The following is a 57,523-nucleotide window of genomic DNA, read 5'->3' as shown; positions in this document are numbered from 1 at the left end:
GTCTCTTCTGATGAATAAAGAACATCCCAAAAACTATCTTCAATGCCTAACAAATTACTCACACGAGTTGCAATAGGAAAATCTGACATCACTCCTAATTTTATTCCTTTTGATTTAAGAGAATAAATCAAATCATGAACACCAAAATACGGTTTGAGATTTCTAAATTTATTCCTAAAAGATTTACCATAATATATTTTATTTAATAAAAATTCACACCTATTCTCATCAAAACCCAGATGCTTAGCAAGCATTTTAATCTGAATAGACATCAACTCATCTCTACTAGAAGGAATACTTCTTCCCTTTTGTAAACATCTGATTTCCTTTCTTACCTTTTTAAAAGCTAAAAAAAATTTAATATTTTTTAAAAATTCAGGAAACATTATCAAATTAATATTAATTTCAGGATAAAGAGTTCCATCAAGATCAAACACTACAGCTTTTATCATAATATCTAATTATTTATCCTTATTTATCCTTTTGGGTATTGGCACTATAGATATATTCTTTGGAACTTTGGCCCTAACTAAATGAATATATGAATTTGGATATCTACCTCTAAGTGATTTAATTGAAGTTTCATCATTAATTTCCATTAAAGATACTCTAAAAATAGATTCTCTATCAATAAATGGAAATAACACAACAACATGTTTATGAAAAACTTTTCCTGGAAATCCATTAATTGTTGTATTCAAAGAGCCAAAATACATATGACCAGGCTCCTTAACAGCTAAATAATACAAAATAAACTCTAAATTATCAATCTCATATCCACGGTTTTCAATATACTTAAGAAAACCAATATTATTTACATCTAACTCCTTAACCCTAGATAAGTCTAGATCAGCATCAACATTTTTAAGTTTATAGGCAATATTACGAGTCCAATCAAGTCCAAAAAATGGATCCCTACTAAATTCATAATACTTCGTAAAACTATTACCTCTAATTCCAATATGCTTAACTTTAAGATCCTTTATTTTTAAAAGCTTTCCTGTCATTGCCTTATAAATTGAATCTGCTACCCATTTACCAAATCCAGAACAATTAAATCCTATAGGTTCTCTTTGAGGTTCACCCGTTCTAATATACACCATTTCACCTAGTTCATTCATTGCCCCATCATGTACTTCAAATATTAAAGGAGAAACCTTTAAAAAGGCTCTCAGGCTGTCAACAATATTAGAAATATTATCATAAGCTTCAAGGGATCTAGGTCTAAAAAGTTCAAAATCAATAAAATTACTAATATATTTAACTATTTCTAAAAAAGAACCAGTAGCAATATCACTAATTTTAAAAGGCAATTTAATATCTTTATAAATGAAAGTATTAATTAAATAAAAATCAGCACTTGAATGAACATCACCTGCCTTTATTCTAATAAAAGTATCTGCTCTATTTAGAAAAAATATCTTTATCTGTTCAATACCATATCTTCCAACTTTAATTACATAAGAGCCTGGAAAAATATAAGACGCACCATTTTTCCGATTAAAAAAAGAATAGTAAGCATAATCTCCCAATATTGAATTTGATACTTCAACATAATAATCATCTGAAATATAATATTTTTGGGGTTTTATCTTAAAAGCAGTATTCCTCGAATTAAAATATTTTGCATAATTTGCTCTAACACTAAAATCATAAAAAAAATTCTCAAATGCAAAGGGATTCAGATTAGCAACTATCAAAAATAAAAATATATATCTCACTTTAAGTCTCTTGTTTTTTCTCTCAGTTCTATTAAAATTGGAATATTATAATAACCAATTTTACGAATATTATTTACTAAATAATTATAATAAGAATTTGGAAAATTAGTTATTTTATTCGCAAATAAAATAAACTTAACAGGATTAACACTAATCTGAGTTATATATTTCACTTTATGTGAAGCATTCAAATGATAATCCTTAATCCATAAACTCAACATCTTATTCAAATCAGCAGTACTTATTTTAAGTTCAAGTTGTTTTTTTAATTTAATTGCTTCTTTAAAAAGATTATCTACCCCCTCTCTTCTATGAGCAGATATTCTTAATATGGGAGAAAAATTTAAAATTGGGAAAAAAAACTTAACACGATTTTTTAAAGCCTCAAAATAACCGCTTTTTGATTTTACAAGATCCCACTTGGTAAACACAATAATAATCCCTTTACCCCGTTTAGTTGCATAATGAGCAATTTTCTTATCTTGCGCCGTTAAGTCTTCTTTAACATCAACTAATAAAAAGACAATATCTACCATATCAATTACTCTTAAAGCTCTACTTACAGAATAATGTTCAATAAGTTCATTTACCCTTGCTCGCCGCCTTATTCCAGCAGTATCAATAAGCTCAAATGTTTTACCATTCCTTTGAAATCTTGCTTTAACAAAATCCCTTGTAGTCCCAGCAACCCGAGACACAATTGAAACTTCACGTCCTGCTAAAAAATTAATAAGAGTAGATTTGCCTGAATTTGGCTTCCCTATAAGGCCAATCTTAACATCAACATTATCATCAATTGCCAATTTGCCTACTGAATTTTTCAAAAAAATTCTTAAGCTATTTACTCCTTTTCCATGAGTCGCACTAACTAAAAAGCTCTTTTGAAAACCTAAATTTTGAAATTCATAAGTTAAGGCTTGCTTATGATGACTATCTATTTTATTTAACACCAAGACTATCTTATCACTATATTTTCTTAACCTCTCAATAAGCTCATAATCTTCTGATAAAATTTCATTTACATCTAAAACAAACAAGATCAAATCAATGCTATCAAGCAAGCTTATAACTTTATTAACCACAACTCTACTAAGTTCATCCCTTAAAAGGGTAAATCCACCAGCATCAATCAAATAAAATTTATAAGAATCTACTGTACAAATCTCTTTTATCAAATCCCTAGTAACTCCATAAATTTCATCAGTAATACTTCTATTTGAGCTTAAAAGCTTATTAAATAAAGTAGACTTCCCAACATTTGGTCTTCCAACAATAAGAACACTTTTATAATCTTGAACTTTAGAACCAATCAAAGCTAAACTGCCTCTTTCCTTATGTAGGTTTTTCTATTATAATATCAGATATTACAGCTTTATGCCAATTATAAACGGACGTCCAATTGATAAGGAAAAAAAGAAATAGTAAACGAAAAACAAGTAGCTTTAATCAAATAGATATATTTTTAGTATTATTTGCAATATTCCTAACAGGACTCTGCTTATTACTAATAATTAAAAATTCACTCATTAAAAACATATTCAATGAACAAATTAACAATAATGACAATTTTGAATTTAGCCAATCAAAACCTAATAAGATAGAAGCAAAACTAGAGAATACAAAAAATGAAACTATTAAAATACTTAACAATGAAAAATTTTTAATAAAGCCACCTGAAATACAAAAAATTGAAGAAGAATTTAAATATCAAGAACAAAAATACTTAAAAAACAAAAAAGAAGTTAAACTATATTTTATAAAAGTTACCGCTGAGGGACATTTTTTAAAACAATGGATTAAGCGAACCATTCAATATGATAAAAACATTCTCAAAGAAACATTAAAAGCACTAATTAACGGTCCTAATGAATATGAACTTAAAAATAATTTCTTAAGTTTAATTCCTATCAACACCAAAGTATTAAACTTAAGTATAAATGATGGAATTGCTCACATAAATTTATCTAAAGAATTTTATGAAAATAGTTTTGGAGTAGAAGGAACAATTAATCAGGTCAAGCAAATTATTTTAACATGTCTTGAAATTCAAGGAATCAACGGAATAACTTTAAAAGTTGAAAACAACCCAATAATACTTGAAGATTTAAATTTAGACTTTTCAGGAATCTTAGATAACAAAAAACTCGCAAAATATTAAAAATTAATATCATCAAGAAGGGCAAGAGATTGCATAAGATTCATTGAATTATCTTTAACAACCAAAAACATAAATTCTTGATTTCCTTTCCGTCCTTTGGTTGCAAGTTTTAATATATTTTTAATTTGTAGATTATTATCATAAAACTTTTTAATTACCTTATTTAATATCTTACTTAGATATCTCTTTCCAACTACACCATTAAAATCTTTTATATCTAAATTTAATCCTTTAAGCTCAAATTGAGGTTTAACAAGAACAACGATAAGCTTATCAGAAAGTTTATCAATTAAATTTGCACATATACTAATTACAGATCTAAAAGAAACATCAATAACGGCTAAATTAGGTTGTATGTCAAATTGTTTAATAGCAAAAATATTAGTCTTTTCAAAAACTTTAACCCTTGGGTCAACTCTTAACTTATAAGATAGCTGATTAAATCCAACATCAACTGCATAGACTAACTTTGCACCTTCTTGCAAAAGACAATCTGTAAAACCACCTGTTGAAGCACCAACATCTATACAGATTTTATCTTTAACTGTAATTTTAAATGTTTCTAAAGATTCAAAAAGTTTATGACCTCCTCTTGAAACAAATTGCCTAGACTCACTCTCTATTAAGTTTATTTTACTATTTCTTAACAGCAAAACCTTAGGATTTCTTTCTTTGTGAGAATTGACATACACCCTGCCGGTCAAAATTAAAATTCTAAGTTCTTCTCTTGTTAAACCTGGATAATTCTTGCAAAGCACATTTAATAAACTATTTCTGTATTCTTTCAATTTTCAAAGCACGTCCTGTTTTTAAATGAGAAGTAATAACAACGCCCTGTATAATCACATTCTCTTCAACAGTTTCTGTTCGTAAAGCCACATATTCAAGTAATCCTTTAAGAGAAATCTCGGGATTAAACCCTATTACAGAATTCAAACTACCTGTCATCCCAAGATCACTAATATAAGCAGTCCCCTTATCTAGAATTCTCTCATCTTGCGTCATTATATGTGTATGCGTACCAACAACTCCAGTTACCAATCCGTTCAAAAAATATCCAAAACTCTCTTTCTCATAATTACTCTCAGCATGAAAATCAACAAAAATAGTTTTAACTTTATTTCTAATCATGTTAACAACTTTTTTTATATTTTCAAAAGGATTTTTAACAATGAAAGTCATTCCTACAAATCCCTGAATATTTATAACAGCAACTTTTTCATTTTTAACATTTAAAATACAATACCCATGTCCTTCAAGAAGATCTGAAAAATTATTTGGTCTTAAAATATACTCCTGTTTATCCAAATATTCCCTTATACTATGATCTGCATAAACATGATTACCTGTAGTAATAACATTCACACCTGCCTTAAAAAGATTTTCTGCTATCTCTGGAGTAATTCCAAAACCACCTGAGGAATTTTCCCCGTTGACAATTGTCAAATCTATATTATATTTCTCTTTAAGATTTTTAAGATTAAAAAAAACCTTTTTAAGACCCCCATTACCTATGACATCTCCAATTATTAACGCTCTAATCACATCGTTATCTTGCATACTCAATAACTCTAGTTTCACGAATAATAGTAACTTTTATTTTACCAGGATATCTCATCTCAACTTCTATTTTCTTTGCAATATCTCTTGCAAGCATAGTAGCTTTTTCATCATTAATTAATAAATTGTCAACAATGATTCTAACTTCACGACCTGCCTGAATTGCATAACACTTTTGAACACCCTCAAATCCATATGCAATCTCTTCAAGTCTCTTAAGTCTATTTATATAATTGTTCAAACTTTCACGTCTTGCACCAGGACGAGATGCAGAAATAGCATCAGCTATTTGAACGACGATAGCCTCAAAACTTTCAGGCTTTATTTCATTATGATGTGCAGCAATAGCATTAACAACAATATCGCTCTCTCCACAACTCTGAGCAAGCTCAGCACCCGTAATAGCATGCCCCTCACTATTCTCAGAAATACTTTCCATACCCTTTCCAATATCATGCAAAAGACATGCTCTCTTGACAACAATAGGATCTAATTTCATTTCTTTAGCTAAAATTTCTCCGATTATTGCTGTTTCTTTTGAATGACTTAGAACGTTTTGACCATAACTGCTTCTAAAGTAAAGCCTTCCAAGACCTCTAATAAGCCTTTTGTCAAATCCATGTATATTTAAATCAAATACTGCCTTTTCGCCTTCCTCAAGAATAATATTATTGATCTCATTAGTAACACTATAAACAATTTCTTCAATTCTTGCAGGATGAATTCTCCCATCTGCAACGAGTCTTTCAAGGGTCCTTTTTGCTATCTCCTTTCTTACTGGATCAAAACATGATATAACAACAGCCTCAGGAGTATCATCAATAATAATATCTGCACCTATTAATGTTTCAAGAACCCTGATATTACGTCCTTCTTTACCAATAATTCTACCTTTCATTTCATCATTAGGCAGCTCAACAGAAGTAACTGTAAACTCAGAGCTGACCTCTGTTACTATACGTTGCATAGTAGAGACTAATATATCTTTAGCTACCTTATCTGCTAAAAGCTGAGCCTCTTGCTCACTTTTATTAATAATTATTTGAGCATCTCTCTTGGATTCATTTTCAACTTTTTCAATTACAATCTTTTTTGCTTCTTCTTTTGTAAGACCAGCAATATTTTCTAACTTTTTAACAAGAGATAATTCCTTATCTCGTATGATTTTTTCTTTTTGCTCAAATTCCTTAAGCTTAAAATCAATCCTACTTTGCTGCTTATCAAGAGCTGATATTCTTTTATCTAAAGTCTCTTCTCTTTGTAATAACCTTCTCTCTAAATTAAAAACCTCATTTTTTCGCTCCCTTATTTCCCTATCCTGCTGGTTCTTCTCTTTAAGCATTTGAGCTTTTGCATGTGAAATAACTCGTTTTTTTTCATTTTCTATCTCTACGATTGCCTCTTCTTGTACTTTCTTTAGCTTTTTATCTAAATTTAATAAAGAAAATCTACCTAAAATAATTCTTATTAAAAAACCTAATACAATACCTAAAACACCAGCAAGAATAGAAGAAAAAGTAATATATGACATACAATTTACCCCCTATTCTACCAAACCAATTAAATATAAACCCTTTAGAAGGATATATTTAATACGTAAGACTATTGCTTTTCTTCTAAGGTTTTATCAACTAGTTCAAGAATTGCCATTTCAGCTGCATCCCCATACCTTTGTCCTAGCTTAATAACCCTAGTATACCCACCCTTTCTTTCTTTAAAGATAGGGGAAATTCTAGTAAATAATTTATTCAGAATATATTTATCATGTATAAACTTTGATACTTCTCTTCTATTATGCACGCTATCAACTTTAGCCCTAGTAATTAATTTTTCAGCAAATCTCTTAACTTCACTCAATTTTGCTTTAGTAGAAGTTATTTTTTCATGCCTAAAAAGAGAAATTACCATATTTCTTAAAAGCGCCTTTCTATGACTTGACTTTCTATCTAACCTATTAAATCCTACCTTAGTCTTCATATAACAATGATCTCCCTTCTAATGAGATATTTTATCGTTTTTATTCAATATTTTTAGAGCTTCTGCCTTAGACATTCCCAAAAATAATCCATAAGTGTTAAGCTTTTCAATTATTTCTTCCAAACTTTTTTTCCCAAAGTTCCTTGCCTTCGAAAGATCCTCTGCACTTTTGCTAATAAGTTCTCCTAAAGTCTTAACATTTTCCTTGGTTAAACAATTCAGAGATCTAACAGATAAATTTAATTTCTCAATATTTATGCTAAGTATATCGGAATCTCTAAGTTCAGAATTCTCAACAGAATGTACAACCTTATCTTCAAAATTAACCAATGGAAGCAAAAAGTCCCTCACTATAGAAGCCGCCTTTTTAATTGCGTCTTTAGCACTAATTACACCTGTTGTCCAAATTTCCATAACAAGTTTATCATAATCAGACCTCTGTCCAACTCTAGTATCTTCAACAGAATATGTAACCTTTTCTATTGGAGAAAATATAGAATCAAGTGCAATGGTATTAACTTCTTCTAAATATTTAGCATTCTGTTCAGAAGAAACATAACCTCTCCCATAATTGATTTGAAATTCAAAATCCAAATTTGCCTCACTTGAAAGCGTAGCAATAACTAAATCTTTATTAAAAACTTCAACACCCTCTCTTTCAAGATGAACTGCCTTTAAAACATTAGTATCTTTTCCATTAACAGAAAGACTTATTGTAGTACTATTAACTCCCTCATCTAACTTTAAGTGAATATTCTTAATATTAGCAATTACTTCAAGAGTATCCTCTACAACACCTGGTATTAAATCAAATTCACTTGAAACAATCTTTAAAGACCCACCTTGATTAGACTGAATCCTCATAGCAGAAATAGCATACCCTTCAATAGAAGATAGCAAAACTCGCCTTAAAGTGTTCCCAATAGTAACACCAAAACCTTTCTCAAAAGGATACATTATAAATTTTCCATAAGAACTATCATCTTCTCCTCTTACAAACTCAATCCTATCAGGTATAGTAAAATCTTTCAAAAGCTTTCCTAAAGACATCAATAGCTCCTCTAACTAAACTCGTCTAGTTTTCTTAGGTCTACACCCATTATGCGGTATTGGAGTAACATCTGAGATTGATTTAACAATTATACCTGTTGATCCAACAGTTCGTATGGCAGACTCTCTACCAATTCCCGGACCTTTAACAAAAACATGAACATAATTAATACCAAAATCCTTAACTTTACCTAAAGCCGATTCTGCAGTCATCTGAGCAGCATAAGGAGTCGATTTTTTAGCACCCTTAAAACCCATTCCACCTGCACTTGCCCAAGCTAAAGTATTTCCTCTTATGTCTGATACAGTTACGATGGTATTATTAAAAGTAGCCTGTATATAAACATTGCCTTCACCAATATTTTTTTTTACCTTTTTTTTATTAGTTGATACTTTTGCACTCAAACTTATCTCTCCTCCATAAGCAAAATAACTTTATTTAGCAGCCATCTTCTTATTAGCCACAGTCTTTCTCTTTCCCTTCCTGGTTCTTGCATTAGTTTTAGTTCTTTGACCTCTTAAGGGTAAACCTTTTCTATGTCTAAGGCCTCTATAACATGCAATATCCATAAGCCTCTTAATAGACATAGCTAACTCACTTCTAAGCTTTCCCTCAACAACATAATCACTTTCAATTATTTTTCTAAGCTTATTAACTTCATCATTATCCAAATCTTTAGCTCTTTTTTCTGGTAAAATATCTGTTTTTCTGCAAATTTCTAAAGCTCTAGCTCTTCCTATGCCATAAATAGACGTAAGAGCTATTTGAAGTTGTTTGTTATTTGGCAAATCTATTCCTGCTATCCTAGCCATTTTTTCCCCTTATTTTTGTCTTTGTTTATGTTTAAGATTATCACAAATAATTCTTAAAACACCTTTTCTCTTTATCACTTTACATTTTTCACAAATTGGCTTTACACTTACCCTAACTTTCATAAATTACTCCTAAATTTTCTGCAAAAAAGCATACTTTTTGCCAGGTCCACGAGACAATCCTTGAGTCTTTAAATATGCATCAATCTGAATTAATGTATCAAGAGCTACTCCTACCATAATAAGGAGTGAAGAACTACCCATAATCCTTGAGACATCATAAGGAAATCTAAAAATATTCTGCACTAAAAACGGAATAATTGCAATAATAGATAAAAAAATAGAACCTGAAAACAATGTTCTATTCATAATTCTATCTAAATAACCCTCCATCTCATCCGCCTTTATACCTGGAATAGTTCCCCCATTTTTGCGAATATTATTACTTATATCTTTTGGACTCAATTGTATCTTTGAATAAAAATATGTAAAACCTATTATTAAGACTACATTCAATAAAGTATAATAAAGCCCATTAGGTCTTAAATAAGATAAAATTTGTCTTGAGAGAACAGAAGTTCCAGCAAATCCACTCAAAATTTGCAAAGGCAAGGTAATAAGCACAGATGCAAAAATAACAGGCAAAACACCTGACGGATTAAGCTTAATTGGTAAATATGAACTAACTGTATTCCTTGAATTTGCTCTAGCATAATGAATAGTAATTCGTCTTTGCGCCTTATATTCATATATGATCAATATAACAACCAAAATAAACACACTTAATACCAGTATCACAAAGACAGGATTAATATTTTGAGATGGATCTCGCATGCTCTGAAAAAGATTAAATAAAGCCGCTTGAAGTCTAACCACTATTCCTGAAAAAATTATTAAAGATACACCATTCCCAATTCCTCTCTGATTAATTTGTTCACCAAGCCACAAAAGAACAAATGTGCCTGTTGTAACTGTTAAAATAGCAATAAAAATATATCTATAAAAAGGCATATTAAGTGCACCTGGAATGCTTTTAGCATAAAGACTAGTGGCATATCCTTGGGCTACAGCCGCAACAATTGTTAGATATTTTGTGTATTTTTTTATTTTTTTTCTTCCATTATCCCCTTCTTGCATCTTTTTAAGAGAAGGAAAAGAATAAACAAGAAGCTGAATAATAATTGATGCTGAAATATAAGGACCTATGCTAAGCATAAATATAGAAAAATTACTAAAAGCACCACCTGAAAAAAAATCAAAATAATTAGTAATTGAAAAATCTGACTGGGATTTAAAATAACTTCTAAGCGCCACAGGATCTATCCCTGGTATTGGCAAGTAAGAGCCAACTCTAAAAATAAAAAGAATAAACAGAGTAAATAAAAATTTGCTCCTTAAATCCTTAATTGTAAATAAATTAAAAAACAAACCTTTCATTTCACTACCATTTCAAACCAATTTAATACTGCAACCAATTTTCGTTGCCAATTTTTCAGCAGACTTTGAAATACGCGAAACTTCAAAATTCACTTTCTTAGTAAGCTCGCCATTAGCCAAAATCTTGATATTTTTTTTATTCTTACTTATAAGCCCTTTTTGTAACAAAGTATTATAATTTACTAAATCTCCATCCTCAAATTTTCTATCTATATCCCCAAGTCCTACAATCTCATACTTTACCTTATAATCATGATTGGAAAAACCTCTTATTGGAAGTCTTCTATAAAGAGGCGTTTGTCCTCCTTCAAAACCAATCCTTGGCGAATTATTTCTAGCTTTTTGTCCCTTTTGTCCTCTCCCAGAGGTCTTCCCAAGACCAGAACCTGGCCCTCTACCAACAATTTTTCGAGACTTATTAGCTCCTAAAGGTCTCCTTAGCTTAATCATTCTTTACCTCACTTAATAAAACCATGCTAATTACACTATTAAGCATCCCTTGAAGAGACTTGTTTAAAATATGAACTTTTTTATCTCCTATTCTCTTAAGACCCAAAGCTTTCAATGTCTTAACCTTACTGTCTAATTTCCCAATAAGACTTCTCTTAAGCTCAACCTCGATCTTAATATCGCTCTTAATAAGAATTTCTCTATTATTTTTCATCTTTTTAATAAAAGCCTTATTCTTCAACCTAGATCTTGAGGCTTTAAACCTAATCTTTTTAAGCTGAAGTCGCAATTTTCTCTTAATCATAAACTAACCCCATAAAGTCCTTAAAGTTTTACCTCTTATTTCTGCTACTTTTCTAGCATCTAAAACCAAGTCAAATGCTTTAAAAGTCGCCTTTACCACATTCATAGAATTATTTGAACCAAGAGATTTACTTAAAATATCATGCACTCCCAAAGCTTCCATGACAGCACGAACAGGTCCACCTGCAATAATACCAGTACCTTGAGTTGCTGGCTTAATTAAAACTTTGGCTTTTTTAAAATCCCCAATGACCATATGAGGAAGAGTGCCCTTTCTAATAGGAATAACCCTTAAATTTTTTCTAGCACTCGCTAAACTCTTCTTTATTGCATCACTAGCATCATTGGCCTTACCAAATCCCCAGCCAACTTGACCTTCGCCATCACCAACAACCATAAAAGCAGAAAAAGAAAACCTTCTTCCACCCTTTACAACTTTAGTCACCCTACTTAATGATATCAATTTCTCTATTTGCTTTTTATGAACTTGAGATTCCACTATAATTCCCCCTAAACATCAATACCGGCTTCACGCAAAGAAGTTGCAAAACTTGCAATAAGACCATGATATTTATAACCATTTCTATCAAAAATAAGTTTATTTATGTTTTTATCTTTAAGTTTCTTTGCAAGAACTTCGCCAAGTTTCCTTATATCATCAATATTTTTGTTCAATTTAAGATCTTTTTCAATAGTAGAAACACTTGCAAGAGTATGACCCGCCACATCATCAATGACTTGAACATAAAAATATTTATTGGACTTAAAAACTGTAACCCTAGGCCTATCTGCAACACCAAATCCAATTCTATCTCTTATTCTCTTTTTACGCTTTATATTTCTTTTTTCAGCTTCTTTTACTTTTTTCATAAATACTCACCTAAAACCTATTTTTTTACTCCTGATTTCCCTACTTTGCGTCTGATTACTTCATTATCATATTTAATTCCTTTACCCTTATATGGTTCAGGCACTCTCAAACCTCTAATCTCAGCAGCAACCTGTCCAACTCTACACTTATCTATACCCTCAACAGCAATTTTGGTATTACCATCAAGTCGAATATTAATTCCTTCGGGAATCACATACTCAAATTGAGTTGAATATCCTAAGTTAAAAAAAAGACTTGTTCCTTGTTGCTCAACCCTGTACCCTATACCACTAATAGTAAGAGATTTTGAAAATCCATCAGATACTCCTTTAACCATATTAGAAATTAAACTTCTATAAAGTCCATGAAAAGCTCTTGTCTGTTTATCGTCAAAAGAACGCTCAACAATAATATTACTATCCTCAACTCTAACCTTAATGCTACTCTTTAGTTCTTGGCTTAATTTGCCTCTCTTGCCTTCAACTGTTACTATGTTGTCTTTAATATCAACCTTCACAGAATCAACTATCTTTATAGGAAGTTTACCAATACGTGACATATTTACCTACCTCTTAACCTTACCAAACTGAGCAAATTAGCTCACCACCTACTTTATTATCTTTGGCTTGCTTGCCAGTAATAACACCTTTTGAAGAAGACACTATTAATATGCCATACCCATTCTTTATCCTTGGCATATTTTTGTATGAAGAATAAACTTTTCTACCAGGAGTCGAAATAGCATCTATTCTATTTATAGCCGGATTTCTCTTATTATCATAATTTAGTATTGCCTTAATAAAAGAAATGCCTTTCTTATCAAAGATATTATAATTCTTAATATATCCTTCTTCCTTCAGAATGTCTAAGATAGATTTATTTATTTTAGACATCTTTAAGTCTACAGACTCATGCTTAACCCTACTTGCATTTCTTATCTTAGTTAACATATCTCCCACTGAATGCGTAACAGCCATAAATTCTCCTTACCAGCTTGATTTTGAGACACCAGGAATTAATCCTGCAGATGCATGATTCCTAAAGCATATACGACACATACCAAAATCTCTCATATACCCCTTTGGACGCCCACATAACTTACATCTATTTTTTTGTCTCGTTTTATATTTTGGCTTCCGTAAGGCCTTAACTATCATTGATTTTTTAGCCATAAATAAAAACTCCTTTAATTACTAAATGGCATACCAAACTTCGAAAGCAAAGCTTTACCCTCTCTGTCGTTTAAAGCCGTAGTTACTATTGTAACATTCAAGCCAGATATCCTCTCTATTTTATCATAATCTATCTCAGAAAATATTATTTGCTCTGCTATTCCAAAAGAGTAATTACCATTGCCATCAAATGCATTGCCATTTACACCTCTAAAATCTTTAACACGAGGTAACGCCAAATTAATAAGTTTATATAAAAACTCATACATAATATTACCGCGAAGAGTAACCTTAGCGCCTATCTCTTGACCTTGTCTAATCTTAAACCCAGCAATGGCTTTTTTGGCCTTTGTCTTAACAGCCCGTTGACCAGTGATTTGACTAAGCTCATAAACAGCTGAATCTAAAAGCTTTTTATTTTTAACAGCATCACCAACTCCCATAGAAACAATAATTTTTTCTATTTTTGGAGCTTGCATAATAGATTTATATTGGAACTCACTAACAAGCTCTTTTATAATATTATCTTTATAATGCTTCTTTAACGCAGGAACATAACTCATAAGCTAAACATTCTCCCCATTCTTTTTAAGGTATCTCTTTTTTTCATTATTTTCAAATTTAAACCCTATTCTTGAAGCTATACCACTTGAAAATAACATTACATTTGAAATATCTATAGGTGCTTCCTTATCAATTATCTTGCTCTTCTCTTGAGGGGTTCTTGCCTTGACAACCTTCTTAACCATATTACAAGACTTAACAATAACCTTAAGATTTTTCCTATCAATGCTAACAACCTCACCCGTTTTACCTCTATCCTTACCACAAAGAATTTTTACATTATCGCCTACTTTCAACTTCGTCTTCATAAATAGCCCCTTATATCACCTCTGAAGCCAATGAGACAACTTTCATAAAATTAGCATCCCTTAGCTCTCTTGCAACAGGTCCAAAAACTCTCTTACCTCTTGGATTCAAGTTAGCATCAAGTATAACACATGCATTATCATCAAATCTAACATAAGTCCCGTTCTTCCGTCTTATCTCTTTTGAGGTCCTAACAACTACGGCTTTATGTACCTCGCCTTTCTTAATAGGTGAATTGGGAATTGCTTGCTTCACAGCAATAACTATTATGTCTCCAACCCTAGCAGATCGTTTTTTACTTCCACCAAGAACTTTTATGCACTCTGCTATCTTACCACCCGTATTGTCAGCAACCGTTAAATATGTCTGCATCTGTACCATAATTAATCTCCTCTACAAAAATAACTGAAATTATTTTGACTTCTCCAAGACTTCAACAAGCATCCATCTTTTTTCTTTACTAATAGGCCTGGATTCAATAATCTTTACCTTATCTCCAAGTTTTGATTCTTCTCTCTCATCATGAGCCTTTACTCTTCTGCTAACTTTTAAGTACTTATGATAGATAGGATGCATTTTCCTTTGAACAATTTCAACAACTATTGTTTTACTCATCTTATCACTAACAACCTTTCCAATTAGCTCTTTCTTATTTTCCCTTGCCATAAAACTTAAACCTTCCTAATACCTATTTCATATTCATGAACTATTGTATTAAGCCTTGCAATATCTCGCCTCAGCTCTCTTTTTTTTAAAGGATTCTCAACATGACCAACCACAGCCTTAAATCTTAAGTCCATATATTCTTTTTTTAAAGACAATCTCTTAGCTTTTATATCTTCAAGAGTAAGATCCCTAAATTTTTTCAACATAACTCACCTCAAATCTCGCCTTACCACAAATGTAGTTTTAACCGGGAGCTTAGAACTGGCAAGCATCATAGCTGCCTCAGCAAGTTCTCTAGGCACTCCAGCCATCTCAAACATAACGGTTCCAAGCTTAACAGGAGCATTCCAATGATCAACACCTCCCTTACCTTTACCCATTCTCGTTTCAGCTGGCTTTTTAGTATAAGGCACATCTGGAAATATTCTGATCCAAACCTTACCCCCCCTCTTAACTCTACGTGTCATAGCAACACGAGCTGCTTCAATCTGCCGTGCAGTAATAAAATATGTCTCAAGAGAAACAAGTCCATATTCTCCAAAAGATATCTCGTTACCCTTCTGAGCCTCTCCAGAAAGTCTTCCTCTTTGCTTCTTCCTATATTTAACCTTTCTAGGACTTAACATTTAACGCTCCTTAAAGATTCTAGACATCAGAACCATTTTTCTTTTTAAAACTACTATTGGATTTAGATCCAAATTCTAATTTTTTTCTAGAAAATTTATCGTCATTGACAACTTTTTTACTCTTATCATCTACTCTATTTTTGTCAAAATACTCACTCTTTTCTCTCGAAGTTTTTTTGTTAATTACCTGACCAGCATCTGAATTAGTCTGTTTTCCTAAAACTTCTCCCTTAAACAACCAAACTTTAACACCAATAACACCATAAGTTGTCTGAGCTTCGGCAAAACCATAATCTATATTAGCTCTAAGAGTATGTAAAGGAATACGTCCTTCTTTAACTTCAAAACTTCTGGCAATCTCAGCCCCACCAAGCCTGCCTGAAACTTTAATTTTTACCCCTTGAACACCTTTGGAAATAGAAGATAAAAGTGAAGACTTTAAAAGTTTTCTATAAGAAGCTCTATTTTCTAGTTGCTTTGCTATTCCATTAGCAACAATTTGCGCATCAAATTCTGGCTTCTTAATCTCTTTTATTTTAATATTAATTTTTTTAGATATTTTTCTAGTTAATAATTGTCCAATTTTTTCAAGATTGGCGCCCTTAACACCAATAACAGAACCAGGTCTTGGAGTGGAAATTATTACTGTTACTCTTTGAAGATTATTTCTAATAATCTCTATATCAGAAATATCAAACCTAATTCCTTTAAGAAACTTCATAGTTTCCCGTCTTATTAAGAAATCTTCGTGAAGAATCTCAGAATATAACTTTTTATCAAAATACCACTTTGATTTCCAATCCCTATTGATCTTAATTCTTAAACTGTAAGGATGTACTTTTTGACCCATATCTTATTCTCCACCATACATCTTTTCATAAACTTCAACAAAAATATGACAACTTCTGTTAACAAGCCTATCTGCTCTACCTCTAGCTCTAGGCCAAACGCTCCTACGCCTTCGCCCATCGTCTACCATGACTGTTTTTATAAAAATCATATCTTCAGAAAGATTTCTGTTATGATACATAGCATTCGATGCGGCTGATTTGACCACCTTACCTAAAAGTTTAGCACATTTATTGGGCATAGAACAAAGTATCGCAACAGCTTCACTGTAAGGCTTACCTCGTATATTATCGGCTATAGGCCTTACTTTTTTTGGAGAAGATGGCAAATTTTTGCCTCTTGCAGTATATCTTCTATTTACAAACATAAACTCTACTTCCTTCCCTTCTTATCTGATTTAGCATGTCCCCTAAAAATTCTTGTAGGTGAAAATTCCCCAAGCTTATGCCCAACAAGATCTTCAGTAATATACACAGGAATAAAAGACTTCCCATTGTAAACAGATATAGTAAGACTTACCATCTCAGGAATTATTGTTGAGGCTCTAGAATAGGTTTTAATTACCACCCTTTTCTCTCTGCCAGAAGAGGCTAAAACTTTTTGATAAAGACTCTTTTCTATAAAAGGTCCTTTTTTAATAGATCTTGCCACTACACACTCCTAATTATTTCTTCTTTTAATGATAAATTTATCTGAGTACTTATTTTTCTTACGAGTCTTATATCCCTTAGTTGGCTGTCCCCAAGGAGATACAGGATGACGACCACCAGAAGTCTTACCCTCACCACCTCCATGTGGATGGTCGATAGGATTCATCGCAACACCTCTTACCTTAGGCCTTTTACCAAGCCATCTACTCTTACCAGCTTTACCAATAGAAACATTTATATAATCTTCATTGCCAACTTCTCCAAGAGTCGCTATGCATTTTTTAAAGATCATTCGCATCTCACCTGATGGAAGCTTAACTGTTACATAATCTCCCTTAGAAGCAAGCACCATCGCATAGCCTCCAGCACCTCTTACAAGCTGTCCACCTTTTCCAACATTAAGCTCAATGTTATGCACTGCTTTACCAACAGGAATGTCCTCAAGTGGCAAAGCATTGCCAATCCTTATTGGAGCATTTGGACCACTCTCCAAAATATCACCGACTTTAATTCCTTTAGGAGCAATAATATATCTTTTATCCCCATCTCTGTAAACAAGCAAAGCTATATTAGAACTTCTATTTGGATCATACTCAATAGACACAACTCGAGCAGGTATACCAAACTTATCCCTTCTGCCAAAGTCAATCTCTCTATACCGTCTTTTATGTCCTCCACCTCTTCTTCTAACACTAATTCTTCCAGAAGAATCTCTTCCAGCCCTAGATACCTTCCCTCTAGTTAAAGACTTCAAAGGACTATTACCCTTACTTAACTCATCAAAAGATAAAGTTGTCTTATAACGTAAAGATGAAGTTTTTGGCTTATAAGTCTTAATACCCATATTTTTCTCCAAAACCACTAAAAAATATCTATCTTATCTTCTTTTTTAAGATAAACATACGCCTTTTTCCATGAAGAAGTTTTTCCCTTACCAATAGGATAACCTTTCCTTGACACAACCATTTTAACCTTGCTCTTAACATTAAGCAAATTACATGATATTGGAGTAACATTAAAAAGCTCTTTAATCGCAGCGCCAATCTCTTTTTTATTTGCTTGCTTCCTAACCTTAAAAGCATAAACATTCATATTCTCTCTTTGAATATTAGTTTTCTCAGTAAGCATAGGCGAAATTATTATATCATAAGCTTTCATAATTCATCCTTACTATCCCTTTTATTTAACATAAAGCTCATTAAGTCCATTAATAGCAGACTCAAGTGCTATTAAATTTTTAGCATAAAATAAATCAACAACTCTAAGTCTATTAAAAGATAAAATCTTTAAATCTCTTATATTTTTTCCTGCTCTTTTAACCATTTGATCATCATTACCCAATAAAATTACTGTTTTACCATTAATCTTTATAAAATTTTTCATTATTAAAGCAAGATCTTTTGTCTTTCCTGATTCAATAGTAAAATTTTCAACAATTTTTAATCTATCTTCTACAGATACACACAGACTAAGAACAGATCTAAAAGCAAGTCGTTTAACTTTTTTTGGAAGCTTATAACTATAATCCCTTGGTTTTGGCCCTAAAGCTACACCTCCACCAACCCAAACAGGATTTCTCTTAGTACCGACCCTAGCACGTCCTGTACCCTTTTGTTTCCAAGGCTTCTTTGAACTACCCCTAACCTCAGACCTAGTTTTAGTTGAAGCTGTTCCAACCCTAAGATTGGCTAGTTCATTATTAATAGCATTATATATAGAACCATAACTAATATCTATATTAAAAACTCCTTCCTCTAAATTTATAGTTCGGAGTTCTTGTCCATCCTTAGAAAAAACTTTTCTTTCCATACTAAACACCCACTTTTTTCGCCTTTTTAACAATAACAAAAGAACCCTTAACCCCTGGCACAGCTCCTTTTACCAAAATGGCTCTTTTCTCTTCATCAATAAAAACAACTTCAAGATTTTGAATAGTTTGTTGCTCTCCACCCATTCTGCCAGCCATTTTAGTTCCCTTAAAGGTTCTAGCAGGTGTAGTAGCTTGACCTGTACCACCAAGATGTCTATGAAACTTAGAACCATGAGAAGATGGACCACCACTAAAATTATGCCTCTTCATAGCCCCTTGAAAACCTTTACCCTTAGTAGTACCAGTAATATCCACATACTTAATCTCCCTAAAAGCATCAAGTCCGATCTCATCGCCAGCATCATAACCTTTAAGACCCTTAAATTCTATCACATATCTCTTAGGTTCAACATTCTCTAAGTTTTTATACTGACCTCTTATAGGCTTTGAAATTTTAGAACTCCTAAGATCGACAGAACCCATTATCAGAGCATCATATCCATCTCTTTCTACCGTTTTTTTTCCTATAACATAATTGGGCTCAAATTCTATCACCGTAACAGGCACCACAACTCCATTGCCTTGAAAGACCTGCGTCATGCCAACTTTTTTTCCAATCAATCCCAACATTAAAACACCTCAAATTCATAACTTAAAAAATCTATTTACTGCTTAATATCAACCTCCACTCCTGCAGGAAGCTCTAATTTCATTAAAGAGTCCATCAAAGCAGAAGTAGGCTCTAAAATATCAATAAGCCTCTTATGAGTTCTCATTTCAAACTGTTCTCTTGATTTTTTATTAACATGAGGAGAACGCAAAACAGTATATTTTTTTATCTTTGTCGGCAAAGGAATAGGACCTTTAATTTGTGCCTTAGATTTTTGAACAGCCCTAACAATAGACTCAGCACTCTGATCTAATATCTTAACATCAAAACTAAAAAGTCTTACCCGTATCTTATCTTTAGTAATCAATTTATTCTCCTAAACTTTAGAGATATACAAACCTCTAAACCCTACACTATTCCAATATTTCAAGAATTCTTCCTGAAGCAACAGTTCTACCGCCTTCTCTAACAGCAAATTCAACATTCTTATCCATAGCTATTGAAGATATAAGTTCAACAACAATATCAACATTATCCCCTGGCATAACCATTTCTTTGCCCTCTAAGCTAACCATACCTGTAACATCTGTTGTTCTAAAGAAAAACTGTGGTCTATATCCTGAAAAGAATGGTTTATGTCTTCCGCCTTCTTCCTTAGTTAGACAATATATAGAAGCCTTAAACTTCTTATGAGGAGTAATTGTACCAATAGCAGCAATAACCTGACCTCTCTCAATATCCTTTTTATCAACACCTCTTAACAAAAGACCAACATTATCCCCTGCTTGACCTTGCTCAAGAATCTTTTGAAACATTTCAACACCAGTAACGGTTGTCTTCCTAGTTTCTCTAATTCCAACGATTTCAACTTCTTGTCCAACTTTAATAACACCTCTCTCAATACGACCAGTAGCAACAGTACCACGTCCAGAGATAGAGAAAACATCTTCAACAGCAAGCAAAAATGGTTTATCAATATCTCTTTGGGGAAGATCAAAATAATTATCCATAGTTTCAAGAAGTTCCTTTATGCATTTTGTAGCTTCAGGATCATCAGGATTTGACATAGCTCCAAAAGCTGAACCCTTTACTATTGGTGTATCACCAGGAAATCCATATTTTTCAACAAGCTCTAAAACTTCAACTTCAACAAGTTCAACAAGCTCAGGATCTGCCAAATCTAGTTTATTTAAAAATACTATTATTTTATTTATCCCCATTCGCTGAGCAAGAAGTAAATGCTCTTTTGTCTGAGGTTCTGCTCCACTATCAGCAGCAACCAACAATACCGCAGCATCCATCTGAGCTGCACCTGTAATCATATTTTTAATATAGTCAGCGTGGCCAGGACAATCAACGTGAGCATAATGCATTCCTGCAGTTTCATACTCAATATGTCTGGCATTTATTGTTATTCCTCTTGCCTTCTCTTCGGGCGCATTATCAATATCTTCATATTTAAGCGCCTTAGCATCTTTATTTACCTTTGAACAATAAATACTAATAGCAGCGGTTAATGTTGTTTTACCATGGTCAACATGCCCTATTGTGCCCACATTCATATGCGGTTTTGTTCTCTGAAAGACTTCCTTAGCCATGAATCACCTCCCAAAATTTGTAATCTAAATCTTTATCTATTCTTCAAAACTCTTATTGTTAAGAATCTTATTTTGTTTCTTTATAAAAAGATACAATAATCACACACTAAGTAAAACTACTATATTTACAAAAAACATAACTTTTTAGAAATTGACCCGATTTCCGTGTTTTTCTAAAAGAATCCTTAATAACTCCATTAGTTTACATATTATTTAGAATATAGTCAATACATTTAACATGTTAATATAAAAAAATTAAAAATAAGCAACATTGCACAAATGAACAATTGACAATCATAAAGATAATTTAAATTTTAAGAAAAAAAATGATATGAATACTAAAATCTACCAATCATTTCATGCTTATCATTAAAAAGGTTACAATAAAATAACAATATGTCACAACACAATTTGGAAAAAAGACTATTAAATATTTTTACAATATTCATTGTATCCATAACTACATCATGTATAAAAAACAATTCTGTTAAATCAAAAGAAATTAGCAGAGAGATTACTCATATTATTAGCATAAAAAAAGATACAGAAAAGATTGAAATCGTAAAATTTCATACTAACAATAAAAACGAATTAATCATTACTCTTAAAAATAATAAAAAAATAGCTATAAAGCAAAATTCATTAGCAATTTTTAAGAAAGGAAATAAAACCGGCCATATAATTAAAGAAGGCCTTAAAGCAGGAGAAGAAAAAACCTTTAAATTAAAAATCAATACCAATAAGAGACAAAAAAACATATTTTATATATTTTTAAAACAAGATTAATTTATCAAGATCTATTAATGGTCAATTTTGTATAATTTCTCTACTTACCAAAACCAATTTATCTACTCTTGATTCCTAATAAGATTAACATACAACGAACGTAAAATGAACCAATCCGAATTTGAACATCGATCTTATTGTGCCTTCGCCCAATATTTAGTAAAAGTCAAACACAACAAGATAATCAAAGCCACATAATTTGAAATTATAAAAGCATATCCCAACGAATCTTCCATAAATCCAAAATATTGCAAAATAAACACAGCTGGCAAACGAATAATCCAAAGACGAATACAGATAACAATCATAACAAGCTTTGTAAAGCCTGCTCCTATCAATCCTCCAAAAAAAACTTGTTGCAATCCAAATCCAACAGCTCCAATCGATGCCAATAAAAAATAACTATTAGCATAACCAACAACTTCCAAATCATTTGTAAAAGTTTCTATTATAATCTCTTTAAAAGATATTAAAAATGATGCAACTGTGATCATTATTATCAAGGTAACAAAAAATCCCTTTTTTAAAATATCTTCTACCCTGCTAATATTCTTTGCACCAAGATTTTGTCCAACAATCGCAATAATTCCAGTACCAATACTCATTCCAGGAAGAAGTAAAAAAGAAATAATATTATTAGCCATACCATAAGCAGCTAAAAACTTTGAGCTGATTTGAATTACAATGTAATTAAAAATTAAAAACGACAGGGAAGCCATCATCTGTCCAAAAATTGCCGGAAATCCCAAATTAATAATATTTTTTATTATAATAATATCTGGAGCAATGTCTCTTAAACGCACTTTAAGTCCGCAATTTAGTCTATAAGTTAAAAAAAAATAAGAAAAAACTGTCATTAATTTTGAAAAAAGAGTAGACCAAGCAGCACCGGCAATACCTAAACCAAAAGTAAACATTAAAATTGGATCAAGAATAAAATTAATAACATTTGCAACCAAAATCAGCATCATTGCAATGACAGTCTCTCCTTGAGCATTTAATATGTACACAACGGAAACACTTAAAAACATTACTGGTATCGCATAGATTACGACATAAAAATAAGATTTTGTAAGTTCTCTAAGTTCACCACTTACATTCATAATATCTAAAATTGAATCTATAAAGACTAAAACTAAAACTGCAACAAACAAAGACAATACAAAATTTAAAAAAATTAATTGCCCTGCATATTTTGAAAACTTAGAAAAAGTCTCTTCTCCAATACATCTAGACATTAATGATACACTTCCTATAGCCATTCCCATAGCAAAAACCATAATAAAGAAATTAATAGGACCAGTAAGAGATAATGCGGCAAGTGGCATAACTCCAAGTTTCCCAACATAAAACATATCTACAAGCTCATAAAAAGCCTGAAGAACATTAGTTATCACGATAGGAAAACTAATAACTAAAAGCACTCGATATAAATTGCCTTCTAATATTAATTCCCTCGTTTTAGTTCTACTTAATAACATAAAGAACACACCTTGGATTTTATTATACTGATAAATTGTCAAATTCTATAAAAAAAATGCTTTATTGAACTTTATAAAAATAAATAAAACAGATTAAGAAAATTATGAAAAAACTTTCTTCTTTCATAAACACCAAAGATATACAAATGCATAAAACACTGTATTTTGTAATGCAAAACACATAGACTAATCCATAAATCTGGATAATACTAACAATAACATTTTTTTATCTTGTCTATAATCAAATAAAAATAAAATTTTTCACCTCTCTTCCACTCTCGTAATCTTTGCTCCTAAAGCACCTAACTTGACAACAACATCCTCATATCCTCTTTCAATTTGATAAACATTTTGAATACGACTCTCACCTTCAGCACAAAGAGCTGCAATAAGCAAAGACATGCCAGCCCTAACATCAGGAGAAGATACATTACTTCCTTTAAGAATGGTTTTTCCTGTGACCACCACACGATGGGGATCACAAAGGACGATCTGAGCACCCATTTTAATAAGTTTGTCTACAAAAAACATTCTTGATTCAAACATTTTCTCAAAAATAAGAACAGTTCCGTGAACTTGAGTCGCAGTTACTATCATTATACTCATAAGATCTGTTGGAAAAGCTGGCCAGGGCCCATCATCAATTTTGGGAACATGTCCCCCAAAATCCAATTTCACCTTCAAATCCTGTTTTTCTTTGACATATATATTTTCATTGTCATACTCAAAATTAATGCCAAGCCTTGAATATACATGACTTATTAAAACAAAATTTTTAGGATCAGCTTTATTAATCTCAAGCTCACCACCCGTTAATGCAGAAAGACTAATTAAGGAACCTACCTGCATGAAATCAGCACCTATACGAAATCTAGTACCACTTAATTTTTTTACACCCTTTATTCTAAGAACATTAGAACCAATACCAGAAATATCAGCACCCATAGAATTCAACATGTTACACAAATCTTGCACATGCGGTTCACATGCAGCATTAATTATTACAGTCTCACCAAAAGCAAGAACAGCAGCCATAATAATATTTTCAGTAGCAGTAACTGATGCCTCATCTAAAAACATATAAGCACCAACTAACTTATCTATTTCCAAAACAATCCGTTCACCCTCTATCAACCTAGCACCAAGCTTGCCAAGTCCATAAAAATGAGTATCAAGACGTCTCTTACCAATAACATCTCCACCAGGAGGAGCAATGTCGATTCTACCACATCTAGCAATCATAGGACCCAAAAACAAAATTGAGGCCCTAATTAAATCCGTCAAGGAAGAATCTATCTCGGTCTTCACAACATTTAAAGCCTTAATTTTAAGAGTATCACCTTCCCTTAATACTTCAGCCCCTATATCCTTTAAAATGCTTAAAATAACTTCTACATCTTTAATATCTGGAATATTTTCTAAAATAACTTCCTCATCTGTAAGTAATGTCGCTGTAATGCAAGGCAAAGCCGCATTCTTATTTCCACTAGCTGTTATCTTTCCACCTATTTTAAAACCACCCTCTACAAGATAGCTATACATTATTACCTCCACACTAAACAAAACTTGTATACATAAAATACATTTTAGAAAATCAAAAATATCTCTTTAAACATCATTACTATTCTCAAGATAGCCATCAAAATCGATATATTCTCTTACAATTTCAACCTTAACAGCTTTACCATTATCAATATCAACTATAACACCATTAAAGCCAAGTCCATCCCAGGATTCAGTAAATCGATTATTCAAAAAACCTCTCAAGAATTTATCTATCTCAAATTTAGGCTCGTATCCAATAACACTATTTAGACTACCAACTCTACCAAGATCAGTAATAACCGCAGTACTATCAAAAATCCTAAGATCTGCTGTTAATATTCTCTTACCAATACCTAAACAAGCACTAACTCTAGATTTTAGATAAAAAAACATAGCATTAACCTCAGCTGTAGTATTTGAATCAAAAAGCACAATTATATTATTAGTGTGTAACTTAATTTTTTCATAAAAATAATCAAAAGCAAAAAAAGGATTATTAAAATTATATTTTGTAATTCCCGTCTGTCCAACAAGTCTAATTACAGCAACCTTACTACCACTAACACTGTAAATAAAATAAGAGTAACCTTTTAATTTAGTAGGACAATTTAAAGGTTTTAAAATAAAATTATATTTATCAAGTTCATCACTTAGTCCAGCTCTTACAAACGCATTTTCTCCTAAAGTTAAAACGTCTACACCATACTTTTTTAGCAAAAATGCATGTCTCTTACACAGACCGCGAAACCCTGTAGTAAAATTATTACCAGATATCACAAAATCAATTCCCTTTTTTTGTTTAAAAGAAGACAAAAAGTTCTTTATCACAACAATGCCAGGCTTACCTACAACCTCCCCAGCAATCAAAATCCGCAAACTCACGAAAGCCTCTCTCTTTATTTATCCAGATTAAAAAACTTAGAAATAATATTTTTTAAAATAATACTTGATAAAACATAGCTTATCACAATTGCAATAATAATCATAAAAAAAACTAAAACAAGCTGAAAAACAGATGAAACAATAATATTTAGTTTAGCAATACAAAGAAATTCAAGAAAAAAAACCAAAAACATTAAAGACAAATTAATTAATGAACATAAAATAAAGTATAAAATTTTCATAAATTGGTACTTTGATTTTTGGCAAACAAATCGTAAATTATAAACAAAGTTATTCCTATAACAACATAACTGTCTGCAAAGTTAAAAGTTGGCCATCTCTGAAGTCCAAAAATACCGAAAAATTTCACATCCAAAAAATCTACAACCCCTAACGGTCTAAAAAATCTATCGATAATATTCCCAATACCACCAGATAAAATCAATACAAGAGCAATTCTAGCTATTCTATTAGTTTCTTTCAAAGCAAAAGAAAAAACAAAAATCAAAATAATAATAGGAATTATAAGAAAAAACAAATTCTTCAAGCTAGGATCAATATTAGAACCTATTGAAAATAAAACACCAGTATTTCTTACATGTATTATTTTAAAAAAATCTCCAAAAAAAGATAAATACTCAGTTCCAATTCTGATATATTTAACAACTAAATACTTAGACCACTGATCAAAAAAAACTAAAATAGAGATAAATATAAAATTGTTAATTAATCTGCTTCTATTTATATTCATATGAAATCCTTATAAATTAGTATTTTTTAAAATAAAATTAACCTCTAATTTTTCCTGATTTCTAAAATATTCCATCAATTTTATTAAGCCAAATGTTTCGGTAAAATAATGACCAGCAAATATCAAATTCACACCATACTCTTCAGCTAAAGAATATATCTGATGAGAGGTATCCCCTGTTATAAACAAATCAACACCATGTTCTAATGATTCCTCAAAAAAAGAATACCCAGAACCACTAACAATAGCTACCTTTTCAACATATTCCTTAAATTTTTTGTAATAAAGAATATGTTTATTATGAATTTCAATTTTTTTTAAAATCTCAGAAAAATTAAAACCAGCAATAGAAATAATACCTAAATTAATCCCCTTATAATTTGCAAAGGGAATAGGATTATGAAACCCAAAAAAATCAGACAATACTCTGCTATGAGAATAAACAGGATGAGCATCCATAGGTAAATGCACACAGTAAAGTGATAAATCATTATCAATAAGCCATTTAACTTTTTCATATATTCCAGAAACAATTTTTTCCGATTTTGACCAAAAAATACCATGATGAGTTATTAAAAAATCATAATCTTTTGCTTCTCTTAAAGTTGCCATACTTGCATCAACAGCAAAAGCAACTCTTTTAACCTCAAGTTCTAAATTACCCACTTGAAGTCCATTAAGACTCTTGTCTATACTTCTGTAATCCTTTACTTTAAATATTTCATCCAAATTCAACGATAATTCTTTAACAGTCAAATTAAGTTCTCCAAATTGCAGCGTAACTTCTCTTGCCCTTAAATTTTCTATGAGAATAAAGATTGCAATTACAATAAGTACACAAACCTGAATCCTCAACATCTAAATTAAAATTAGAAATCAATCCCAAATTAAAATTGGCATTGTCAAAATATATTTTATCATCCTTTTTACAAAAAGACATATCTAATAACTTTTTACTAAATTTTAAATTTATTTCTGATAAAAACTCTGATGAAACCTCATAACAACACAACCTATTATAAGGCCCAAATACAATTTTCAAATCCTCAAAATTTGAACCCATACTCTCAAACATAAATAACATTTTCAAAATAATGAGCTTAAAACTACCCTTATACCCACTATGAGCAAGTCCGATATATTTTTTTGATTTGTCAAATATATATATTGGAAGACAATCTGCATAGTAAGCAAGAAGGGCAACATTGCAGGAAGAAGAGACAAGTCCATCTCCTTCCTGAAAATTAACAAAATCATCAGAAACTTCATAAACAACATTTGTATGTAACTGTTTTAAATATTTGACTTTTTTATCTTTAGGAATAAAACTTAAATTATCAATACTAATATCTCTTATATTTAAATCAAAAGGCTTTTTAGTATAGATCAATTTAATGCTAGGATCTAATTCAAACTCATAATAAAATTCATTCTCTACTACTCTCATAATCTAAATTCTTCACCTAAATAAAGCTTTTTGGCTTTTTCACTATTTATAATATAATCAACATTTCCCTCATCAAGCACCTGACCTTGATAAATAATATAAGCCCTATCTATTATATCAAAAGCATCTCTCACATTATGATCGGTAATTAAAACGCCAATATTCTTGCTCTTCAAAATCCTTATTATATCTTTTATATCTCCAATAGCAATAGGATCAATACCTGCAAAAGGCTCATCAAGCAATAAAAAATATGGACTCACTGCTAAAGCCCTAGCTATTTCAGTCCGCCTTCTCTCTCCACCAGAGAGAGTATAAGCCTTTTGATGTTGTATTCTCTTGATTTCAAAGTCTTTAAGCAGATTTACAAGTTCCATTTTACGCTCAGTTTGAGATAAATCTTCTCGCCTCTCAAGAGCAATTAAAATATTATCTTCAACTGTAAGTTCCCTAAAAATAGACGGTTCTTGTGGCAGGTACACAATTCCTAGCCGTGCCCGCTCATACATGTTAAGACCAGAAATATCATGACTATTTATCAAAACACGTCCACTATTAGCCTTAATAAAACCTACAATAGTATAAAATGTTGTAGTTTTCCCAGCACCATTTGGACCAAGCAAACCTACAACTTCACCTCGATGAACATCAATGGTCACACCATTAACTGCTAATTTTTTTCCATATCTCTTAACAACATTATCTGCCTTAAGAACAATATTAGTAACAGTGTCAAGGCTAAGCTTCTCTTTGATTGACTTTATGCTATTTTTTTTGTTGAGGAACATCTCCCTCCACTTGAGTAAATTTACCTTCAACATCACCCTCAAGATTATATTTTTTGGTTTCTGTATTAAAAATTATCCTTGAAGCAGAATAATAATTATCATCTTGATAAATCACTGGAATACCTTCAAGAACAATCTCTTTGTCTTCCTTGTTATAAATTCCGTTTTCAGCTCGTGCAAAAATATCACCTTTATATATCTTAACAGAATACTGCATAATATAAACACTTGTCTTACGACTACCTTCTATTCGTTCGGCTTTAACAATAAGTTCATTTTCCAAATCTTCAAGCTCAACACCTTTTTGAAGATAAAAATTATCTAATTTTCTATTAACAAATAAAAATTGTGACTTAACATTCATTTTATTTACATAATCCTCATAATAAACATTGCCACGGGCCTCAATATAAGCACTACCTTCACCATAAATTTCAATCTCATCAGCTCTAAGCTTAAAATCAGAGGAAATCACCTCAGGATTTCCTTTTAAAATAACTCTCCTATAAACAGAAGAAAAAATACCATGTGAAAAATCTGCTCTAAAAGTAAATTCATTCTTTTTCTGTGCATCTCCTTCGGTTTTCAATTTAGAAGACTTATTGAAGCTCTTTTCATCTTGTGCATAACTACTTAAAAAATAAATACAAACCAAACAGATAACTAAACTTCTCATTTTACAAGTCCCTCAATACCAGAATAAAAATAAAAATTATTATTCTTCAAAAAATATGAAAAACCCTTTCCAGTTATATTACTCTCATCAAACCTAATAAACACTAACTCATTTGGAGGAGATAATAGTTTTTTTTCATTATCTTTCCATAAAAGCCTATTGGTATTAATAAGATAATAGTTATTCACATCTTCTATTTTTAACTCCACAGAATCCTTTATATCTAAATCTTTAGTAACATGTGAGCCTTCTAAACTATTAAATCTACCTGAAATCCGATTTTCCAAAGCATGATACAAAAATCTTCCATTATCAATTTTATAAATCTTGTAATAATTAAAGTAATTAAAGCTTAAAGCTTCCAATATAGTTTGCTTCTTTCCACCTACAACATTATGATAACTAATTCCCAATATTTGTATTGAAGGGGTTTCTTTTGCAGCGCCTGCTCTACCAGAATGCTCATCGTAATCGAAAGTACAATTTAAGAAAAGCAAAATCGACAAAAAATAAAACAAAGCAAATCTCATCATACAAATCCTTACACAAGCTCATAAAAAAGATATATTTTAAGCTTTACAATTGAAAAAAATAAATACCAAAACCTCAACAAGACTCTCACTAATCAGATTTAAGTAATTATTATCCACACCAGTTAAATCTAAAAAATCTATAATATAAACTAATCACAACATATAAATTTCTGCTTTTCTTTAAAACAGTTCGTCTTTATGACTATTCACAAATACTACAACAATTATGCAATACTCCTAAAAATTTTTCACTAAAATTTCTCTTATACTGCCACGTCTAATTGGATTTGAATTAATAAATCTTTTCGCATCAACAAAAGTAACATTATAGTTTTTATATAGTTCAAGACTAGATGCGGTATTAGAATTTGAAAGTAAGAATTTAGCCCCTTTCTTGTCTATTTTGTCACAAAATTGTAATAATTTTTCATGCATTCTAAAATCAAATCCATACTTACTATAACTTGTAAAATTACTTGTTTTGGAATAAGGAATATAAGGTGGATCAAGATAAACAAAATCATCCTTTTTTATAAAATCAAGTAAACAAAAAAAATCTAGATTTAAAACCTTAACCTCCCGTAAAAGCTTAGAAGCCAATTGTAAATTTTTAATTTCATAAAGACTAATTTTCTTATGTTTACCAAAAGGAGTATTAAACTTTCCATTACCATTTTCCCTATAAAGACCATTATAACAAGTTTTATTTAAATAAAGAAAAATACATGCCTTTTCTAAATTAGTCAAATTCTCATTATTAAAACTATTTCTAATATGAACATAATACTCCTTAGTTAAAGGAGCATTATTATATTTCTCAATTTCTAATAGAAAATCATCTAAATTATAGGCAATTTCCCTATAAAAATTAATCAAATTAGAATTTATATCATTAATAATTGAATTTTTTACATTCAAAGCAAAAAACAATGCTCCTCCACCTACAAAAGGTTCGATATAATTATTAAAAGCAAGAGGAATATTATCTAAAATAGAGCTCAACAAATTTTTCTTACCACCAGCCCATTTCAAGATAGGCCGTATTGCAATGTTCATATCAACATTAACCATAATAATGTTCAAACTCATCGTCCCTTTTATAAGTTAAAATTTCATTTTCTTTAAACCAAAGGGATACTTCACGAAGAGCATCATCAACATTAGCAGAAGCATGAATTACGTTATAAACTGAAAACTCCTTCTCATTCGCATAGTTAAAACTATGATAAGCAAAATCACCCCTAATTGTCCCAGGAGAAGCCATTTTTGGTTCTGTAGAGCCACAAAATTTTCTAACAACTTCAACAGCTTCAACACCTTCAACAACAAACACAAAAACTGGAGAACTTATTATAAAATTAATTAAAGACTGCCAAACAAACTCACCATGTCTTACAGCAATATCATCATATAAATAATGTGTTTCAGCCATTTCTCTATTAACTAAAATCATCTTAGCAGCCACAATTTTCAGTCCCGTCCTTTCAAATCTAGAAATCACATTACCAATTAACCCCCTCCTAACGCCATCAGGTTTAATAATACATAAAGTTCTTTGTATTAAAGTAGACATAAAAACCTCCCAATGTTTTCAATACAATTCAAGTTAATTATAAGACATAACTTATTAAGTGTATAAACATAAATTTCAAAAAAATAAATAAAAAAATATCGAAAAAAACAATTTTTTTAAAAAGTTTAATTTTTAAAAATTAATACATCGATATAAAAACATGTAAAAGTATCTTACTGTGTTATTAAGCTTAAAAAAAGACATATCTACAAATAAATTTAATATCTGAAACTACAAACTGGAAAATTAAAACTAACACTTCAATAATAGAAAAAAAATCAATTGAAACACTTATTAAAAGTTATAAAAATAAATACCTAAGCTTACATCTTAAGTCTTAAACGCAAAGCCCTCAGAGTAGTAATTTTATCTGCATTACTAATACTACCTCCAGCGGGCAGACCAGATGCTATTCTTGTAACATTAATACCTAAATTTTTTAAAATGCCACTAATATAATTTGCAGTTACATCCCCTTCAATACTGAATTCTGTAGCAATAATCACTTCTTGAGCCCCAACTTCCCTAACATAATTTTCTAATTTATCAAGATTTAGCCTATTTGGACCAATATCTCTTAAAGGATCAAGATGACCATGAAGCACAAAATACAATCCATCATATTCTCTAGTAGACTCAATAACCTCTAAGTCTTGCGGCATCTCCACAATACAAATCATATCTTTACATCTACTTAAATCCATACAAATATTACAAAATTCTCCCTCAGCAAGATTATGACAATTTTTACATTTTCTTATACTAGAATGAAACCCGATTAAAATTTGTCCCAGAGCTCTTGAATACTCTTCACCATTATACAAAATATCATAAACCATTCGTACTGCTGTCTTTCTACCTATACCTGGCAACTTAGAAAGTAAAACAATTAAATCTTGTATAATCAAATCTTAAATCCCAAATGGAATAGAACCCATTGTTTTTGACTTTATCTCTTCCTTAACCTTAGAAATAGCATCATTAAAAGCCGATTTTATCATGTGCTCAAGGGCCTCATTATCTAAATCACTAAAAAATTCTTCCTTAATTACAACTTTCTTAACAACAAATTCTCCATTCATCTCAACAACAACAACATCGCTTCCTGCTCTGCCACAAACAACAATTTGGGATATTTCTTTTTTAAAATTATCAATATTATCTTTAAAACCTGACATATTCTTTAAAAAATCTAATGGATTTACTGCCATATCCTATTACTTTACCTCACTTGCTCCAAAAATGTTTTTAATTTTTAGTACCTTACTATCAAACTCATCATCATCATCCTTAAACTGTTTTTGAAATACAACATTTAATCTAGGAAATTCTTTACAAAATTCAGCTCTTATCTCATTCTGATAGGCTTGCAGCTGATTATACTCAAATCCACTAAAAATTTTATAATAAAGCACATCATTGTCAATCAAAACCTCTCCTGAATATACTAAAGTTTGAACATACTTAGATACTAAATAAACAAAACTTTCTTTAATTTTATCATTATCATCCACCTTATCAAAATTATCTTTTGTTTCTATAAAAATTTCATCAATATCATCACCATTAAGGTCAAGATGAGTAGAGGCTTTAACTTCAGTCTTTAATGCAGTCTCAGTTTTATCAAGACCCAATTCTACTGGCTCTACTGAAGAGATATTTTCTAATTTTGGTTCTACATCCGTATCGAAATCAGTATCATTTAAATTCAAACTAACCTCATCAAGCACCTTAGCTTCAATATCTTGAATTTGCTTAATTAAAACATGACTGGGCACGTAATCTTTAAGTCTAAGTATCTTAATAAAATTAATCTCAAGTTCATATTTAGGATTCACTGAAAACTGCAAATCCCTATAAGTTTCAAGTAGTACACTAATACTTCTCTCAACATGCTTCAAGTCAAAACTTAATAATTTTTCTTTTAAACTCTCAGGTTTAATACCAATAAACATAAGATTTTTAATACCTAATTTTAGAAATAATATCTCTCTAAAAAACTCAATCGTATCAAGAAGTAATTGCTCACATGAAATCCCGGTTAAAAAAACAGCATCTAAAATACAAAGCAATTCTTTTAAATCATCATTAAGAATGCTTAGTGCCAATTTTTCTAAAAACTCACTACTAGTAAACCCCATCTTAGATCTGATCCGTTCAAATTGTATATCGGAATTACTTAATGACACAATCTGATCAAAGAGAGTATAAGCATCCCTTACACTTCCTCCACTCTTATAAGCAATCCACCTTAAAGCTTCATCTTCATATTTAATGTTATCTTCAAGACAAACATGTTTTAACATTTCATAAACCTTATCCAAAGGCAAAAGTCTAAAATTAAAATGTTGACACCTGCTCTTTATTGTATCTGGAAGCTTGTGTACCTCTGTCGTAGCAAAAATAAAAACAATATAACTGGGAGGTTCTTCAATTGTTTTTAAAAGAGCATTGAAAGCAGAATTTGAAAGCATATGCACTTCATCAATAATATAAACCCTATATCTAGAACTAGCAGGAGGAAACATTATCTCTTCTTTAATTTGTTTAACATCTTGAACAGAAGTATTTGAAGCACCATCAATCTCAATAATATCAAGCTTATTATCATTATCAATGGATTTACAACTGAAACACATATCACAAGGCATAATTGTTGGCCCTATCTTACAGTTCAAACATCGTGCAAAAGCCCTTGCAGAAGAAGTCTTACCAACTCCTCGTGGTCCTGAAAATATATAAGCATTTGCTATCTTATTATTTTCTATTGAATGTTTTAAGGTTTCAACAACAAAATCTTGCCCCTCAAGAGAATTTAAATCTCTGGGACGCCTCTTAATGGCAGTACCTCTCGCAGATATCATCCCATCTCCCCATATACTAACAAAAATCTTACTTAAACCTTAAATTACACAAAATCAAAAGCATTCAAACAATAAAAATTATTATTTGATAATATATATATCAATACCTATGATCAAGTATTAATTTTATAAAAGCATATTTGCCTATTTAACTAAAACAAATTTATCCTAAGATTTGCGCACTCATTGAGTAATTACTTACCGCTGCTACCTTCCAGTCCTGACGGGATTAGGCAACACTCAATAGTGCGGATCCTAGGAATCGGAGAAAATGGGATTCGAACCCATGATACATTTTCATGTATACACGCTTTCCAAGCGTGCGCCTTAAGCCGCTCGGCCATCTCTCCAAAACCAATAACTTTCCGTGCCCAAGAGGATTTGAACCTCTGACCTTCAGAACCGCAATCTAATGCTCTATCCAGCTGAGCTATGGGCACAAACAAACATTCAATCTCAATTGTAATAAAAATTATTATTTATTACAATAAAATCAAATTTATAACAAATAATCAAAAATATTATTCAAAATTAAAACATTAATTCATCTCTAAAAAGGAGCAATAAATGACAATTAAACTTCCAACCATAATAGCAACATTTTTACTAATAATATCATGCACAAAACATGCACAAAAAATAGAAAATACTGAAATTAATATTGAAAAAAAAATTATCAAAGAAACCATAACTGATGAAGATAATAATATTTTTCACATAGACGCCCAAACTCCCATTACAGAAGGTCTAGAACTTGGCTTTGAAAAGCTTATAAAAGAATGGAAAACTAATAAAATCGAATCTCTTAAAACAAAAAAATCAAAAAACTATAACTATGAATCTTTTTATTATTCTGACTTTGAAATATTTAAAAGCCCAGACCTTAAAATAACATCAATTCTATACAGTCAATACACAATAGACAAGTATGATGCAAATGGAATTACAACATATCATCCAATTAATCTAAGAGGAAAAGAAAAAATAAAACTCTCAGATATAATTTCAAAAGATCAATTAGACTCTTTGATGCAAGTACTAAGGACACAGGTAGAGACAGATTTTAAAAAATTTGGTATATATTCTGATATGTATTCTAATAATAAATCTAAATTTGAAGAAGAATTTGAAAAAGCTTTCAAACAATATAAATATTACTTTAAAAACAATAATGTGGTAATCTTTTATGACGCACTCACAATACGACCACGAGTAGATGGAAAAATTGAATTTATATTTCCAATCGATAATAATACCGAAAACTGATTGTTAAATGTGCTCATAATAAAATAAGCAACGGAGAGGGTGAGATTCGAACTCACGGTAGGCTAAACCTACGACGGTTTTCAAGACCGTAGCATTAAACCACTCTGCCACCTCTCCCAAGGTATTATCATACTAATAAACTAAAGAAATCTTTGTCAAGATAACCCTTAACAAAAACTCTTACGGAGAGAATGGGATTCGAACCCATGGTCCCCTTTTTAAAAGGACAACTTCTTAGCAGGAAGCCCCATTCGGCCACTCTGGCATCTCTCCTTGCAGCCATACTAATAAATAGTATATTAGAGTCATTACATTGTCAACAAAAAAAACAACTTTAAATCTTAACAATTGATCTTAAAATCCCTATAAGCTTCGATTAAATCCCTAATCTCTTTAATTGCAACATCCAATTTAACTTGCATAAGTTCATCTGAAAAAATCTTCTTAGTAATTTCTACCTCATTGTTATTAGCTCTAAGTTCAATATGTTCATCTTTAATTTTCCAAATATATGGACAAAGTCTAGTATTATAATCAAAAACAAAAACAGGATCTTTTAAATTCAAAGAATTGTCAATAAAGAACAAATATTCCAACGTCCACCTTCCCTTCAAAACCATTGCAAATTCATCTAGGAGTTCTTCAATCAAAATATCTTCTCTGGATTCAAGTAGATTTAAAAATTTAGAATAAGTATCTGGTTTAATTTCACAAAGCTTTTTTATATAAAAATAAGCATCTTCAAGTTCACGATTTCTTAAAAAAAACAAAAACGCGTAAAAACACACTGAATCCATATTAGGATAATCTAACAACATTCTATCAATAGATCTTTTAGGAGAAAAATTCAAAAGCTCTATTGTAGCAATATGCATATTATATATTGTATAGATATTAGGAAAATTTAAAATAGCTTTTACATAAGATTTAGTGGCTTGCGTCATATTACCTATTTTATGCAAAATAGTTGCTCTATTATGCCAAATATATTTAGAATAATTTGAATCTGTTAAAAACCTCTCAGAAAGTTTAATCGCACTACTTATCTCTCCAATAGAATAAAAATAATACATCAAATAATTAACAACAAGAGAAAGATTAGCCTCTTTAAAGCTCTCATCTATCTCAAATGGTTTAGCACTATTAAATATACAATTATTTTTTAAAAACCAAACATTCAATTTAACAAGAGCATTATTCTTATCCACATCAACAGCTTTAATAAGCATTTGGGTAGCTTCATCTTTTCTGCCCAGTATCTCAAGCAAAATAGCAGCATTATTAATAGCCTGAATCAAGCTAGGATGTTGCTGGCTAGATTTTAAAAAATAACTCAAAGACTTTTCATAATCTTTTAATCCAAAATAAAAAACACCAAGATTATAATTTTGGAAATAACTCAATTCACTTTTCTGATCCTCAAACTTACCATAATGTAAGAGTTTAATTAAAAAACGATACTCACTTAAAACGGGATAAGTATCTAATACATATAGGAGTGCCTTATAATCCTTAAGTCTAAAATAAATAAGAGATTTAAGAGCTAGAGAATCAAAACTATCATCAAAAACATCCAGATTTAAAAGCGCGTTCTTAAGATCACCATTCTTATAAAGCTCTAAGGCTTTTTCAAAATCAATACTATTCATACTGCTTAAAAAACTCCATAGGTCTCACGGAAATTTCTTTCGAAAAAGACGCCTCATTAACACTCTTGTCTAAATTATAAGAAGCAACACTAATATAATAAAGCCTTCCATTCTCAAGACCTGTAATTCTAAAAGAAGTCTGATTACCAACATCAATAGGAGATGTCAAAATATTTCCAGCTTTATCATGATAATTACCAGGACTAACGCCAATATAAATATAATAGCCACCAACATTACTACTAATAACGGGGAACCATTCAATCAATATCTCACCAGCTCCTGGGACAGCTTTTGTTATTAGAGGAGGAAAAGGTGCGGCCTCAGGTATGTAAGTAAGAATCATGCTATAAAGAGATGGACTATCTACAGGATCACCGCTTGGATAAAGTTCGACCTTAATTTGAATATATTTTGATACATCAAATTTAGGAAATCCATTTTTAGGATCAAAATGAATCCAATCTCCTGTTAAATTCTTTTTTATTTTTCCATTTTTATCTGTTCCATAAAACATCTTATTATCCAATCTATAATAATAAAAAATATCTGTATCTTTTGGCTTCACAGTATCAAATTCTACAGATAAAATTTGAGAATAATCTTTAGATAGCTTGATTGGTTCTGTAATAATATATCCCTTATCTCTTGAAAAGAAAGCATTATGTACTTCTTCAAAACTTTTATGAATTTCAAAATTCTCAATAGCCCCTGTAAAATATTGTCCCAATGTAAAATCAATAAAATTACCAATATTTAACAAATAACCAAAACCTTCTCTCTTATCAGCAGTAACATACTCTATGGCCTGAGGTTTAGAATCTATTAAATATTCCAGTAACCCATCTTTTTGCCTATACCTTACAGTATGTAAATGCCACTCTTTTGGAATAAAATCATCATCACTCCTAAGCTTAATCTTAATAGGTTCTCCATTATCATTTAAAAACACATTATTAAAATTCCAAACGAAAGTTCCGCCTTCACTCTCTAACCGAATAGCTTGATCTAGCCAAACACCTTTAATATTTTTATACCCGTTCCAACTTACAATAACTTCTCCAGTAACAGAAGTAGAACGGTATGCCCAAAACTGAATAGTAAAATCAGAAATTACATTACCTGAACAGAAAAAAGCCTTTTTTGTTAATGGTTTAAGCTTAATGGTATTTCGACTTGAATAAAAAATTAAAGAATTGCCTGCAATATTATGAAAAGAATTTGAAATTTTTGCATTATTTGAATCAACAGAATAGTTTAAAGCAGCATCCTTAACAATACTATCCTTTTCTATTTCTAATCTAAAATCAACATTATTAAAATCTAAAACTCCCTTATGCCTATCCAAATAAATTCCAAGGACACCTCTATCACCTCTCGTAAAGCTAATGTTATGAGCTTCCTGAATAAATTTAAATCCATCTTTAGCATCAAGAATCAATTTAAGTTCCTGAGAAAAAACACTATAAAGACACAAACAAAATAGCGCAAATATAAAAATTAATCTCATTATAGACCTTTATCTTTTTCAACGTAAAAAAATCAAAAATATACAATAACCCAAATATGATATAATATTATATCACAAAAATAAAAATGATTACTTAAAAACAATAATAGATACAACATGAGAGAACATTTAAATTGTCTACACAAAAAAGTACAAGAATTTCCAACAACAAGTGGCTGTTATAAAATGTACTCACAAGACAACAAGATACTATACATTGGAAAAGCAAAAAATTTAAGATCAAGATTAAAAAACTACTTTCTAGAAAAAATCAGTCTTAAAACAAAAATACTAATGAGAAACGTAGTAAATATAGAAGTAATTACCACAAACAGTGAATATGAAGCTCTACTCTTAGAGTGCAACTTAATCAAGGAGCACAAACCAGACTATAATATCAAATTAAAAGACGACAAAGGGTATCCTATGATCAGAATAACTTGCGAAAAATACCCAAAAGTCTTTAAAACTAGGAAAATAATAAATGACGGAAGTGAATACTTCGGTCCATACGTTAATGCAAAACACTTAGACTTAGTACTAAACCTTATCAACAAAACATTTAAAACTAGAAAATGCAAAAAAAAATCAAAAAACCCATGTCTTTATTTTCACATGGGTCAATGTCTTGGGGTATGTTACAGGAATGATCTTGAAGAACAATACAAAGAAGAAGTAAACAAAATAAGACATATCTTAAATGGAAACATATCTAAACTTTTAGATGAAATTGAAATAAAAATGAAAGAGGTAATTAAAAGGGAAGATTTTGAATCAGCAATAAAGTTAAAAGAAACTAAAAGATCATTAATTGAAATAAGTCAAACACAAATAATTACAAAAATAAATAAACTTAGCACAGACTATATATACATTCATAAAACCGACAATTTAAATGTAATAGTAATATTTAAATACAAAGACGGCAAACTAGTAGAAAAAGACATAAATTTTGATGAAAGTATATATGAAGAGGAGGAGCTAATAGCAGAATTTATAACACAGTACTATACATCTTTAAATATGATAGTACCTGATAAAATATGTATCTTTAAAAAGATTGAAACTGAAGATATTACAAAACTAATAAATGAACTTAAAAGTACAAACACTGAAATAGTTTATGAAGAAACCAAAGACGCCATAAAGATAATGGAAATGGCAATTTCCAACGCAGAAATCGCATTAAAAGCATACAATAATGAAAAAAATAAAGCACTAGAAAATTTAAAGATCATTCTTGAAATGACAAAACTACCAAAAACAATTGAAGGCTTTGATATTGCTCATCTTAATGGATATAAAACAGTAGCATCACTTGTTACCTTTAAAATGGGCAAACCCTTTAAAGATGGATACAGAGTTTATAAAATCAATTCACTAAATGATGGCGAAATTAATGACTTTAAGGCAATAAAAGAAATTATATCAAGGAGATACACAAAACTAATTAACGAGCAATTAGAATTACCCACCTTAATCTTAATCGATGGAGGAAAAGGTCAATTAAATGCTGCTTACTCCATTTTAAAAGGATTAAAAATTGAAGACAAAGTCACTATTTGTGCTCTAGCAAAACAAGAAGAAACAATATTTTTACCAAACAAAACACAAGGCATTAAACTCCCAAAAGGAAATCCCGCTCTTAAAATATTACAAAATGTTCGAGATGAATCTCACAGAAAAGCAAATAGCTTTAATAGAAAACTACGCAAAAATATAAAATTGAATTACAGTAAAATAGAAGGAATTGGAGAAAAAAAAGCCAAAAATATTTTAAAAACGCTTGGAACATATAAAGATATATTTCTCTTAAACGAAGATGAAATAGCTCAAAAAATGAAAATCAACATCAAAATGGCTAAAAAAATAAAAAAATTCTCAGAAGATCAAAATTTGAAAAATACTCATTCCATAGAGTCTTAATTTAACATCTCATACTACTAAAAAATAACGGTTAAAGATTAACAATACTAAAAAAAGTCTTAAAAGCTCTCACACACTGTCTTACAAAGACAATAACAATTACAAAACATTAGTAAATTTAAATTTAGAAGAAAAATTATCAAGTATAGTATCATCCTGACTTAATAAAACTAATATCATAAAATATGATAAATTCAAATGCATGTTTTTACCATAGATTCTTGCATATAAATCAAACTTATGTAAAAGTTTCAAAATAAATTTGATATCAAAAATCGAGTAATTTTTAAGTCCTATCTTATAAACTTTCTCTAATGAGACAAATATTTTATGCTTTTTAAAGACAGATGGAATGTCATGCAAACTCTCACAATCTATTTTGACCTTTAAAAATTTTTTAAACTGCCAACCAAGACTCATTACAATATTAACCAAATCTTCTCCTTGCTCCAGGATGGATTTAATCTTAACTAAAGCATACTCCATATCCTTTTTTAAAATTGATTCAAACAAGGAAAAAGGGTTTTCGGGACGCATAAAACTAAGCCAAGAATTTACATCATGTTCATCAATGGTTTTATTTTTAATCATAAGAGCAAAGGAATTTACATAAAACTGCAAGATCTTAGTATCTGCATCTAACATAAAAAGCATTAAATGTATGGCCTTATCTGTAATTTTAATTCCAAGTTTAAAAAAACTTTTCTTTACAAATAAAAATTTATCAGTATCAGATAGCTCATAAAAAGTTTTCTTAACTAGATTCAAAGAACCTTTAGGATCAAAACTAATCGAATTTTCATTAGAAACAAAAATAATAATCTTATTTAAAGATTTTAAGATTGTACTATAAACCAACTCTAAATCCTTTTTATTTTTTAAATTTTCAGACTCATAAATAATAAATACTTCCTCTTTAGAAAAAAAAGAATTGGTTAAAAGCCGTTCAGAAAGCTCTATTGATGACAATTCTGACATAAAAAGCTTAGTAACACATATATTATCAGCATTTAACTTACTAAAAATATTATTTAAATAAGCTTCCTTTAATCCCTGTTCTTTGCCTAAAAGTAAATAAATTTCTTTCATTTAAATAATATTATAATCCAAATAATAAATATGTTATACTTCAATTATTAGGATAAAATATGAAAATTGCAATATTTACAGATACATATCTTCCAGATAAAAATGGAGTAGCAACATCTATAAAACAAATTAAAGAAGGTTTTGAAAGAAAAGGTCACAGTGTTTATATTTTCTGTCCACAATCTCAAAAAACAGATTTACAAGAAGATCATATTTACAGATGCTTCTCAATTAAATTGAACCAGACAGTAGATGCCAAAATAGCATTCCCAAACAAAACAAGAATAAAAAAGATAATACAAGAATATCAACCTGAAATCATTCATACACATTCGGAATTCACTATGGGAAAAATCGGGAAAAAATTAGCACTACAACACAATATTCCAATAGTTCATACAAACCATACAATGTGGAATTATTATCTACATTACTTAGGAATTTTTAAATATTTAACTAATCCAGATAAAATGATGAAAAAATTTTATGACCAAATCCATCACTTCATTTATCCATCAATTAAGTCACATAACAAATATTTTCATCTTGCAACAAATGCTGACTATAAAATAATTCCAAATGGAGTAGACAGAAAAATTTTCATAAAAGACCTAAGTCAAGAAAAAAGACAAGAGATTTTAACCAAACATGGAATAAGTAAAAACGATAAAATCATAATCTTTGTTGGAAGAATAAATGAAGAAAAAAATATATGCTTATTAATGAAACATTTAAAAAAACTTCTAATTGAGAACAAAAATTGCAAGCTCATTCTCATAGGAAAGGGAAAAGAAGAAACTAAGATAAGGCGATTTAGAAAGCAATATGAACTTGAAAAACAAATAATACTCATTGGAACAATCCCATGGGAAGAAATGTATTACTATTATAAAATATCTGATGTATTTACAAGTCTATCAAGAAGCGAAGTATATCCAATGACAACAATTGAGGCATTAACAGCTGGCATACCTGCGGTACTTATTAATGACATAATATACAAAGATGTAATTCAGCAAGGAAAAAATGGATTCTTAATAGATGATTATGAGAATTTGTACAAATATATAAAAGAAATAATAGAAAACGAAGAAAAATTACAAACTTTAAAAAAAAATACAGAAGAAACATCTATGATGTTTTCAAGCTCATTTTTTGTAGAAAAAATTGAACAGTATTATTCTGAAATCATTAAAAATAAAAAATATTAACGTAATTTGCTAAAATCCACGTTATGAATGGGAAATTTTATTCCCATATCATCTAAAATACCTTTAATATTTTCTGCTATGAAATATTGAAAATCCCAAAAAAACTCGGTTTTTACAAAAGATCTCACTTGCATGACTATGTAATAAGGGGTATATTCCTTTACAACAACACTGGGCTTATTAATACCATATTGTTCCTTATTAAAGGAAAATGCCAAATTTTCTATTCTACTTTTAAGAGAACCAATATCTGTGTCATAAGGTACTTGAAAATCGAATGCAATCCTCCTTTCAGGATTTGTAGAAAAATTAGTAACCGATGTATCTGTAAACTTACTATTTGGAATCTTAATAATTTTACCATCTACCGTTTGAAGTGTAGTAAAAAATATATGAATATCATTTACTTCACCCTCAACATCATCACAGCTAATGTAATCACCAATTTTAAAAAAACTGGAATTTAAAACAACAAACCCGCTAACAAAGTCAGATAAAATCCCTTGAGCAGCAAGACCAACCGCAAGACCTAAAGATCCAAATATAGCAAAAATAGAAGTTGTAGAAACACCAAGATAAGGTAAAATCATCAAAATTAATACCATATCTATCATCACTTTAAAAAATGACTTAAAAAAATTAAGAATAGTAGAATCTAATTTTGTCTCTAACTTGGATTTTTCAAAAGCACTAAAAAAAAGCCTACCTACCCTTTTGACAAAAAACCTTGAAACACACCATACTACCAGCGCTACAAGAACCTTTAATCCATAAACTATTACCATTTCAAAAATTTCATTGACATAATCCTGAAAAACAAATATTTCTCTAAAAACACTGAACGTTTTTGACTGTTTATCCATAAGCTACTATGGTTATAGTACAAAAAAATAAAAGAAAAATACAATCTTTAAAAAAGATATCACTAAAACAAAAAATTAATATACAAAAGCACTTATACTAATAAATATTATATAGTTACTGTGATACAATGTAATTTAATCCACATACTCTTTAAAGTTAGGACAAAAGATGCATGGATAAAACAAAAAAAACACCATATGAATTACTAACATTATTTTATCTTGTACTAAAAATAACGACAATCACAATTGGTGGGGGATTATTAATAATATCTGAACTTAGAAAAATAATTGTCAATAAAAAAAAGCTAATATCTGATAAAGAGTTTAATGAAATACTTGCAACATCAAACGTAGTTCCCGGGGTAACAGCAATCAATTTTGCATTCCTAATTGGTAAAAAACTTAAAGGATTTAAAGGAGCAATTATGTTAACTATCGCTGGAATCCTACCATCCATATTAGTAATCACAATGATAGCCCTTTATGTAAATTTAAACTCAAATAACATCTACGCTCAAAAATTCCTTGAAGGTGCAAAAATATCATCAACAATAATAATGTCAATAATCATACTTGAATTTTCAAAAAAAATGCTAAAACAATCAATAACAAAATGGATAACATGCTTATTAATAACATATACACTATATAAGTTTAATATAGATATATCATATATACTGATAACTGTTCTATTTATATGTTCTCTAACATATACAATACAAAAAATATTCTTTCAAAAAAAGGTATAAATTTGATTCTAATAAATTTATTCATTACATTTTTCAAAATAGGAATTTTAAATTTCGGTGGAGGAAACGGAATTGCAACAATTATCAATAAAGAAATCATTGATAACAAGGGATGGATAACAAAAGAAGAATTCATCAATATCATTACAATATCTAGAATTACTCCAGGTCCTGTTGCTACCAATATAGCAACATATGTTGGCACCAAAGTAGCTGGCATTACTGGTGCAATAATTGCCACAATAGCTCTAATAACGGCACCCATATTAATTATTACCTTTATAACATTAACACTGCATAAGATAAATTTCTTAAATTATTATCTTAAAAGCTTAAGACCTGTAATTATAGCATTATGGATAATGACAATAATTATTCTATTTGAAAGTATATTTTTAAAAATAAGCTACAATGGTACAGAATTTTTAAAAAGCTTTGCAATTGCAGGATTAAACTTAATAATTTTATTATTTTACAAAAACATCACCCCTGCAATACTAATCATATCTAGTGGAATATTATACATTTTTATGTAAAGATGCTTAAACAAAACTTAAAATTAACACAAATTAATATAATCAAAATTCTAGGTCTTGACAAACAAGAATTAATAAAAATTATATTAGACGAAATTGAAAATAACGCATGCCTCCAGATAGATTCAAAAACATTTTTTGAGACACTAAAAACTTATAAATTTAGAAAAATTTTCTACAAAAATGATAATAATAAAGCACAATATAAAATTGCACCGGCTAAAACATCACCAAAACTTTCTCTTAAAGAACATTGCTTACCACAACTACAAATTCAAAAACTCAGTAAAGTTGAGATTAACATAGGAGCAATCATAATAAATAATCTAAACAAACCCTTATGACTTCTTCAAAAAAGAATCTCAGCATCAAGTAAATAAAATGATCAAACTAATTCAATAATTTAATCCAATAGAAATTGGTGTATCTAACATCATAAAATCATTAATATTACAAGCAAAATATCATAAATTAGATACAAATACAATTAAAATTCTTGAAAGATCAGATTTACTTAAAAATACTCAAAATAAGCTAAAAGAAAAGCTTAACATCAGCACTTAAGATTTAAACGATGCTCTTAACACAATTCAACTTAAGCTTAACCCCAATATCACATTCAAGTTTAAAGACAAAAATAATACAAATGACTATATTGAACTAGATACAATTGTTATAAGTAAAGACAATAAACTGAGGATAAAAATTAAAAAAGTCAATATTTTTAAAAAAGAAGTTAAAGATTTGAAAAAATATAAACAATCAAAATGGTTAATTGAATCTTTAAAATACACAGATAAAATACTAACTAAATAAGAATAGCAACATATACACTGCAAAAAGAATTCCTACGAAGAAGCTTTAAGGACTTAAGATTAATAAAATTAGCTGATATATCTGAAAAAATCAATCTATCAAAATCAATTATATCAAGAACAATAAAAAAATAAATACTTAAAATTCGACTGGGGCACAATCTCAATTAACAAACTATTTAATTCAACCAGAAATGTTAAAACAAATGAATTTTCAAAATCAAGCATTAAACTAATAATAAAGAAAACATTGTAACAAAATAAAAATATGGTAGATAATCAAATTTCTGATATACTAAAATCTAAAGGAATCACCATTTCAAAAAGAACTATCAATAAATGTAGGAATAAATTAAAATTTCAAAGGAGAAATTTATGGAACCTAAAATACAAGCCATTAATTATCATTTAAGCGATCATACAAAAGATTTTATTATAAAAAAATTAGAAAAACTTGGGACACATATTAAACAAAATTCAGAAAGTCTCAAAATTACAATAAAAAAAGAAAACGATATCTTTGATATAGATGCTCATCTTCACTTTAATTGGGGGAAAATAATACATATTACAGAACATGGCAAAGAATTATATGCTTTAATAGAAAGATTAGTAGAAAGACTGCAAAATACAGCAAACAAAGAAAAAAATAAAAAAGATACAGTAAAATGAATAAGTAAAATTAAATGCAAGCAATAACAATTGAGATAAATAACAAAGAAGGTCTCCATTCAAGGCCATCAAGCATGATTGCAGAACTTGCAAGCAAATATCCTTATTGTAATGTAAAATTAGTTACAGAAGATGGAAGAGAAGCTGATGCCAAATCTACAGTTGAAATTATGATACTTGGGGTTATATATAAAGAAAAAATAAAAATCATAGCAAATGGAAAAAAAGAAACTGAAATCATTGATATACTATCAGAACTATTAAAATCAAACTTTAAAAAAGAGATTCAAAAATGAACAAGAAAATTTTATACAAAATATTATTTATCATAAATCCTATTCTTTCATTTGGAATGGCAGACTATATGAAAGACACAAGCCATAATATTGACGCCAAAATTTCTTCTTTCATAATGAGTTTAGCAATCATTGTAATATCAGCCAGTCTACTTGGCAATTTAGTAAGCAAATTCGGAATCCCAAAAGTAATAGGACAAATAACAGCAGGCATACTTTTAAGTCCAACATTTCTTGGCAAGATTAAAATACCTTTATTATTTCCACTAGGAATCATTAGTGTTAGCGATCATTACTTAATAAATGAAGAAATATTTGCAATATCAACAATAGCCTCAATTATCCTACTATTTATGGCAGGTCTTGAAACAGATTTAAAATTATTCCTTAAATTCCTACCACGTGGGGGACTAATAGGAATAACGGAAGTTATTGGTACTTTTACAAGTTTTGCACTAATATCTACCATTTTATTTGATGTACAATTAATAAGTCCTACAGCTCTTTTTATAGGGATTATTGCAACACCTTCTTCTGCAGGAATTGCTGCAAGCATACTCTCAGCTAAGAAAAAAATGAGTACATCAGAAGGAGTTACAATAATATCAACTTCAATAATTGATGATGTCCTCTCAATGATCATGCTCACAAGTGTAATAACGATATCAAGATCACTATCAGATCTTGATATCGCAATCTCAATTACAGCCACAATTAAGAACATACTAATTTGGTTTTGTTTAACATTCATATTGATCTTGTTATCAGAACCAATTTCAAAATTACTAAAAAGCTTCAATAGTGTTACTCTAGCAACAGTTATAACTATTACTTTTACTTTTATTGTTGCAAGCTTTTTTCAAAACTTAGGAATGTCATTTGTAATTGGAGCTTACATATTTGGACTTGCCATGTCAAAAACGGATATTGTATGTGTAATCCAAGATAAATTAACAATATTTGAAAGGTTTTTTATTCCAATATTCTTTACATCAATAGGGCTTATGGCCGACATTAATGTAATATTATCAAAAGAAGTCTTAATTCTTGGAACTCTGCTCAGCCTCATAGCCATAGCAACAAAACTCATATATTGTTTCATTCCATCATGTTTTTTAGGATTTAACAAGCTAGGTGCACTAAGAATAGCTTTTGGAATGGTTCCAAGAGGTGAGATATCATTAATTATTGCAAACTTAGCACTCTCTTCTGAATTTATAAGTCAAAAAATATTTGGAATAACAATAATCATAGTTTTCTTGCCAACAATCATTGTAACACCAATAATAAATATTCTATTCCAAATAAATAAAAATGGATTAAAGAAAGAAATTAAAACAGAGCAAAATACTCAAATCACAGTATCATTCAAATATGACAACCTAACAAAAATACTTGTATGGGAATTAAAAAATGAATTAAGGAAAGAGGGATTTTTCACCCAACAAATAAAAAATGACTTCTCACAATACATAAACGCAAGATATAATGACATTTCACTATCCATAAAAAGAGAGGGAAGCAAGATTACATTTGAATGTCCAAATAAACACTTAATCATCATACAAGATTTATTTAGAGAAACTATTCTAAACTTAGAGAGAATAACTGAAGAAGTTAAAACTGTTTCTGTAAAGGCACAAAAATTAAACTACTCAATCAATTATGATAAAATACGCAGTAACATCGCTCTAAATAAAAGAATTAAAAAAGAAAACATTATTTTAGAATTAAAAGCAACAAATAAAACCGAAGTATTAAGAGAATTATTAGGTGTAATAAAAATTGAAATTGACAAAGAAATAATATTACAAGACTTAATGGAAAGAGAAAAGCTAATAACCACAGCCCTTAAAGAAGGATTTGCAATACCTCATTTAAAAACCAATTTAATTACAAAAATGCATATTGCCATTGGTATCAGTCATGATGGAATTGACTTTAATGCCACTGATAAAAATTTAAGTCATATATTTATATTAATACTATATCCAGCAAAAGAATATGTTAATTACCCACGCATTTTAGCATCGATTGTGGGTAAGGTTGATTCTAATAAAAAGGAAATGCTTAAAGCTAAAACCGATAAAGAAATTTATAATATAATAGTAGGATAAATTATGTTCAAGACCATTAAATGCAATCAAATAAACGATAAACTTATAAACCAAAAGATAGAAATCAATGCTTGGGTAAAAAAAATAAGACATCATGGAAAAGTTACCTTTATTAATCTTAGAGATAGATATGATGAAGCACAGGTACTTGTAAATGACGAGAAGCTTTTAAAGATAACATCTCAAATAAAGATGGAATACTGCATTAAAGTCCAAGGGAAATTAGAACTAAGACCTTCAAATCTCGTAAACAAAGAAATGAGAACAGGGGCATTTGAAATACTTGCAGAGAATATAAATATAATTTCAAGATGTAATGAACTGCCCTTTATGATCGAAGATAACAATAATGCAAATGAAAATGCAAAACTTGAATATAGATATTTAGATTTAAGACGTGAAGAGCAAAAACAAAAAATAATATTAAGAAGCAAAGTAACACATACAATTAGAAATTACTTAACAAAAAAAGACTTCTTAGAATTAGAAACCCCAACATTTGTCAAATCAACCCCAGAAGGCGCAAGAGATTTTCTTGTCCCATCAAGAATACATAAAGGGCACTTTTATGCACTACCACAATCACCACAAATTTATAAGCAACTCACAATGATAGCTGGACTTGACAAATACTTTCAAATAGCTAGATGCTACAGAGATGAAGACTCAAGAGGTGACAGACAACCAGAATTCACACAACTTGACATTGAAATGAGCTTTATAAAGAAGGAAAATATATTTAAATTAATGGAAAATCTTATCTTCACCATTTTTAAAAACACACTAAACATTAGTTTACCAAAAAAATTTAAAAGAATGACTTACAAACATGCAATGAATACATATGGAAGCGACAAACCAGACACTAGGTATGAATTATTAATACAAGACATGGGTAAATATTTTAAGCAATCCTCATTTAATGTTTTTAAAGATATATTACAAAATAAAGGCACAATAAAAGCACTTATAATAAAAAATCAAGCTCATAATTTTTCAAGAAGTAAAATTAACAATTTAGAAGAACATGCCAAGATTTACAAAACAAGTGGTCTTTATTTTGCAAAAATAGAAAATAATGAATTTGTAGGGGGCATTGCCAAATTTTTAAATAAAATAAAACAAACTTTATTTCAAACTTACTCACTTAAAAACAACGACATAATATTTTTTATAGCTGATTCATGGGAAACTGCTTGCAAAGCCATGGGACAAATTAGAATCAAAATTGCAAATGAACTAAACCTTACAAACAAAAATACATTTGAATTTTTATGGATTTATGATTTTCCCCTATTTGAGTACGATGAAGACACAAAAAACTATAAAGCAGCCCATCATATGTTCTCACTTCCCCAACAAAAATATATCGATACTTTAGAAAGCAATCCAAGTAAAGTCTTAGGAGAAGTTTATGATCTTGTATTAAACGGCATGGAACTTGGTTCAGGATCAATCAGAGTTCATACAAGAGAACTTCAACAAAGAATTTTTAACATAGTGGGATTTAAAGACACAATAGCAGAAGAGAGATTTGGTTTCTTTTTAAAAGCATTAGAATATGGGGCTCCTATTCATGGTGGAATAGCCATTGGAATTGATAGGCTTTTAATGATAATGACACACTCAAGTTCAATAAAAGATGTAATACTTTTCCCAAAAAATTCATTCGCAGCAAGCCCACTTGACAAAGCTCCTTCAAAGGTTCCAAACGAACAACTAAGAGAACTAAATTTGACAATTGAAGATTATAAAAATTAAGGATGCCAAAGCATCCTTGCACCAACCTTATTCAATCGCAATCTTTTTCTCTTGGATTTTCTCAATAACTTCCGCTTTCTTAGGAAGCTTAATATGCAAAACACCATTTTTTAGTTCTGATTTAATTTTATCTTGATCAATATTCCCAGATAATCTAAAACTTCTTGCAAAAGAGATATCTCTTCTCTCTACTCTTAAGTACTTATCATGTTTCTCTTCTGATTCATCCTTACTCTCATAACTTATTGTCAAATAATCATTTTTAATTGAAATTGATATATCATCTTTTTTTATCCCCGGTAAGTAAGCTTCAAGAATAAATGATTTGCCCTCATCCTTAATATTAACTGGAATATCATGAACACCTTTAGGACTCATAAAATCAAAATCATCATTCAAAAAATCCAGAAAATTTTTCTTATAATTTGTTAATAACATATAAAACCCCTTTTTATCAATTTATATAAAAGCTCATACAAAAAAAACATTCTATTTAAATATTAAACAAATATTCAATAATTTTAAACAAATATTCAATAAATATTATAAATAAATAAATAAATAAATAAATAATAAGTATAATGATGATGGGAATAAATTTAACATTTAAATACAATAATAAGTCCAGTTATGTATAATAAATACACAAAAATGAAAAAGTCGCCCTTATAAGGCGACAAAGTTCAAAATTTTAATTATACTTGTCTCAATTTCTATTAATATTATTAAGACTCTTGCAAGCAAGTTTTACACGCTCCTTAATGCTAATCTCAGATTCTCTAAGCCACACTCTTGGATCATAAAACTTTTTGTTTGGAACATCAGCATTACTACCATCACCAAGTTGCCCTTGTAATCTATTTTCATTATTCTTATAGTAATTCAATATGCCTTCCCAAGCAGCCCACTGAGTATCTGTATCAATGTTCATTTTAACAACACCATAAGAGAGTGCTTCATGAATCTCTTCTATTGTAGAGCCAGAACCCCCATGAAACACATATGAAACAGGCTTTGGATCACTTGAATTAGTCTTTGATATAACATAATTTTGTCCATCTCTTAATACTTTAGGGGTAAGCTGAACATTTCCAGGCTTATAAACTCCATGAACATTTCCAAAAGCTGCTGCAATCTGGAAATTAGGACTAACTTTCATAAGTTCAGAATATCCATAATAAATATCTTCAGGGGTTGAAAATAACTCATGTTGCTCCCTATCTGAATTATCAACACCGTCTTCCTCACCACCAGTAATTCCAAGCTCAATTTCCAGAAACATCTCAATTTTAGACATTCTCTCTAAGAACTTTTTTGATATTTCAATATTTTCTTTAATTGGCTCTTCAGACAAATCTAACATATGTGAAGAAAACAAAGGACGTTTATGCTCTTGATAATATTTCTCTCCATACTCCAAAAGCCCCTCAACCCAAGGAATTAATTTTTTTGCGCAGTGATCTGTATGAAGAACAACAGGCACTCCATAATGTTCTGCTAGCAAATGAACATGCATAGCACCAGAAATGGCTCCAAGGATAGAAGTCCCCTGAGGTTTTTCGACCTTGAGTCCCTTACCACAAACAAAAGCAGAACCACTATTTGAAAACTGTATCATAATAGGAGAATTAATTTCTTTTGCTGCTTCCAAAACAGCATTAATTGAATTTGTACCTACACAATTAATTGCAGGAATAGCAAATCCTTCACTCTTACATATTTCATATAAAGTATGTAGCTCCTTACCATAAACCACTCCAGGCTTAATCTTATCTAACACACCCACCTATAATACCTCCTTCCTCATAAAATGACATATATCTTATATTATATACCTTAAAACCTAAAACTGACCCTAATCTAAAAAAACAAAAATTCAAAAAACAAACAAATACAGAACAATATACTACTCAACTATCTTAGATTTATACCAATTTGCAAATTTTTTTATCCCCTCCTTAATAGAGATTAAGGACTCATAAGCAAAATCAGTTTTAAGTTTTGAAATATTACAACAGCTTTTCACAACATCTGCTTTTTGCATAGGTAAAAAATTTTTACAAGCTTTATTTCCAAGATTTGTTTCAAGTTCATTAATAAACTCCAAAAGCTCAGTAGCATGTCCCGTACCTATATTATATATCTTATAAGGAGCAAGGGAGCTTGAAGAATTGGGATTTTGTACATCAAAATTAACATCACTCTCCGCTGGTTTTTTAAGTACACTATAAACACCATCTGCAACATCATCTACATACGTAAAGTCTCTAGCCATATCCCCATTATTAAAAACATTAATGGGGGTTTGTTTTATAATCCCATCTGCAAATAAATATAATGCCATATCAGGTCGGCCATAAGGCCCATAAACCGTAAAAAATCTTAATCCTGTTGTTGGAATATTAAAAGATGAACTGTAAGCATGAGCTATAACTTCATTAGACTTTTTGCTAGCTGCATATAAATTTAAAGGATGATCTGTAATGCTATCCTCATCTGAAGGCATCTTTTTATTTATTCCATACACTGCAGATGTTGAGGCATAAACAAAATGCTCAATATGACTTTTATGTATTCTGCATGCATCCAACACATTAAAAAACCCAACAATATTAACTGAAATATAACTATCGGGATTTTCAATACTATCTCTAATACCGGCCTGAGCTGCCAAATGACAAACATGCGTAAATTTATAATCAGAAAAAAGAGATAAGACTTTATCTTTATCTAAAATATCAAGATAAATAAAACTTAAATTATTATATTTATTACTTTGAATAACTTTTTTACTACCTATATTCTTACGATCGAACCCTAAAACTTCTAATCTCTCATATTTCAGATTAGGTTCATAATAATCATTTAAAACATCAACACCTAAAACTTCATGTCCATTATCAGCAAGCCTCTTGGCAACATGAAATCCAATAAATCCTGCAATACCCGTTAAAAATACTCTCATACAATAATCCCCTTAAATTAAATAAATAATAAATTTATTATCCTAATCCCCATAACTACAAAACACAGACCAATTAAATATCAGTCGCTCAAGTAAAATATAAACATATGAATATAAATCATCGGTTTACAAATATAGAAAGAAAAAACCTTATTTCCTAACATTAGAGTCCCTTTTTTGATAACTACGAAAGTTATTATTATATTTACTACTCCTAACATAAGAAATTCTAACTCGCTTTAAATTTCCATCTCCCTCACTCTCTGTTTTAATATCACTATAACGATTCAAAGTAGTATGAATAATTCTTCTCTCAAAAGGATTCATTGTTGGCAAAAGAATAGAACGTCTACTCCTTTTAACCTTATGCAAAGAATTGATTGCCAAATTAATAAATCTTGACTTAAATCTTTCTCTATAATCCTCAATATCTAATACTATCCTATTAAAAATACCATTGTCTCCAATAAGCCTAGACATGTAAACATTTGCCAAAAGCTGCAAAGCATCTAAATTTCTTCCTTCTCTTCCAATCAAGATATTTGGACTGTCTGTATCAATAGAAATCTTAATATACTCACCTTCTCTAGATTCAATCTTTAAATCAACACAATAACCCATTTTATTTATCATTTCTTTAATAAAATCCAAAACCTTATCACAAATACCTTCATTAATCTGAGCCTCAGACTTTAGTGTGTCCTCTTTCACATGAGGAGACACTTTTATCTTAATCATCTCTTTTTTAAATAAAAATCCAACCTTTTCCTTATCCAAAATCTCTACATCAAACTCACCTTCTCTTAAATCAAGATCTCTCATTGCCTTTTTAATTGCTTCTTGTTCTGTTTTTCCATAAAATTCATAACTCATCTGTTCCTCCTTTCAGATACATTCATCTTTATATAGTATTGTTGCAAAATAGTAAAAATATTGGTTGTAATCCAATAGATTAAAAGTCCTGATGGCATATCATAAAGTATGAAAAAAAACATAATAGGCATACCAAAATATAAAAATTTCTGTTGTGATCCAAGATTTTTAAAACTAACATTAGAACTAATTATTGTAGATAATAACTGAGTAATCATCATAATAAAAGGTAAAATTCTAATATCAGTCCATACAAAAACTTTATACCCAAAATAATATATGCTATCACCAATTGACAAATCATCAATCCAACCTGGAATAAAACTAGCCCCCCTTAGCAAAAAGAAATTATTTACAAGCCCATAAAGAGCAAAAAACACAGGTAGTTGTAAAAGAATAGGCAAGCATCCTCCAAGAGGATTAACACCTTCTTCCCTATAAAGTTTACCCATTTCTTCATTTAATCTTTTGGGATCATTTTTAAATTTTACTTGTATCTCTTTCATTTTTGGCTGTAACTTAGAAAGTTCTGCTGTAGCCCTAAAACTCTTAAAAGTCAAAGGAAATATAAGTATTCTTACAACAATTGTCAAAAAAATTATTGAAAGTCCCCAATTAGGAATAACATCATAAAAAATTTGCATTATTAATTGCATAGGAACTTGAATAAAGTATAACAAGCTTTTCTCTACAGACATTCCAAATTCAACATTAGATAAACCAAAACTATTTAGATTATTTTCATTAAAAATATCTAAATATCCATTATCTCTAGGACCTGCATAAATATAAAAGGTATCACTAAAACTAGTGTCACCTATTTTGTTTAAAACAAAAGTCTTTAAAACTTTATTTTCTTGTTTGAATTCAACATTCATATTTTCTTTTGAAACTAAAACTTCAAAATATTTAGTGCTTGAACCAACCCACTTAGGCTTAATAACACTTAAACCATCCTTACCATATCTAAGCTTAGTATCATAATAAATACTCTGAGATAAATAATTATTATATTGCAGTTTACCTCTCTCACTTAAATTTTCAATATCAGAACTTAATACAAATTTATAAAAATCAATATCAAAATTATCATTAGCATCAACATTATTTAAAAAAATTTCAAGCTTGATTAAATATTCATCTTTGCTTGAAAATGTATATCTCTTTATATACTCATAATATTTGTCATTATATTCAAACTTGGTCTTAAACTCATGTGTATAATCATTTATTTTGTCATATGAAAACAAACTTTTAGTTAAGTTATCAAAGGTAATATAAAAAAGACCTTCCCTGTCCATATTAACCTTAACCATTTCTGTTGGATTCCTCTCTAAATTTAAATGATCTTTAAGCTTTAGAGAAACTAAATTACCTCCAAATGTCGAAAAAGTAGCATAATATATGCCAGTCTCAACACCAATTTCTTTAGAATTAGCACTTAAACTTAAAGTATCATTTTCATCAATTGAATGATGCTCAACATCAAAATCTCTATCTAAATTAAATCCAATCTCTCTCTCCATTACAGAAGGGGATTTTCTAGAGAAAAAGACATCATCAACAAGCATAAAAATACCAATAAAAAATAAAGACAAATAAATAGCTCTTAAAATTCTTTTACTCTGACTCACACTTTCCTCTTCATGACATGCACAATTATATTCTTTAGCATAGTATCAACTTCACAATAATTAACATCTACTCTTTGAGGATAAACTACGAAAATAAAGTCAACATACCTATTTTTAAGTAAAGCTAACTGTTTCCTAAAACATTCCTTAAAAATTCTCCGAACACGATTTCTCTTAACAGCACCTTTAAAAACTTTAGGAAAAGTAACAATCATTCTAGAGATTGATAAGCTTGTAAACTCATAAAATATGTTAATTCCTTCTATCCTAATAAATCTACCTTTTTTAAAAAGCTCCTGAATTTCTACCTTTGATTTTATGCTAATATTTCTTTTTTTCATCAGAAACAGTTAATTTTGATCTTCCCTTAGCCCTTCTTCTGGCAAGAATAAGTCTTCCGCCCTTAGTTTTCATCCTAGCCCTAAACCCAAATTTCCTGTTTCTCTTAACCCGACTCGGCTGATAAGTCCTCTTCAAAAAAGCCCTCCAATTAAAAACATTCTTTAGTCATAAGATATAAGTTAAACACTACAATATTATATTATACAAATACAATTGTCAACAAAATCATCTTATCAAAACCTTTATATCCAATATTTCAAGACCTGTAGACTCCTTTATTAATTTTATTATTTTTGATCTATTAAGAGAAACAGTATATAGAACGCTTGAATTCTTAACAGCAACAAATAATATTTTATTATCCTTCAAATTCAATAATTTTACTCTATCTGCAAGATCTTTAAATATAATTTGCCAATTTTTAGACAATATAAAACTGGCATTTAGCTTTTCATTAGCACATATATCCGTATTTAAATATTCTTTAAGTACATCAGCGGCTTTTTTAAAGCTGAAATCTTCCATTCTTAATCCTGTATACTATAAACTTACTGTCTTGTTTAATATCATAACAGTCATCTAAAAACGTAAAGAAGCATTGAGAATCTTTCGGTAGGATATCAAAGATTCTCTTTCTTCTCATACTATCCAATTCCAAAAATACATCATCAAAAAGCAAAATGGGAGCTATACCAAATTGCTTATTAAACATAATGACCTGAATAAGTC

The 57,523-nt window shown here is 29.8% G+C and carries 75 protein-coding genes, 4 tRNA genes and 1 other RNA gene (2 of these 80 cut by a window edge); 14 read left to right on the top strand and 66 right to left on the bottom strand.

Translation table 11 applies throughout. The features are described 5' to 3' along the window. The 3 genes in view from BT0_RS02565 to der are tightly spaced (at most 9 nt apart) and all read right to left on the bottom strand, a layout consistent with a single transcriptional unit that may run on beyond the window. Nucleotides 1-452 carry the 5' portion of an HAD family hydrolase gene (locus BT0_RS02565; RefSeq protein ID WP_011772456.1) on the bottom strand. It extends 235 nt beyond the left edge of the window, so the window shows 452 of its 687 coding nt (coding positions 1-452); the start codon lies at nt 450-452; the stop codon falls past the left edge of the window. Nucleotides 453-461: 9 nt separating this feature from the next. Further along, nucleotides 462-1,721: a hypothetical protein gene (locus BT0_RS02560; protein WP_011772455.1), complete on the bottom strand. Its 1,260-nt coding sequence runs from the start codon at nt 1,719-1,721 to the stop codon at nt 462-464. After that, a complete protein-coding gene (der, locus tag BT0_RS02555) occupies nt 1,718-3,034 on the bottom strand; it encodes a ribosome biogenesis GTPase Der (RefSeq protein WP_011772454.1) in 1,317 nt (438 codons plus the stop codon). Before der ends, BT0_RS02560 begins: the two co-directional genes overlap by 4 nt. An 86-nt stretch (nt 3,035-3,120) precedes the next feature. Between der and BT0_RS02550 the strand changes: the two genes are divergently transcribed. Continuing rightward, on the top strand, nt 3,121-3,879 hold the full coding sequence (locus BT0_RS02550) for a GerMN domain-containing protein (protein ID WP_011772453.1): 759 nt from the start codon (nt 3,121-3,123) through the stop codon (nt 3,877-3,879). On the opposite strand, the gene BT0_RS02545 is transcribed toward BT0_RS02550, so the two are convergent. From BT0_RS02545 to tuf, 31 genes are all read right to left on the bottom strand, one after another. After that, entirely contained in the window at nt 3,876-4,667 is a 792-nt protein-coding gene (locus tag BT0_RS02545) for a TlyA family RNA methyltransferase (protein ID WP_011772452.1), read from the bottom strand. The two genes, BT0_RS02550 and BT0_RS02545, sit on opposite strands and share 4 nt — an antisense overlap. Further along, complete coding sequence (locus BT0_RS02540; protein ID WP_041178487.1) at nt 4,648-5,439, bottom strand: TIGR00282 family metallophosphoesterase; 792 nt, start codon at nt 5,437-5,439, stop codon at nt 4,648-4,650. The genes BT0_RS02545 and BT0_RS02540 overlap by 20 nt, the downstream gene beginning before the upstream one ends. Next, nucleotides 5,429-6,970, bottom strand: a complete 1,542-nt coding sequence (rny, locus tag BT0_RS02535; RefSeq protein WP_011772450.1) for a ribonuclease Y — start codon at nt 6,968-6,970, stop codon at nt 5,429-5,431. The genes BT0_RS02540 and rny overlap by 11 nt, the downstream gene beginning before the upstream one ends. Nucleotides 6,971-7,041: 71 nt before the next feature. Then, nucleotides 7,042-7,416: a 50S ribosomal protein L17 gene (rplQ, locus tag BT0_RS02530; protein ID WP_011772449.1), complete on the bottom strand. Its 375-nt coding sequence runs from the start codon at nt 7,414-7,416 to the stop codon at nt 7,042-7,044. 18 nt (nt 7,417-7,434) lie between these two features. After that, nucleotides 7,435-8,466, bottom strand: coding sequence for a DNA-directed RNA polymerase subunit alpha (locus BT0_RS02525; RefSeq protein ID WP_041178486.1), 1,032 nt, complete (start codon nt 8,464-8,466; stop codon nt 7,435-7,437). Between the two features lie 15 nt (nt 8,467-8,481). Continuing rightward, nucleotides 8,482-8,871, bottom strand: a complete 390-nt coding sequence (rpsK, locus tag BT0_RS02520) for a 30S ribosomal protein S11 (RefSeq protein ID WP_011772447.1) — start codon at nt 8,869-8,871, stop codon at nt 8,482-8,484. A 30-nt stretch (nt 8,872-8,901) separates the two neighbouring features. Then, nucleotides 8,902-9,279 carry a 30S ribosomal protein S13 gene (gene rpsM / locus BT0_RS02515; protein ID WP_011772446.1) on the bottom strand — a complete coding sequence of 126 codons (378 nt, stop codon included), beginning with the start codon at nt 9,277-9,279 and terminating at the stop codon, nt 8,902-8,904. A 9-nt stretch (nt 9,280-9,288) separates the two neighbouring features. Continuing rightward, nucleotides 9,289-9,402, bottom strand: a complete 114-nt coding sequence (gene rpmJ, locus BT0_RS02510) for a 50S ribosomal protein L36 (RefSeq protein ID WP_002557090.1) — start codon at nt 9,400-9,402, stop codon at nt 9,289-9,291. 9 nt (nt 9,403-9,411) lie between these two features. Further along, nucleotides 9,412-10,716, bottom strand: a complete 1,305-nt coding sequence (gene secY, locus BT0_RS02505) for a preprotein translocase subunit SecY (protein ID WP_011772445.1) — start codon at nt 10,714-10,716, stop codon at nt 9,412-9,414. 12 nt (nt 10,717-10,728) lie between these two features. Further along, nucleotides 10,729-11,166 (bottom strand): 50S ribosomal protein L15, encoded by a 438-nt coding sequence (gene rplO, locus BT0_RS02500; RefSeq protein ID WP_011772444.1) that lies wholly within the window; start codon nt 11,164-11,166, stop codon nt 10,729-10,731. Continuing rightward, nucleotides 11,159-11,470 carry a 50S ribosomal protein L30 gene (gene rpmD / locus BT0_RS02495; RefSeq protein ID WP_011772443.1) on the bottom strand — a complete coding sequence of 104 codons (312 nt, stop codon included), beginning with the start codon at nt 11,468-11,470 and terminating at the stop codon, nt 11,159-11,161. The genes rplO and rpmD overlap by 8 nt, the downstream gene beginning before the upstream one ends. A gap of 3 nt (nt 11,471-11,473) precedes the next feature. Further along, nucleotides 11,474-11,968 carry a 30S ribosomal protein S5 gene (gene rpsE / locus BT0_RS02490; RefSeq protein ID WP_011772442.1) on the bottom strand — a complete coding sequence of 165 codons (495 nt, stop codon included), beginning with the start codon at nt 11,966-11,968 and terminating at the stop codon, nt 11,474-11,476. Between the two features lie 11 nt (nt 11,969-11,979). Then, nucleotides 11,980-12,339: a 50S ribosomal protein L18 gene (gene rplR, locus BT0_RS02485; protein WP_011772441.1), complete on the bottom strand. Its 360-nt coding sequence runs from the start codon at nt 12,337-12,339 to the stop codon at nt 11,980-11,982. Between the two features lie 17 nt (nt 12,340-12,356). Next, complete coding sequence (gene rplF, locus BT0_RS02480; RefSeq protein ID WP_011772440.1) at nt 12,357-12,899, bottom strand: 50S ribosomal protein L6; 543 nt, start codon at nt 12,897-12,899, stop codon at nt 12,357-12,359. Between the two features lie 19 nt (nt 12,900-12,918). Further along, entirely contained in the window at nt 12,919-13,317 is a 399-nt protein-coding gene (rpsH, locus tag BT0_RS02475; RefSeq protein WP_011772439.1) for a 30S ribosomal protein S8, read from the bottom strand. Nucleotides 13,318-13,326: 9 nt separating this feature from the next. Beyond that, nucleotides 13,327-13,512 (bottom strand): type Z 30S ribosomal protein S14, encoded by a 186-nt coding sequence (locus BT0_RS02470; protein WP_011772438.1) that lies wholly within the window; start codon nt 13,510-13,512, stop codon nt 13,327-13,329. Between the two features lie 14 nt (nt 13,513-13,526). Then, nucleotides 13,527-14,075 (bottom strand): 50S ribosomal protein L5, encoded by a 549-nt coding sequence (gene rplE / locus BT0_RS02465; protein WP_011772437.1) that lies wholly within the window; start codon nt 14,073-14,075, stop codon nt 13,527-13,529. A gap of 3 nt (nt 14,076-14,078) precedes the next feature. Then, nucleotides 14,079-14,384, bottom strand: a complete 306-nt coding sequence (gene rplX / locus BT0_RS02460; protein ID WP_011772436.1) for a 50S ribosomal protein L24 — start codon at nt 14,382-14,384, stop codon at nt 14,079-14,081. A gap of 10 nt (nt 14,385-14,394) precedes the next feature. Then, nucleotides 14,395-14,763, bottom strand: a complete 369-nt coding sequence (gene rplN / locus BT0_RS02455; protein ID WP_011772435.1) for a 50S ribosomal protein L14 — start codon at nt 14,761-14,763, stop codon at nt 14,395-14,397. A 30-nt stretch (nt 14,764-14,793) separates the two neighbouring features. After that, complete coding sequence (gene rpsQ / locus BT0_RS02450) at nt 14,794-15,048, bottom strand: 30S ribosomal protein S17 (protein ID WP_011772434.1); 255 nt, start codon at nt 15,046-15,048, stop codon at nt 14,794-14,796. Between the two features lie 5 nt (nt 15,049-15,053). Further along, entirely contained in the window at nt 15,054-15,254 is a 201-nt protein-coding gene (rpmC, locus tag BT0_RS02445; protein ID WP_011772433.1) for a 50S ribosomal protein L29, read from the bottom strand. Between the two features lie 3 nt (nt 15,255-15,257). Continuing rightward, nucleotides 15,258-15,674, bottom strand: coding sequence for a 50S ribosomal protein L16 (gene rplP, locus BT0_RS02440; protein WP_011772432.1), 417 nt, complete (start codon nt 15,672-15,674; stop codon nt 15,258-15,260). Between the two features lie 19 nt (nt 15,675-15,693). Then, on the bottom strand, nt 15,694-16,524 hold the full coding sequence (gene rpsC, locus BT0_RS02435; RefSeq protein WP_011772431.1) for a 30S ribosomal protein S3: 831 nt from the start codon (nt 16,522-16,524) through the stop codon (nt 15,694-15,696). Between the two features lie 3 nt (nt 16,525-16,527). Further along, complete coding sequence (gene rplV / locus BT0_RS02430; protein WP_011772430.1) at nt 16,528-16,890, bottom strand: 50S ribosomal protein L22; 363 nt, start codon at nt 16,888-16,890, stop codon at nt 16,528-16,530. 5 nt (nt 16,891-16,895) lie between these two features. Next, on the bottom strand, nt 16,896-17,174 hold the full coding sequence (gene rpsS, locus BT0_RS02425; protein ID WP_011772429.1) for a 30S ribosomal protein S19: 279 nt from the start codon (nt 17,172-17,174) through the stop codon (nt 16,896-16,898). Between the two features lie 9 nt (nt 17,175-17,183). Beyond that, a complete protein-coding gene (gene rplB, locus BT0_RS02420; protein WP_041178485.1) occupies nt 17,184-18,017 on the bottom strand; it encodes a 50S ribosomal protein L2 in 834 nt (277 codons plus the stop codon). 17 nt (nt 18,018-18,034) lie between these two features. Next, on the bottom strand, nt 18,035-18,331 hold the full coding sequence (gene rplW / locus BT0_RS02415) for a 50S ribosomal protein L23 (RefSeq protein ID WP_011772427.1): 297 nt from the start codon (nt 18,329-18,331) through the stop codon (nt 18,035-18,037). A 21-nt stretch (nt 18,332-18,352) separates the two neighbouring features. Then, complete coding sequence (gene rplD / locus BT0_RS02410; protein WP_041178484.1) at nt 18,353-18,982, bottom strand: 50S ribosomal protein L4; 630 nt, start codon at nt 18,980-18,982, stop codon at nt 18,353-18,355. 1 nt (nt 18,983) lies between these two features. Continuing rightward, on the bottom strand, nt 18,984-19,613 hold the full coding sequence (gene rplC / locus BT0_RS02405; RefSeq protein ID WP_011772425.1) for a 50S ribosomal protein L3: 630 nt from the start codon (nt 19,611-19,613) through the stop codon (nt 18,984-18,986). Between the two features lie 35 nt (nt 19,614-19,648). Beyond that, nucleotides 19,649-19,960 (bottom strand): 30S ribosomal protein S10, encoded by a 312-nt coding sequence (gene rpsJ / locus BT0_RS02400; RefSeq protein ID WP_011772424.1) that lies wholly within the window; start codon nt 19,958-19,960, stop codon nt 19,649-19,651. Nucleotides 19,961-20,006: 46 nt separating this feature from the next. Further along, entirely contained in the window at nt 20,007-21,191 is a 1,185-nt protein-coding gene (gene tuf, locus BT0_RS02395) for an elongation factor Tu (protein ID WP_011772423.1), read from the bottom strand. Between the two features lie 411 nt (nt 21,192-21,602). On the opposite strand from tuf, the gene BT0_RS02390 reads away from it, so the two are divergent. Next, complete coding sequence (locus BT0_RS02390) at nt 21,603-21,977, top strand: hypothetical protein (RefSeq protein ID WP_418214858.1); 375 nt, start codon at nt 21,603-21,605, stop codon at nt 21,975-21,977. A 134-nt stretch (nt 21,978-22,111) separates the two neighbouring features. On the opposite strand, the gene BT0_RS02385 is transcribed toward BT0_RS02390, so the two are convergent. The 17 genes from BT0_RS02385 to BT0_RS02300 all read right to left on the bottom strand — a co-directional run bounded on the left by BT0_RS02385 (nt 22,112) and on the right by BT0_RS02300 (nt 34,957). Continuing rightward, the gene (locus BT0_RS02385; protein ID WP_041178483.1) at nt 22,112-23,458 is read right to left on the bottom strand and encodes an MATE family efflux transporter; all 1,347 of its coding nucleotides are present in this window, start codon (nt 23,456-23,458) and stop codon (nt 22,112-22,114) included. Between the two features lie 261 nt (nt 23,459-23,719). Then, nucleotides 23,720-25,000 carry a UDP-N-acetylglucosamine 1-carboxyvinyltransferase gene (murA, locus tag BT0_RS02380; protein ID WP_041178482.1) on the bottom strand — a complete coding sequence of 427 codons (1,281 nt, stop codon included), beginning with the start codon at nt 24,998-25,000 and terminating at the stop codon, nt 23,720-23,722. Between the two features lie 66 nt (nt 25,001-25,066). After that, nucleotides 25,067-25,885, bottom strand: coding sequence for a TIGR00282 family metallophosphoesterase (locus tag BT0_RS02375; protein ID WP_011772419.1), 819 nt, complete (start codon nt 25,883-25,885; stop codon nt 25,067-25,069). A gap of 238 nt (nt 25,886-26,123) precedes the next feature. Further along, entirely contained in the window at nt 26,124-26,636 is a 513-nt protein-coding gene (gene lspA / locus BT0_RS02365) for a signal peptidase II (protein WP_011772417.1), read from the bottom strand. Nucleotides 26,637-26,645: 9 nt separating this feature from the next. Further along, nucleotides 26,646-27,392: a Nif3-like dinuclear metal center hexameric protein gene (locus BT0_RS02360; RefSeq protein ID WP_041178481.1), complete on the bottom strand. Its 747-nt coding sequence runs from the start codon at nt 27,390-27,392 to the stop codon at nt 26,646-26,648. 1 nt (nt 27,393) lies between these two features. Beyond that, nucleotides 27,394-28,083: a peptidoglycan editing factor PgeF gene (gene pgeF / locus BT0_RS02355; RefSeq protein WP_011772415.1), complete on the bottom strand. Its 690-nt coding sequence runs from the start codon at nt 28,081-28,083 to the stop codon at nt 27,394-27,396. After that, entirely contained in the window at nt 28,080-28,871 is a 792-nt protein-coding gene (lptB, locus tag BT0_RS02350; protein ID WP_041178480.1) for an LPS export ABC transporter ATP-binding protein, read from the bottom strand. Before lptB ends, pgeF begins: the two co-directional genes overlap by 4 nt. Beyond that, on the bottom strand, nt 28,849-29,547 hold the full coding sequence (locus BT0_RS02345; RefSeq protein WP_011772413.1) for an LptA/OstA family protein: 699 nt from the start codon (nt 29,545-29,547) through the stop codon (nt 28,849-28,851). Before BT0_RS02345 ends, lptB begins: the two co-directional genes overlap by 23 nt. Continuing rightward, complete coding sequence (locus BT0_RS02340) at nt 29,544-30,080, bottom strand: hypothetical protein (protein ID WP_011772412.1); 537 nt, start codon at nt 30,078-30,080, stop codon at nt 29,544-29,546. Before BT0_RS02340 ends, BT0_RS02345 begins: the two co-directional genes overlap by 4 nt. A 237-nt stretch (nt 30,081-30,317) precedes the next feature. Beyond that, nucleotides 30,318-31,169: a DNA adenine methylase gene (locus tag BT0_RS02335; protein ID WP_011772411.1), complete on the bottom strand. Its 852-nt coding sequence runs from the start codon at nt 31,167-31,169 to the stop codon at nt 30,318-30,320. Beyond that, nucleotides 31,144-31,653 (bottom strand): nucleoside-diphosphate kinase, encoded by a 510-nt coding sequence (locus BT0_RS02330; protein WP_011772410.1) that lies wholly within the window; start codon nt 31,651-31,653, stop codon nt 31,144-31,146. Before BT0_RS02330 ends, BT0_RS02335 begins: the two co-directional genes overlap by 26 nt. Nucleotides 31,654-31,976: 323 nt before the next feature. Then, nucleotides 31,977-32,561, bottom strand: a complete 585-nt coding sequence (gene recR / locus BT0_RS02325; RefSeq protein ID WP_011772409.1) for a recombination mediator RecR — start codon at nt 32,559-32,561, stop codon at nt 31,977-31,979. Between the two features lie 3 nt (nt 32,562-32,564). Next, a complete protein-coding gene (locus BT0_RS02320) occupies nt 32,565-32,864 on the bottom strand; it encodes a YbaB/EbfC family nucleoid-associated protein (RefSeq protein ID WP_011772408.1) in 300 nt (99 codons plus the stop codon). 6 nt (nt 32,865-32,870) lie between these two features. Next, complete coding sequence (gene dnaX, locus BT0_RS02315) at nt 32,871-34,517, bottom strand: DNA polymerase III subunit gamma/tau (RefSeq protein WP_011772407.1); 1,647 nt, start codon at nt 34,515-34,517, stop codon at nt 32,871-32,873. A gap of 163 nt (nt 34,518-34,680) precedes the next feature. After that, nucleotides 34,681-34,778: signal recognition particle sRNA small type (ffs, locus tag BT0_RS02310), an RNA gene on the bottom strand. A 2-nt stretch (nt 34,779-34,780) separates the two neighbouring features. After that, nucleotides 34,781-34,867 (bottom strand) — tRNA-Ser (locus tag BT0_RS02305). A 16-nt stretch (nt 34,868-34,883) separates the two neighbouring features. Continuing rightward, nucleotides 34,884-34,957 (bottom strand) — tRNA-Arg (locus BT0_RS02300). Between the two features lie 127 nt (nt 34,958-35,084). On the opposite strand from BT0_RS02300, the gene BT0_RS02295 reads away from it, so the two are divergent. After that, on the top strand, nt 35,085-35,783 hold the full coding sequence (locus BT0_RS02295; RefSeq protein WP_011772406.1) for a hypothetical protein: 699 nt from the start codon (nt 35,085-35,087) through the stop codon (nt 35,781-35,783). A 31-nt stretch (nt 35,784-35,814) separates the two neighbouring features. On the opposite strand, the gene BT0_RS02290 is transcribed toward BT0_RS02295, so the two are convergent. The 4 genes from BT0_RS02290 to BT0_RS02275 all read right to left on the bottom strand — a co-directional run bounded on the left by BT0_RS02290 (nt 35,815) and on the right by BT0_RS02275 (nt 38,942). Continuing rightward, nucleotides 35,815-35,900, bottom strand: a tRNA-Ser gene (locus tag BT0_RS02290). Between the two features lie 66 nt (nt 35,901-35,966). Beyond that, nucleotides 35,967-36,056, bottom strand: a tRNA-Ser gene (locus tag BT0_RS02285). Nucleotides 36,057-36,124: 68 nt separating this feature from the next. Further along, nucleotides 36,125-37,432, bottom strand: a complete 1,308-nt coding sequence (locus tag BT0_RS02280) for a tetratricopeptide repeat protein (protein ID WP_011772405.1) — start codon at nt 37,430-37,432, stop codon at nt 36,125-36,127. After that, on the bottom strand, nt 37,425-38,942 hold the full coding sequence (locus BT0_RS02275; protein WP_011772404.1) for a fibronectin type III domain-containing protein: 1,518 nt from the start codon (nt 38,940-38,942) through the stop codon (nt 37,425-37,427). Before BT0_RS02275 ends, BT0_RS02280 begins: the two co-directional genes overlap by 8 nt. A 117-nt stretch (nt 38,943-39,059) precedes the next feature. Between BT0_RS02275 and uvrC the strand changes: the two genes are divergently transcribed. Next, nucleotides 39,060-40,868, top strand: coding sequence for an excinuclease ABC subunit UvrC (uvrC, locus tag BT0_RS02270; RefSeq protein ID WP_011772403.1), 1,809 nt, complete (start codon nt 39,060-39,062; stop codon nt 40,866-40,868). A 99-nt stretch (nt 40,869-40,967) separates the two neighbouring features. Here uvrC and holA read toward each other — a convergent pair whose 3' ends face one another. Then, nucleotides 40,968-41,957: a DNA polymerase III subunit delta gene (gene holA, locus BT0_RS02265; protein ID WP_011772402.1), complete on the bottom strand. Its 990-nt coding sequence runs from the start codon at nt 41,955-41,957 to the stop codon at nt 40,968-40,970. A 59-nt stretch (nt 41,958-42,016) separates the two neighbouring features. Between holA and BT0_RS02260 the strand changes: the two genes are divergently transcribed. Then, the gene (locus BT0_RS02260; protein WP_011772401.1) at nt 42,017-43,168 is read left to right on the top strand and encodes a glycosyltransferase; all 1,152 of its coding nucleotides are present in this window, start codon (nt 42,017-42,019) and stop codon (nt 43,166-43,168) included. Here BT0_RS02260 and BT0_RS02255 read toward each other — a convergent pair. Then, on the bottom strand, nt 43,165-44,031 hold the full coding sequence (locus BT0_RS02255; protein WP_011772400.1) for a mechanosensitive ion channel family protein: 867 nt from the start codon (nt 44,029-44,031) through the stop codon (nt 43,165-43,167). The genes BT0_RS02260 and BT0_RS02255 overlap by 4 nt on opposite strands. A 173-nt stretch (nt 44,032-44,204) precedes the next feature. Here BT0_RS02255 and BT0_RS02250 point away from each other — a divergent pair, with 173 nt between their 5' ends. From BT0_RS02250 to aspS, 9 genes are all read left to right on the top strand, one after another. Next, entirely contained in the window at nt 44,205-44,783 is a 579-nt protein-coding gene (locus BT0_RS02250) for a chromate transporter (RefSeq protein WP_011772399.1), read from the top strand. A 2-nt stretch (nt 44,784-44,785) separates the two neighbouring features. Beyond that, nucleotides 44,786-45,319 (top strand): chromate transporter, encoded by a 534-nt coding sequence (locus tag BT0_RS02245; RefSeq protein ID WP_041178574.1) that lies wholly within the window; start codon nt 44,786-44,788, stop codon nt 45,317-45,319. Between the two features lie 2 nt (nt 45,320-45,321). After that, the gene (locus tag BT0_RS05930) at nt 45,322-45,663 is read left to right on the top strand and encodes a hypothetical protein (protein ID WP_236842846.1); all 342 of its coding nucleotides are present in this window, start codon (nt 45,322-45,324) and stop codon (nt 45,661-45,663) included. Between the two features lie 468 nt (nt 45,664-46,131). Next, a complete protein-coding gene (locus tag BT0_RS06160) occupies nt 46,132-46,269 on the top strand; it encodes a hypothetical protein (protein WP_335633049.1) in 138 nt (45 codons plus the stop codon). A 133-nt stretch (nt 46,270-46,402) separates the two neighbouring features. Beyond that, complete coding sequence (locus tag BT0_RS06200) at nt 46,403-46,546, top strand: hypothetical protein (RefSeq protein ID WP_250638399.1); 144 nt, start codon at nt 46,403-46,405, stop codon at nt 46,544-46,546. Beyond that, nucleotides 46,510-46,806, top strand: coding sequence for an HPF/RaiA family ribosome-associated protein (locus BT0_RS02235; RefSeq protein ID WP_011772397.1), 297 nt, complete (start codon nt 46,510-46,512; stop codon nt 46,804-46,806). Before BT0_RS06200 ends, BT0_RS02235 begins: the two co-directional genes overlap by 37 nt. 14 nt (nt 46,807-46,820) lie before the next feature. After that, nucleotides 46,821-47,102 (top strand): HPr family phosphocarrier protein, encoded by a 282-nt coding sequence (locus BT0_RS02230; RefSeq protein ID WP_011772396.1) that lies wholly within the window; start codon nt 46,821-46,823, stop codon nt 47,100-47,102. Between the two features lie 56 nt (nt 47,103-47,158). After that, the gene (locus tag BT0_RS02225) at nt 47,159-49,219 is read left to right on the top strand and encodes a cation:proton antiporter (protein ID WP_413966225.1); all 2,061 of its coding nucleotides are present in this window, start codon (nt 47,159-47,161) and stop codon (nt 49,217-49,219) included. A 3-nt stretch (nt 49,220-49,222) separates the two neighbouring features. After that, nucleotides 49,223-50,980 carry an aspartate--tRNA ligase gene (gene aspS / locus BT0_RS02220; protein ID WP_011772394.1) on the top strand — a complete coding sequence of 586 codons (1,758 nt, stop codon included), beginning with the start codon at nt 49,223-49,225 and terminating at the stop codon, nt 50,978-50,980. Between the two features lie 27 nt (nt 50,981-51,007). Here the strand turns inward: aspS and BT0_RS02215 are convergent, their stop codons facing one another. From BT0_RS02215 to recF, 9 genes are all read right to left on the bottom strand, one after another. After that, nucleotides 51,008-51,418: an Hsp20/alpha crystallin family protein gene (locus BT0_RS02215; protein WP_011772393.1), complete on the bottom strand. Its 411-nt coding sequence runs from the start codon at nt 51,416-51,418 to the stop codon at nt 51,008-51,010. 268 nt (nt 51,419-51,686) lie between these two features. Continuing rightward, nucleotides 51,687-52,766, bottom strand: a complete 1,080-nt coding sequence (gene fbaA / locus BT0_RS02210) for a class II fructose-bisphosphate aldolase (protein ID WP_011772392.1) — start codon at nt 52,764-52,766, stop codon at nt 51,687-51,689. Nucleotides 52,767-52,886: 120 nt separating this feature from the next. Beyond that, nucleotides 52,887-53,945 carry an NAD-dependent epimerase/dehydratase family protein gene (locus BT0_RS02205; RefSeq protein ID WP_011772391.1) on the bottom strand — a complete coding sequence of 353 codons (1,059 nt, stop codon included), beginning with the start codon at nt 53,943-53,945 and terminating at the stop codon, nt 52,887-52,889. Between the two features lie 150 nt (nt 53,946-54,095). Then, nucleotides 54,096-54,818 (bottom strand): RNA-binding cell elongation regulator Jag/EloR, encoded by a 723-nt coding sequence (gene jag / locus BT0_RS02200; protein ID WP_011772390.1) that lies wholly within the window; start codon nt 54,816-54,818, stop codon nt 54,096-54,098. After that, nucleotides 54,815-56,452, bottom strand: coding sequence for a membrane protein insertase YidC (yidC, locus tag BT0_RS02195; RefSeq protein ID WP_011772389.1), 1,638 nt, complete (start codon nt 56,450-56,452; stop codon nt 54,815-54,817). Before yidC ends, jag begins: the two co-directional genes overlap by 4 nt. Next, nucleotides 56,449-56,793 carry a ribonuclease P protein component gene (gene rnpA / locus BT0_RS02190; protein ID WP_011772388.1) on the bottom strand — a complete coding sequence of 115 codons (345 nt, stop codon included), beginning with the start codon at nt 56,791-56,793 and terminating at the stop codon, nt 56,449-56,451. Before rnpA ends, yidC begins: the two co-directional genes overlap by 4 nt. After that, nucleotides 56,774-56,929, bottom strand: coding sequence for a 50S ribosomal protein L34 (gene rpmH / locus BT0_RS02185; protein ID WP_011772387.1), 156 nt, complete (start codon nt 56,927-56,929; stop codon nt 56,774-56,776). The genes rnpA and rpmH overlap by 20 nt, the downstream gene beginning before the upstream one ends. A 90-nt stretch (nt 56,930-57,019) precedes the next feature. Continuing rightward, complete coding sequence (locus BT0_RS02180; RefSeq protein WP_011772386.1) at nt 57,020-57,319, bottom strand: DciA family protein; 300 nt, start codon at nt 57,317-57,319, stop codon at nt 57,020-57,022. Further along, nucleotides 57,300-57,523, bottom strand: the 3' end of a protein-coding gene (recF, locus tag BT0_RS02175; protein WP_041178478.1) for a DNA replication/repair protein RecF. It continues 844 nt past the right edge of the window; 224 of the gene's 1,068 nt are visible here — the last part of the coding sequence; its start codon lies off the right edge, out of view — the gene reads right to left on this strand; the stop codon is at nt 57,300-57,302. The genes BT0_RS02180 and recF overlap by 20 nt, the downstream gene beginning before the upstream one ends.

This window comes from Borrelia turicatae 91E135 (assembly GCF_000012085.2).
Taxonomy (GTDB): Bacteria; Spirochaetota; Spirochaetia; order Borreliales; family Borreliaceae; genus Borrelia; species Borrelia turicatae.
Note: the sequence above shows the minus strand (reverse complement) of the source record. Positions and strands in the feature narration are given on the sequence as shown.

Coding starts and splice junctions, on each gene's coding strand:
- BT0_RS02540 (WP_041178487.1), bottom strand. CDS start 5,439: ATGCAAGATAACGATGTGATTAGAGCGTTAATAATTGGAGATGTCATA.
- rny (WP_011772450.1), bottom strand. CDS start 6,970: ATGTCATATATTACTTTTTCTTCTATTCTTGCTGGTGTTTTAGGTATT.
- rplQ (WP_011772449.1), bottom strand. CDS start 7,416: ATGAAGACTAAGGTAGGATTTAATAGGTTAGATAGAAAGTCAAGTCAT.
- BT0_RS02525 (WP_041178486.1), bottom strand. CDS start 8,466: ATGTCTTTAGGAAAGCTTTTGAAAGATTTTACTATACCTGATAGGATT.
- rpsM (WP_011772446.1), bottom strand. CDS start 9,279: ATGGCTAGGATAGCAGGAATAGATTTGCCAAATAACAAACAACTTCAA.
- rpmJ (WP_002557090.1), bottom strand. CDS start 9,402: ATGAAAGTTAGGGTAAGTGTAAAGCCAATTTGTGAAAAATGTAAAGTG.
- secY (WP_011772445.1), bottom strand. CDS start 10,716: ATGAAAGGTTTGTTTTTTAATTTATTTACAATTAAGGATTTAAGGAGC.
- rplO (WP_011772444.1), bottom strand. CDS start 11,166: ATGATTAAGCTAAGGAGACCTTTAGGAGCTAATAAGTCTCGAAAAATT.
- rpmD (WP_011772443.1), bottom strand. CDS start 11,470: ATGATTAAGAGAAAATTGCGACTTCAGCTTAAAAAGATTAGGTTTAAA.
- rplR (WP_011772441.1), bottom strand. CDS start 12,339: ATGAAAAAAGTAAAAGAAGCTGAAAAAAGAAATATAAAGCGTAAAAAG.
- rplF (WP_011772440.1), bottom strand. CDS start 12,899: ATGTCACGTATTGGTAAACTTCCTATAAAGATAGTTGATTCTGTGAAG.
- rpsH (WP_011772439.1), bottom strand. CDS start 13,317: ATGGCTGTTACGCATTCAGTGGGAGATATGTTAACTAAGATAAGAAAT.
- BT0_RS02470 (WP_011772438.1), bottom strand. CDS start 13,512: ATGGCTAAAAAATCAATGATAGTTAAGGCCTTACGGAAGCCAAAATAT.
- rplE (WP_011772437.1), bottom strand. CDS start 14,075: ATGAGTTATGTTCCTGCGTTAAAGAAGCATTATAAAGATAATATTATA.
- rplX (WP_011772436.1), bottom strand. CDS start 14,384: ATGAAGACGAAGTTGAAAGTAGGCGATAATGTAAAAATTCTTTGTGGT.
- rplN (WP_011772435.1), bottom strand. CDS start 14,763: ATGGTACAGATGCAGACATATTTAACGGTTGCTGACAATACGGGTGGT.
- rpsQ (WP_011772434.1), bottom strand. CDS start 15,048: ATGGCAAGGGAAAATAAGAAAGAGCTAATTGGAAAGGTTGTTAGTGAT.
- rpmC (WP_011772433.1), bottom strand. CDS start 15,254: ATGTTGAAAAAATTTAGGGATCTTACTCTTGAAGATATAAAAGCTAAG.
- rplP (WP_011772432.1), bottom strand. CDS start 15,674: ATGTTAAGTCCTAGAAAGGTTAAATATAGGAAGAAGCAAAGAGGAAGA.
- rpsC (WP_011772431.1), bottom strand. CDS start 16,524: ATGGGTCAAAAAGTACATCCTTACAGTTTAAGAATTAAGATCAATAGG.
- rplV (WP_011772430.1), bottom strand. CDS start 16,890: ATGTTTGTAAATAGAAGATATACTGCAAGAGGCAAAAATTTGCCATCT.
- rplB (WP_041178485.1), bottom strand. CDS start 18,017: ATGGGTATTAAGACTTATAAGCCAAAAACTTCATCTTTACGTTATAAG.
- rplW (WP_011772427.1), bottom strand. CDS start 18,331: ATGAAAGCTTATGATATAATAATTTCGCCTATGCTTACTGAGAAAACT.
- rplD (WP_041178484.1), bottom strand. CDS start 18,982: ATGGAAAGAAAAGTTTTTTCTAAGGATGGACAAGAACTCCGAACTATA.
- rplC (WP_011772425.1), bottom strand. CDS start 19,613: ATGTTGGGATTGATTGGAAAAAAAGTTGGCATGACGCAGGTCTTTCAA.
- tuf (WP_011772423.1), bottom strand. CDS start 21,191: ATGGCTAAGGAAGTCTTTCAGAGAACAAAACCGCATATGAATGTGGGC.
- BT0_RS02385 (WP_041178483.1), bottom strand. CDS start 23,458: ATGTTATTAAGTAGAACTAAAACGAGGGAATTAATATTAGAAGGCAAT.
- murA (WP_041178482.1), bottom strand. CDS start 25,000: ATGTATAGCTATCTTGTAGAGGGTGGTTTTAAAATAGGTGGAAAGATA.
- lspA (WP_011772417.1), bottom strand. CDS start 26,636: ATGAATATAAATAGAAGCAGATTAATTAACAATTTTATATTTATCTCT.
- pgeF (WP_011772415.1), bottom strand. CDS start 28,083: ATGAGAGTAGTAGAGAATGAATTTTATTATGAGTTTGAATTAGATCCT.
- lptB (WP_041178480.1), bottom strand. CDS start 28,871: ATGTTCCTCAACAAAAAAAATAGCATAAAGTCAATCAAAGAGAAGCTT.
- BT0_RS02345 (WP_011772413.1), bottom strand. CDS start 29,547: ATGAGAAGTTTAGTTATCTGTTTGGTTTGTATTTATTTTTTAAGTAGT.
- BT0_RS02340 (WP_011772412.1), bottom strand. CDS start 30,080: ATGATGAGATTTGCTTTGTTTTATTTTTTGTCGATTTTGCTTTTCTTA.
- BT0_RS02335 (WP_011772411.1), bottom strand. CDS start 31,169: ATGAGTTTGAACATTATTATGGTTAATGTTGATATGAACATTGCAATA.
- BT0_RS02330 (WP_011772410.1), bottom strand. CDS start 31,653: ATGTCTACTTTAATACAAAGAACTTTATGTATTATTAAACCTGATGGC.
- BT0_RS02320 (WP_011772408.1), bottom strand. CDS start 32,864: ATGGCAGTAAATCCATTAGATTTTTTAAAGAATATGTCAGGTTTTAAA.
- dnaX (WP_011772407.1), bottom strand. CDS start 34,517: ATGATATCTGCGAGAGGTACTGCCATTAAGAGGCGTCCCAGAGATTTA.
- BT0_RS02295 (WP_011772406.1), top strand. CDS start 35,085: ATGACAATTAAACTTCCAACCATAATAGCAACATTTTTACTAATAATA.
- BT0_RS02280 (WP_011772405.1), bottom strand. CDS start 37,432: ATGAATAGTATTGATTTTGAAAAAGCCTTAGAGCTTTATAAGAATGGT.
- BT0_RS02275 (WP_011772404.1), bottom strand. CDS start 38,942: ATGAGATTAATTTTTATATTTGCGCTATTTTGTTTGTGTCTTTATAGT.
- uvrC (WP_011772403.1), top strand. CDS start 39,060: ATGAGAGAACATTTAAATTGTCTACACAAAAAAGTACAAGAATTTCCA.
- holA (WP_011772402.1), bottom strand. CDS start 41,957: ATGAAAGAAATTTATTTACTTTTAGGCAAAGAACAGGGATTAAAGGAA.
- BT0_RS02260 (WP_011772401.1), top strand. CDS start 42,017: ATGAAAATTGCAATATTTACAGATACATATCTTCCAGATAAAAATGGA.
- BT0_RS02255 (WP_011772400.1), bottom strand. CDS start 44,031: ATGGATAAACAGTCAAAAACGTTCAGTGTTTTTAGAGAAATATTTGTT.
- BT0_RS02250 (WP_011772399.1), top strand. CDS start 44,205: ATGGATAAAACAAAAAAAACACCATATGAATTACTAACATTATTTTAT.
- BT0_RS05930 (WP_236842846.1), top strand. CDS start 45,322: ATGCTTAAACAAAACTTAAAATTAACACAAATTAATATAATCAAAATT.
- BT0_RS06200 (WP_250638399.1), top strand. CDS start 46,403: ATGGTAGATAATCAAATTTCTGATATACTAAAATCTAAAGGAATCACC.
- BT0_RS02235 (WP_011772397.1), top strand. CDS start 46,510: ATGGAACCTAAAATACAAGCCATTAATTATCATTTAAGCGATCATACA.
- BT0_RS02230 (WP_011772396.1), top strand. CDS start 46,821: ATGCAAGCAATAACAATTGAGATAAATAACAAAGAAGGTCTCCATTCA.
- BT0_RS02225 (WP_413966225.1), top strand. CDS start 47,159: ATGGCAGACTATATGAAAGACACAAGCCATAATATTGACGCCAAAATT.
- aspS (WP_011772394.1), top strand. CDS start 49,223: ATGTTCAAGACCATTAAATGCAATCAAATAAACGATAAACTTATAAAC.
- BT0_RS02215 (WP_011772393.1), bottom strand. CDS start 51,418: ATGTTATTAACAAATTATAAGAAAAATTTTCTGGATTTTTTGAATGAT.
- BT0_RS02205 (WP_011772391.1), bottom strand. CDS start 53,945: ATGAGAGTATTTTTAACGGGTATTGCAGGATTTATTGGATTTCATGTT.
- jag (WP_011772390.1), bottom strand. CDS start 54,818: ATGAGTTATGAATTTTATGGAAAAACAGAACAAGAAGCAATTAAAAAG.
- rnpA (WP_011772388.1), bottom strand. CDS start 56,793: ATGAAAAAAAGAAATATTAGCATAAAATCAAAGGTAGAAATTCAGGAG.
- BT0_RS02180 (WP_011772386.1), bottom strand. CDS start 57,319: ATGGAAGATTTCAGCTTTAAAAAAGCCGCTGATGTACTTAAAGAATAT.